This window comes from Cryobacterium sp. Sr8, assembly GCF_004403225.1.
Classification (GTDB): domain Bacteria; phylum Actinomycetota; class Actinomycetes; order Actinomycetales; family Microbacteriaceae; genus Cryobacterium; species Cryobacterium psychrotolerans.
On sequence record NZ_SOHO01000049.1, the window covers coordinates 1 to 54,916 of the forward strand.

Annotated in this window: 57 protein-coding genes and 1 pseudogene (2 of these 58 running past the window's edge); 28 read left to right on the plus strand and 30 right to left on the minus strand. The window is 66.7% G+C overall.

What is annotated here, in order from left to right; translation table 11 throughout:
- The 9 genes from E3T54_RS10260 to E3T54_RS10300 form a co-directional block, all read right to left on the minus strand.
- Window positions 1-245: aldehyde dehydrogenase family protein (locus E3T54_RS10260; protein ID WP_134475586.1), on the minus strand; the 245-nt coding region annotated here is incomplete at its 3' end.
- Between the two features lie 100 nt (window positions 246-345).
- On the minus strand, window positions 346-1,644 hold the full coding sequence (locus tag E3T54_RS10265) for an aspartate aminotransferase family protein (RefSeq protein WP_134475670.1): 1,299 nt from the start codon (window positions 1,642-1,644) through the stop codon (window positions 346-348).
- A 152-nt stretch (window positions 1,645-1,796) separates the two neighbouring features.
- Window positions 1,797-2,951: an ABC transporter substrate-binding protein gene (locus E3T54_RS10270; protein ID WP_134475587.1), complete on the minus strand. Its 1,155-nt coding sequence runs from the start codon at window positions 2,949-2,951 to the stop codon at window positions 1,797-1,799.
- A 71-nt stretch (window positions 2,952-3,022) separates the two neighbouring features.
- Window positions 3,023-3,802 (minus strand): ABC transporter permease, encoded by a 780-nt coding sequence (locus E3T54_RS10275; RefSeq protein ID WP_134475588.1) that lies wholly within the window; start codon window positions 3,800-3,802, stop codon window positions 3,023-3,025.
- Window positions 3,799-4,626, minus strand: coding sequence for an ABC transporter ATP-binding protein (locus tag E3T54_RS10280; protein ID WP_370255413.1), 828 nt, complete (start codon window positions 4,624-4,626; stop codon window positions 3,799-3,801). The genes E3T54_RS10275 and E3T54_RS10280 overlap by 4 nt, the downstream gene beginning before the upstream one ends.
- 2 nt (window positions 4,627-4,628) lie before the next feature.
- Window positions 4,629-5,576, minus strand: a complete 948-nt coding sequence (locus E3T54_RS10285) for an ABC transporter permease (RefSeq protein ID WP_092323987.1) — start codon at window positions 5,574-5,576, stop codon at window positions 4,629-4,631.
- Window positions 5,573-6,589 (minus strand): TIGR03842 family LLM class F420-dependent oxidoreductase, encoded by a 1,017-nt coding sequence (locus E3T54_RS10290; protein ID WP_134475589.1) that lies wholly within the window; start codon window positions 6,587-6,589, stop codon window positions 5,573-5,575. Before E3T54_RS10290 ends, E3T54_RS10285 begins: the two co-directional genes overlap by 4 nt.
- Before the next feature lie 12 nt (window positions 6,590-6,601).
- The gene (gene hydA, locus E3T54_RS10295) at window positions 6,602-8,023 is read right to left on the minus strand and encodes a dihydropyrimidinase (protein ID WP_134475590.1); all 1,422 of its coding nucleotides are present in this window, start codon (window positions 8,021-8,023) and stop codon (window positions 6,602-6,604) included.
- A 28-nt stretch (window positions 8,024-8,051) separates the two neighbouring features.
- Window positions 8,052-8,900, minus strand: coding sequence for a nitrilase-related carbon-nitrogen hydrolase (locus E3T54_RS10300; protein ID WP_092323992.1), 849 nt, complete (start codon window positions 8,898-8,900; stop codon window positions 8,052-8,054).
- Between the two features lie 162 nt (window positions 8,901-9,062).
- On the opposite strand from E3T54_RS10300, the gene E3T54_RS10305 reads away from it, so the two are divergent.
- From E3T54_RS10305 to cofD, 5 genes are all read left to right on the plus strand, one after another.
- On the plus strand, window positions 9,063-10,442 hold the full coding sequence (locus E3T54_RS10305; protein WP_134475591.1) for a PLP-dependent aminotransferase family protein: 1,380 nt from the start codon (window positions 9,063-9,065) through the stop codon (window positions 10,440-10,442).
- Between the two features lie 251 nt (window positions 10,443-10,693).
- Window positions 10,694-11,683: a putative F420-0 ABC transporter substrate-binding protein gene (locus E3T54_RS10310; protein WP_134475592.1), complete on the plus strand. Its 990-nt coding sequence runs from the start codon at window positions 10,694-10,696 to the stop codon at window positions 11,681-11,683.
- A 16-nt stretch (window positions 11,684-11,699) separates the two neighbouring features.
- Complete coding sequence (locus tag E3T54_RS10315) at window positions 11,700-12,758, plus strand: putative F420-0 ABC transporter permease subunit (RefSeq protein ID WP_134475593.1); 1,059 nt, start codon at window positions 11,700-11,702, stop codon at window positions 12,756-12,758.
- Entirely contained in the window at window positions 12,749-13,540 is a 792-nt protein-coding gene (locus E3T54_RS10320; protein ID WP_134475594.1) for an ABC transporter ATP-binding protein, read from the plus strand. The genes E3T54_RS10315 and E3T54_RS10320 overlap by 10 nt, the downstream gene beginning before the upstream one ends.
- On the plus strand, window positions 13,537-14,532 hold the full coding sequence (gene cofD, locus E3T54_RS10325) for a 2-phospho-L-lactate transferase (protein ID WP_134475595.1): 996 nt from the start codon (window positions 13,537-13,539) through the stop codon (window positions 14,530-14,532). The genes E3T54_RS10320 and cofD overlap by 4 nt, the downstream gene beginning before the upstream one ends.
- A 116-nt stretch (window positions 14,533-14,648) precedes the next feature.
- Here cofD and cofC read toward each other — a convergent pair whose 3' ends face one another.
- Genes cofC through E3T54_RS10340 form a run of 3 tightly spaced genes read right to left on the minus strand, consistent with a single transcriptional unit; the run spans window position 14,649 to window position 17,214 of the window.
- Window positions 14,649-15,347, minus strand: a complete 699-nt coding sequence (gene cofC, locus E3T54_RS16810) for a 2-phospho-L-lactate guanylyltransferase (protein WP_166804892.1) — start codon at window positions 15,345-15,347, stop codon at window positions 14,649-14,651.
- Window positions 15,344-16,210: a coenzyme F420-0:L-glutamate ligase gene (gene cofE / locus E3T54_RS10335; protein ID WP_134475671.1), complete on the minus strand. Its 867-nt coding sequence runs from the start codon at window positions 16,208-16,210 to the stop codon at window positions 15,344-15,346. Before cofE ends, cofC begins: the two co-directional genes overlap by 4 nt.
- Before the next feature lie 2 nt (window positions 16,211-16,212).
- Complete coding sequence (locus E3T54_RS10340) at window positions 16,213-17,214, minus strand: TIGR03557 family F420-dependent LLM class oxidoreductase (RefSeq protein ID WP_134475597.1); 1,002 nt, start codon at window positions 17,212-17,214, stop codon at window positions 16,213-16,215.
- Between the two features lie 31 nt (window positions 17,215-17,245).
- On the opposite strand from E3T54_RS10340, the gene E3T54_RS10345 reads away from it, so the two are divergent.
- On the plus strand, window positions 17,246-18,085 hold the full coding sequence (locus E3T54_RS10345; RefSeq protein ID WP_134475598.1) for an exodeoxyribonuclease III: 840 nt from the start codon (window positions 17,246-17,248) through the stop codon (window positions 18,083-18,085).
- Between the two features lie 41 nt (window positions 18,086-18,126).
- Here E3T54_RS10345 and E3T54_RS10350 read toward each other — a convergent pair whose 3' ends face one another.
- On the minus strand, window positions 18,127-18,753 hold the full coding sequence (locus E3T54_RS10350; RefSeq protein WP_134475599.1) for an AEC family transporter: 627 nt from the start codon (window positions 18,751-18,753) through the stop codon (window positions 18,127-18,129).
- A 104-nt stretch (window positions 18,754-18,857) separates the two neighbouring features.
- Here E3T54_RS10350 and E3T54_RS10355 point away from each other — a divergent pair, with 104 nt between their 5' ends.
- The 4 genes from E3T54_RS10355 to E3T54_RS10370 are packed head-to-tail and all read left to right on the plus strand — an operon-like array spanning window position 18,858 to window position 22,186.
- Window positions 18,858-19,673, plus strand: coding sequence for an alpha/beta fold hydrolase (locus E3T54_RS10355; protein ID WP_134475600.1), 816 nt, complete (start codon window positions 18,858-18,860; stop codon window positions 19,671-19,673).
- 55 nt (window positions 19,674-19,728) lie between these two features.
- Entirely contained in the window at window positions 19,729-20,034 is a 306-nt protein-coding gene (locus E3T54_RS10360) for a putative quinol monooxygenase (RefSeq protein ID WP_092324011.1), read from the plus strand.
- A gap of 58 nt (window positions 20,035-20,092) precedes the next feature.
- On the plus strand, window positions 20,093-21,307 hold the full coding sequence (locus E3T54_RS10365; RefSeq protein ID WP_166804893.1) for a low temperature requirement protein A: 1,215 nt from the start codon (window positions 20,093-20,095) through the stop codon (window positions 21,305-21,307).
- Window positions 21,308-21,367: 60 nt separating this feature from the next.
- On the plus strand, window positions 21,368-22,186 hold the full coding sequence (locus E3T54_RS10370) for a helicase HerA domain-containing protein (RefSeq protein ID WP_241977168.1): 819 nt from the start codon (window positions 21,368-21,370) through the stop codon (window positions 22,184-22,186).
- Between the two features lie 82 nt (window positions 22,187-22,268).
- Here the strand turns inward: E3T54_RS10370 and E3T54_RS10375 are convergent, their stop codons facing one another.
- On the minus strand, window positions 22,269-22,889 hold the full coding sequence (locus E3T54_RS10375; protein ID WP_134475602.1) for a hypothetical protein: 621 nt from the start codon (window positions 22,887-22,889) through the stop codon (window positions 22,269-22,271).
- A gap of 167 nt (window positions 22,890-23,056) precedes the next feature.
- Between E3T54_RS10375 and E3T54_RS10380 the strand changes: the two genes are divergently transcribed.
- Entirely contained in the window at window positions 23,057-23,434 is a 378-nt protein-coding gene (locus tag E3T54_RS10380; protein WP_092324016.1) for a VOC family protein, read from the plus strand.
- A 44-nt stretch (window positions 23,435-23,478) separates the two neighbouring features.
- Entirely contained in the window at window positions 23,479-24,081 is a 603-nt protein-coding gene (locus E3T54_RS10385; RefSeq protein ID WP_134475603.1) for a GNAT family N-acetyltransferase, read from the plus strand.
- Between the two features lie 28 nt (window positions 24,082-24,109).
- Here E3T54_RS10385 and E3T54_RS10390 read toward each other — a convergent pair whose 3' ends face one another.
- Entirely contained in the window at window positions 24,110-24,946 is an 837-nt protein-coding gene (locus E3T54_RS10390; protein WP_092324018.1) for an SDR family oxidoreductase, read from the minus strand.
- 77 nt (window positions 24,947-25,023) lie between these two features.
- On the opposite strand from E3T54_RS10390, the gene ppk2 reads away from it, so the two are divergent.
- The 7 genes from ppk2 (at window position 25,024) to E3T54_RS10425 (ending at window position 30,888) form a co-directional block, all read left to right on the plus strand.
- Window positions 25,024-25,857: a polyphosphate kinase 2 gene (gene ppk2, locus E3T54_RS10395; protein WP_134475604.1), complete on the plus strand. Its 834-nt coding sequence runs from the start codon at window positions 25,024-25,026 to the stop codon at window positions 25,855-25,857.
- 41 nt (window positions 25,858-25,898) lie between these two features.
- On the plus strand, window positions 25,899-26,897 hold the full coding sequence (locus E3T54_RS10400; RefSeq protein WP_134475605.1) for an LLM class F420-dependent oxidoreductase: 999 nt from the start codon (window positions 25,899-25,901) through the stop codon (window positions 26,895-26,897).
- 824 nt (window positions 26,898-27,721) lie between these two features.
- Window positions 27,722-28,180, plus strand: coding sequence for a cation transporter (locus tag E3T54_RS10405; RefSeq protein WP_241977169.1), 459 nt, complete (start codon window positions 27,722-27,724; stop codon window positions 28,178-28,180).
- Window positions 28,177-28,632, plus strand: a complete 456-nt coding sequence (locus E3T54_RS10410; RefSeq protein ID WP_134475607.1) for a YkvA family protein — start codon at window positions 28,177-28,179, stop codon at window positions 28,630-28,632. The genes E3T54_RS10405 and E3T54_RS10410 overlap by 4 nt, the downstream gene beginning before the upstream one ends.
- 469 nt (window positions 28,633-29,101) lie before the next feature.
- Window positions 29,102-29,680 (plus strand): 6-phospho-3-hexuloisomerase, encoded by a 579-nt coding sequence (gene hxlB, locus E3T54_RS10415; RefSeq protein ID WP_134475608.1) that lies wholly within the window; start codon window positions 29,102-29,104, stop codon window positions 29,678-29,680.
- A gap of 55 nt (window positions 29,681-29,735) precedes the next feature.
- Window positions 29,736-30,359 carry a 3-hexulose-6-phosphate synthase gene (gene hxlA, locus E3T54_RS10420; RefSeq protein ID WP_134475609.1) on the plus strand — a complete coding sequence of 208 codons (624 nt, stop codon included), beginning with the start codon at window positions 29,736-29,738 and terminating at the stop codon, window positions 30,357-30,359.
- 313 nt (window positions 30,360-30,672) lie between these two features.
- Window positions 30,673-30,888: a hypothetical protein gene (locus E3T54_RS10425; RefSeq protein ID WP_134475610.1), complete on the plus strand. Its 216-nt coding sequence runs from the start codon at window positions 30,673-30,675 to the stop codon at window positions 30,886-30,888.
- Between the two features lie 255 nt (window positions 30,889-31,143).
- On the opposite strand, the gene E3T54_RS10430 is transcribed toward E3T54_RS10425, so the two are convergent.
- On the minus strand, window positions 31,144-32,451 hold the full coding sequence (locus E3T54_RS10430) for a LuxR C-terminal-related transcriptional regulator (protein ID WP_134475611.1): 1,308 nt from the start codon (window positions 32,449-32,451) through the stop codon (window positions 31,144-31,146).
- Window positions 32,452-32,637: 186 nt separating this feature from the next.
- On the opposite strand from E3T54_RS10430, the gene tkt reads away from it, so the two are divergent.
- From tkt to E3T54_RS10455, 5 genes and pseudogenes are all read left to right on the plus strand, one after another.
- A complete protein-coding gene (gene tkt, locus E3T54_RS10435) occupies window positions 32,638-34,794 on the plus strand; it encodes a transketolase (RefSeq protein WP_370255415.1) in 2,157 nt (718 codons plus the stop codon).
- Between the two features lie 34 nt (window positions 34,795-34,828).
- Window positions 34,829-35,959: a transaldolase gene (gene tal, locus E3T54_RS10440; protein ID WP_134475613.1), complete on the plus strand. Its 1,131-nt coding sequence runs from the start codon at window positions 34,829-34,831 to the stop codon at window positions 35,957-35,959.
- Between the two features lie 22 nt (window positions 35,960-35,981).
- Entirely contained in the window at window positions 35,982-36,698 is a 717-nt protein-coding gene (gene rpe, locus E3T54_RS10445) for a ribulose-phosphate 3-epimerase (protein WP_134475614.1), read from the plus strand.
- Between the two features lie 10 nt (window positions 36,699-36,708).
- Complete coding sequence (locus E3T54_RS10450; RefSeq protein ID WP_134475615.1) at window positions 36,709-37,182, plus strand: ribose-5-phosphate isomerase; 474 nt, start codon at window positions 36,709-36,711, stop codon at window positions 37,180-37,182.
- A gap of 55 nt (window positions 37,183-37,237) precedes the next feature.
- Window positions 37,238-37,632: pseudogene (locus E3T54_RS10455) on the plus strand (class II fructose-bisphosphate aldolase); the annotation flags it as partial.
- A gap of 24 nt (window positions 37,633-37,656) precedes the next feature.
- On the opposite strand, the gene E3T54_RS10460 reads toward E3T54_RS10455, so the two are convergent.
- Both E3T54_RS10460 and E3T54_RS10465 read right to left on the minus strand, forming a co-directional pair.
- Window positions 37,657-38,583: a 6-phosphofructokinase gene (locus E3T54_RS10460; RefSeq protein WP_134475616.1), complete on the minus strand. Its 927-nt coding sequence runs from the start codon at window positions 38,581-38,583 to the stop codon at window positions 37,657-37,659.
- A 118-nt stretch (window positions 38,584-38,701) separates the two neighbouring features.
- A complete protein-coding gene (locus E3T54_RS10465) occupies window positions 38,702-40,195 on the minus strand; it encodes a glyceraldehyde-3-phosphate dehydrogenase (RefSeq protein ID WP_134475617.1) in 1,494 nt (497 codons plus the stop codon).
- Between the two features lie 403 nt (window positions 40,196-40,598).
- Between E3T54_RS10465 and E3T54_RS10470 the strand changes: the two genes are divergently transcribed.
- Complete coding sequence (locus E3T54_RS10470; RefSeq protein WP_198414462.1) at window positions 40,599-41,960, plus strand: DNA-binding protein; 1,362 nt, start codon at window positions 40,599-40,601, stop codon at window positions 41,958-41,960.
- A 299-nt stretch (window positions 41,961-42,259) separates the two neighbouring features.
- Here the strand turns inward: E3T54_RS10470 and E3T54_RS10480 are convergent, their stop codons facing one another.
- The 8 genes from E3T54_RS10480 to E3T54_RS10515 form a co-directional block, all read right to left on the minus strand.
- Window positions 42,260-42,802 (minus strand): manganese efflux pump, encoded by a 543-nt coding sequence (locus E3T54_RS10480; RefSeq protein WP_134475619.1) that lies wholly within the window; start codon window positions 42,800-42,802, stop codon window positions 42,260-42,262.
- Window positions 42,799-43,983 (minus strand): pyrroloquinoline quinone biosynthesis protein PqqE, encoded by a 1,185-nt coding sequence (gene pqqE, locus E3T54_RS10485; protein WP_134475620.1) that lies wholly within the window; start codon window positions 43,981-43,983, stop codon window positions 42,799-42,801. Before pqqE ends, E3T54_RS10480 begins: the two co-directional genes overlap by 4 nt.
- Window positions 43,976-44,272 (minus strand): pyrroloquinoline quinone biosynthesis peptide chaperone PqqD, encoded by a 297-nt coding sequence (gene pqqD / locus E3T54_RS10490; RefSeq protein ID WP_134475621.1) that lies wholly within the window; start codon window positions 44,270-44,272, stop codon window positions 43,976-43,978. The genes pqqE and pqqD overlap by 8 nt, the downstream gene beginning before the upstream one ends.
- The gene (pqqC, locus tag E3T54_RS10495) at window positions 44,241-44,933 is read right to left on the minus strand and encodes a pyrroloquinoline-quinone synthase PqqC (protein WP_166804894.1); all 693 of its coding nucleotides are present in this window, start codon (window positions 44,931-44,933) and stop codon (window positions 44,241-44,243) included. The genes pqqD and pqqC overlap by 32 nt, the downstream gene beginning before the upstream one ends.
- A 9-nt stretch (window positions 44,934-44,942) precedes the next feature.
- Window positions 44,943-45,842, minus strand: a complete 900-nt coding sequence (gene pqqB / locus E3T54_RS10500; RefSeq protein ID WP_198414464.1) for a pyrroloquinoline quinone biosynthesis protein PqqB — start codon at window positions 45,840-45,842, stop codon at window positions 44,943-44,945.
- A 67-nt stretch (window positions 45,843-45,909) separates the two neighbouring features.
- Window positions 45,910-46,011, minus strand: a complete 102-nt coding sequence (gene pqqA / locus E3T54_RS10505) for a pyrroloquinoline quinone precursor peptide PqqA (protein WP_134475623.1) — start codon at window positions 46,009-46,011, stop codon at window positions 45,910-45,912.
- Window positions 46,012-46,056: 45 nt separating this feature from the next.
- On the minus strand, window positions 46,057-47,727 hold the full coding sequence (locus tag E3T54_RS10510; protein WP_198414465.1) for a PQQ-dependent dehydrogenase, methanol/ethanol family: 1,671 nt from the start codon (window positions 47,725-47,727) through the stop codon (window positions 46,057-46,059).
- Between the two features lie 36 nt (window positions 47,728-47,763).
- On the minus strand, window positions 47,764-48,255 hold the full coding sequence (locus E3T54_RS10515; RefSeq protein ID WP_198414466.1) for an MSMEG_3727 family PQQ-associated protein: 492 nt from the start codon (window positions 48,253-48,255) through the stop codon (window positions 47,764-47,766).
- A gap of 156 nt (window positions 48,256-48,411) precedes the next feature.
- On the opposite strand from E3T54_RS10515, the gene E3T54_RS10520 reads away from it, so the two are divergent.
- The gene (locus E3T54_RS10520; protein WP_134475625.1) at window positions 48,412-48,639 is read left to right on the plus strand and encodes a hypothetical protein; all 228 of its coding nucleotides are present in this window, start codon (window positions 48,412-48,414) and stop codon (window positions 48,637-48,639) included.
- Window positions 48,640-48,924: 285 nt separating this feature from the next.
- Here E3T54_RS10520 and E3T54_RS10525 read toward each other — a convergent pair whose 3' ends face one another.
- From E3T54_RS10525 to E3T54_RS16815, 3 genes are all read right to left on the minus strand, one after another.
- Window positions 48,925-49,329, minus strand: a complete 405-nt coding sequence (locus E3T54_RS10525; protein ID WP_134475626.1) for a heme-binding protein — start codon at window positions 49,327-49,329, stop codon at window positions 48,925-48,927.
- 74 nt (window positions 49,330-49,403) lie between these two features.
- The gene (locus tag E3T54_RS10530; RefSeq protein ID WP_134475627.1) at window positions 49,404-50,753 is read right to left on the minus strand and encodes an aminopeptidase C; all 1,350 of its coding nucleotides are present in this window, start codon (window positions 50,751-50,753) and stop codon (window positions 49,404-49,406) included.
- Window positions 50,750-50,902 carry a hypothetical protein gene (locus E3T54_RS16815; protein ID WP_166804895.1) on the minus strand — a complete coding sequence of 51 codons (153 nt, stop codon included), beginning with the start codon at window positions 50,900-50,902 and terminating at the stop codon, window positions 50,750-50,752. Before E3T54_RS16815 ends, E3T54_RS10530 begins: the two co-directional genes overlap by 4 nt.
- 328 nt (window positions 50,903-51,230) lie before the next feature.
- Between E3T54_RS16815 and katG the strand changes: the two genes are divergently transcribed.
- Together katG and E3T54_RS10545 are read left to right on the plus strand one after the other, a co-directional pair.
- Entirely contained in the window at window positions 51,231-53,462 is a 2,232-nt protein-coding gene (gene katG, locus E3T54_RS10540) for a catalase/peroxidase HPI (protein WP_134475628.1), read from the plus strand.
- Between the two features lie 267 nt (window positions 53,463-53,729).
- On the plus strand, window positions 53,730-54,916 hold the 5' portion of the coding sequence (locus tag E3T54_RS10545; RefSeq protein WP_134475629.1) for a class I SAM-dependent methyltransferase. 1 nt of this gene lie beyond the right edge of the window; only the first 1,187 of its 1,188 coding nucleotides appear in the window; the start codon lies at window positions 53,730-53,732; the stop codon is cut by the window's right edge — 2 of its three bases fall inside, at window positions 54,915-54,916.
- Window positions 54,879-54,916, minus strand: the 3' end of a protein-coding gene (locus tag E3T54_RS10550) for a DUF1622 domain-containing protein (protein WP_134475630.1). It continues 349 nt past the right edge of the window; the window shows 38 of its 387 coding nt (coding positions 350-387); its start codon lies beyond the right edge, outside the window — the gene reads right to left on this strand; its stop codon occupies window positions 54,879-54,881. The two genes, E3T54_RS10545 and E3T54_RS10550, sit on opposite strands and share 39 nt — an antisense overlap.

Below are 54,916 nucleotides of genomic sequence, written 5' to 3' on the forward strand. Positions count from 1 at the left end.
TTGAGCAGCTCACGGAAACTGAACATGATGCTCTGGCGCTTGGCCTGCGAGGTGTCACGCCAGGCCGGGAAAGCGGCCAGGGCCGACGCAATCGCGACGTCGACGTCGGCCGTGCTGGCCAGGCTCACGTTTTTGGCGACCTGGCCCGTGGCCGGGTTGAACACCGGCGCGGTGCGGGTCGAGGTACCGGCGGCGGCCGCCCCGTCAATCCAGTGGCTGATTGTGGGAATAGCGTTCATTGTCATCTGTCGATTCTGTCGGTGTTGTGGTTTGCGGGTGTCGCGGTGATCGAGCCGCGGTGATCGAGCTTGTCGAGATCAGGGTCTCGACAAGCTCGACCACCGATCAGTTGAGCAGGTCGAGGCTGAGCACCTCGTCGTAGACGGCCAGGGCCTCGGCGACCTCGTCATCGGTCACCACGCAGGGCGGCACGACGTGGATGCGGTTGTCCGCGAGGAACGGCAGCAGGCCCCGGCCGAGCAGCTCCGCCTTGATCCGCCCCATCACCGCGCCGTTGAGCGGCTCGCGGGTCTGGCGGTCGGCGACGAGTTCGAGCGCCCAGAACACACCCTCACCGCGCACCTCGCCGATGACCGGGTGCTTCGCCTGCAACTCGGCAAGCCCCGGCGCCAGCACGTCGCGGCCGATCCGGGCCGCGTTCTCCACGATGCCCTCGTCCTCCATCGCGTCGAGCGCGGCCACGATGGACGCCATCGCCAACGGGTGACCGCTGTAGGTCAGCCCGCCAGGGAAGACGTTGGTGTCCCAGTCACGGGCGATGGAATCCGGGATGATCACGCCGCCGGTGGGCACGTAACCGGAGTTGACGCCCTTGGCGAAGGTGATCAGGTCGGGCACGACGTCGTAGCCGTCGAAGGCGAACCAGCGCCCGGCGCGCCCGAAGCCGCACATGACCTCGTCCAGGATCAGCATGATGCCGTAGCGGTCGCAGAGTTCGCGCACCCCGGCGAGGTAGCCGGGCGGCGGCGGCATCACGCCGGCCGTGCCGGGGATCGTCTCCAGGAGCACGGCGGCGATCGAGCTGGGACCTTCGCTCTGGATGACCCGCTCGAGGTGGCGCAGCGCCCGCTCCGACTCCTGCTCGGGTGTGGCAGCCCAGAACTCGCTGCGGTAGAGGTATGGGCCGAAAAAGTGCACGTGGCTCCGCGCGAATTCGTTCGGGATGCGGCGCCAGTCTCCGGTGGCGACAATGGCAGAGCCCGTGTTGCCGTGGTACGACCGGTAGGTCGAGAGCACCTTGTCGCGACCGGTGTGCAGCCGGGCCATGCGCATGGCGTTCTCGTTGGCATCCGCGCCGCCGTTGGTGAAGAAGACCTTGCTGAAGCCCTCGGGGGCGCGGTCGACGATGCGCCGGGCAGCCTCGCCACGGGCGAGGTTCGCGGTCGACGGGGCGATCGTCGTGAGGGTGCTCGCCTGTTCGATGATTGCCCTGACGACGGCCGGATGCTGGTGGCCGATGTTGACGTTGACCAGCTGGCTCGAGAAATCCAGGTAGCTGCGCCCGTCGTGGTCCCAGACGCGGCTGCCGAGTCCCCCGGCGATGACGAGCGGCTTGAGTGCGGCCTGCGCCGACCAGGAGTGGAAGACGAAGGCGCGGTCGAGTTCGCTCGTGCGCTCATTCATTCCGGGTCCGGTGGCGCCGGGTCCGGTGGTGCGGTCAACGGTGTCAGTCACGGGTATCGCGTTCCTTCTGTGAATCCTGGTCGGGGGTGCGGGGGTTGGCGGTGCGGGAGTGACCGGGTGGCCCGAAGCGGGCCACCCGGCGGGGGACGATGTTAGGCGCCGCCCTCCTTCAGGGTGACGGTGAGGGGCTTGAATCCCTCGCCCTTGACGTCGACTCCATCTTTCTCCAGTTCGTCGAGCGCCTGCTGAACGTACGTGTTCGACCAGGCGGTCTTGGGCGGGTCGGTGGTGATGATGGTCGCGCCGGTCTCATTCTTGGTGTTCATCGCGATGTCGACGGTGTTCTGCCAGGCGCCTTCATCGATGATGCCGATGCCGTTGGTGGACGGCCAGATCAGCTTGTTGACCTCGTTGGTCATCCAGAGCTGGTGGCTCTGGCCGAGCTGGGATCCCGCGGCCGTCACGATTCCCGCGGCGTCCTCGGCGTTCTCAGCGGCGAAGATCCAGCCCCTGATGGAGGCCTTGATGAACTTCACCGTGGTCTCGGCGTAGTCCTTGTCGGACTCGAGCAGGTCGGCGTTGGCCCAGATGGCATCCTGCAGCATGGCGGTGCCTTCCTCGTTCCAGTCGATGACGTTGAGGTCTTCGGGCTGGTAGAGCTCGCCGGTCTTCGGGTTCTTCGTCTCGAGCACCTGCGCGTACTCGTTGTACGTCATCGCCTGCGCGGCGTCGATGTCGCCGGAGAGGAAGCCGTTCATGTCGAACGCCTGCTGGATGAGCTTGATGTCGCCCACCTCGACGCCGGCCTCCTGCATTCCGGCGAAGAGCTCCCACTCGTTGCCGTAGCCCCAGCTGCCCACGTTCTTGCCCTTGAGGTCCGCGGCCGACTCGATGCCGGCGTCCTTGAATGAGATCTGGGTGGTGGCGGAGCGCTCGAAGATCTGCGCGACGTTGGTGATGTTGGCACCCTGCTCGATCGAGCCGAGCACCTTGGGCACCCAGGAGATGGCGAAGTCGGCGTCGCCGGAGGCGAGCACGTCCTGCGGAACGATGTCCGCCGCGCCCTCGGTGATGGTGACGTCGAGGCCCTCGTCCTCGTAGAAGCCCTGGTCGACCGCGGCGTAGTAGCCGGCGAACTGGGCCTGGGCGACCCACTGGAGCTGGAGGGTGACCGGCGTGAGTTCGCCTGCGCCATCCGTCGCCCCATCGGTGCCGCCGTCGCCACCGGTGGTGCATCCGGTGAGGACAAGGGCGCTGGCTGCGGCCAGGGCGCCGAACGTGCCGAGCCATCGTGTGCTGTGTTTCATGATTTCCTCCGGTTTCGCTGTGACTACTCAGGGTGGGGATGGGAACGACCGGCCGCCTGGCGGCCGGACACCTAGCCGGTGCTGCGGCGGCTGACCAGCTTCTCGAGGGCGAGCGCGGCGGAATAGAACAGGAGACCGAGGAGGATCGACCCGAGCACGTAGGCCCAGGCCAGCCCGTAATTGCTGCTCGAGGCCGAGGAGGTGATCGACTTGCCGAGGCCGCCGACCGGGCCGCCGAAGTACTCGGCGATCAGGGCGGAGATCACCGCGAGCGAGGACGCGATCCGCAGGCCCGTGAAGACGTAGGGCGTGGCCGTCGGCAGGGTCACGGTCTTCGTCGCCTGCCAACTGGATGCCGCGTACGAGCGCATCAGGTCGCGGTGCACCGGTCGCACCTGGCGGAGCCCCTTGAGGGTGTTGAAGTACACCGGCACGAACACCGCGAGCCCGGCGACGATCTGGCGGGCCGTTTCGGCGCCGGCACCGAACATCGTGTACAGCACGGGGGCGAGCGCGACGATCGGTACCACGGAGATCGATGCCACGATCGGGGCGCCCATCTCGTCGGACACGGGGACGAGCGCTGCGATGGTCGCGGCCAGGATGCCGAGCACCGCGCCGACCAGCAGGCCGATCAGGGCGTTGCGGCCGGTGACGACCATGCCGTTGATGACGTTCTGCAGGTTGGCGGCGAACTCCTCGCCGATCAGGAAGGGCCCGGGCAGGATGAACGCCTTGATCTCGAACGCCACGACCGCCCACTGCCAGAGCAGGAGGGCGGCGACGCCGAACACGACCGGCGGCAGCGCCGTGCGCACGAATCCGGCCCCGCCCGACGGCCCCTGGTTCATCGTGTCTCGACCCCGCGCGCGCCGGTGGGCGCCTCGCCGTGCAGCAGCTCGCGCACCTGGCTCACGGCGTGGAAGAACGCCTCGTCCTCGCGCAGGTTCTCGCCGCGCTCGGCCGTGTCGCCGAGGCCGACGCCGAGCACGTCGCGGATGCGTCCGGGCCGCGGCGACATGACCACGACCCGGTCGGAGAGGAACACGGCCTCCGGGATGGAGTGCGTGACGAAGACGACGGCCGCGCTGGTTTCACCGCAGATCCGCACGAGCTCGTTCTGCATCCGCTCGCGGGTCATCTCGTCGAGCGCGCCGAAGGGTTCATCCATCAGCAGCAGGCTGGGGCTTTCGGCCAGCGCGCGGGCGATCGCCACTCGCTGCTGCATGCCGCCGGAGAGCTGGTCCGGGTAGTTGTCGGCGAAGTCGGACAGCCCGACAAGTTCGATCAGTTCGGCCGCCCGCGCCCGCCGGGCCGCCTTGCCGGCCCCGTGCAGTTCGAGCGGGAGCTCGATGTTGCCGGCCACCGTGCGCCAGGGCAGCAGGCCGGCCTGCTGGAAGGCGATGCCGTAGTCCTGGTCGATCCGCGCCTGCCTGGCCGGCTTGCCGAAGACCCGGATGCTGCCGGCCGTCGGGGTGTCGAGGTCGGCGATCAGCCGCAGGAGCGTGCTCTTGCCGCAGCCGCTCGGGCCGATCAGCGAGACGAATTCGCCGGGCGCGACGGTGAGGCTCACGTCGTCGAGGGCGGTGACGGATGCGCCCTTCCGGCCGGTGAAGACACGGCTGACGCCGCCCACGTCGACGGCGGGGGCGCGGCCGCCCGGGGAGGACTCCATGATCATGCTGCGACCTCTCCCCTGCGGAAACGACGAAGGAACAGGCCGATGAGGCCCACGAAACCGGCGGCCAGGAGGCCGACGGCGATGGATCCGAAGATGGGCGCCCACGGTTTGCCCGGGTCGCCGCCGGCCGCACCGGCGTACTCGACGATCAGGCGCCCGATTCCGCCGCGCAGCCCGATCGACACCTCGGCGACCACGGTGCCGATGACGGCACTGGCCGCGGCCAGCCGCAGGGCGGGCAGCAGGTAGCCGACGCTCGCCGGCAGCCGGAGCCGCCAGAGCGTCTTCCACCAGCCCGCGGCGTAGCAGTGCATGAGGTCGACGTGGTTGGCGTCAGGGGAGGCGAGGCCGCGGAGCGCGCCGACCGACACCGGGAAGAACGCGAGGTAGGACGCGATCAGGGCGACCGACATCCAGCTTTCCCAGCTGAAGTCGCCGATCTCGATCTGCGACCCCCAGCGCCGGACCAGCGGGGCGAGGGCGATCAGCGGCACGGTCTGGCTGAGCACGATCCAGGGCAGGACCGCCGATTCGGCGAGCCGGAAGCGTTGCATGAGCAGCGCGAGCAGCAGGCCGACGGTGACCCCGACGAGCCAGCCGACCGCCGCGATCCCGAGCGTGAACATCGATCCCTGCAGCACGACGAGCCAGAGCGGCAGGGCTGCGGCCGCGCCGGTGACCGGTTCGAGAACCCGCTCGGCCATCACCCAGAGGTGCGGCATGGCGAGGTCGCTGGTGCGCGGCAGCAGGGTCGTGCCGCCCACGACGACCCCGTCCGCCGGGCCGAGCAGTTTGTAGAGCTCCCACAGGGCGGCGAGCACGACGAGGCCGAGCGCCCCGGTGACGATGCGCCGCAGCTGCACCTGCCCGCGGCGCGCCTGGCCGCGCGGGGCCCGGGTCTTCCCCGCTGCGGCAGGCTGGGCCGGCGGTGCCGTTCGGGTCATGCCTTGGCCACGATGTGGTCGGCCATGGCCGGGATCACGGTCTCCCCGTAGACGCGCATCGTTTCTTCTTTGTTGTCGTGCTGGAGGTAGCCGGCGAACTGGTCGACGCCGATCTCCCGGAGCGCCTCGAGCTTCTCGATGTGGTCCCTGGCCGTGCCGAGCAGGCAGAACCGGTCCACGATCTCGTCCGGCACGAAGTCGGCGTGCACGTTGCCGGGGCGTCCGTGCAGGTTGTAGTCGTAGTCCTGGCGGCCGGCGATGTAGTCCGTCAGTGCCTTCGGGACGTGCGAGTCGGTGCCGTACTTCGCGACGATGTCGGCGACGTGATTGCCGACCATCCCGCCGAACCAGCGGCACTGGTTGCGCATGTGGTCCCAGTCCTCACCGATGTACATCGGCGCCGCGACGCAGAATTTGATCGACAGCGGGTCCCGGCCGACGTTCGCCGCGGCATCCCGGACGGTCTTGATCATCCAGGCGGCCACGTCGAGGTCGGCCATCTGCAGGATGAAGCCGTCGCCCACCTCGCCGGCGAGCTTGAGGGCCAGCGGGCCGTAGGCCGCCACCCACACGTCGAGGCTCGAGCCGCGGCTCCACGGGAACTGCAGGGTGGCGCCGTTGTATTCGACCGAGCGCGAGTTCGCCAGCTCGCGGATGACGTGGATCGACTCGCGGAGCGTCTTCAGCGTGGTGGGTTCGCCGTTGATCACCCGCACGGCCGAGTCGCCGCGGCCGATGCCGCAGATGGTGCGGTTGCCGTACATCTCGTTGAGCGTCGCGTAGGTCGACGCGGTCACCGTCCAGTCCCGCGTGCCCGGATTGGTGACCATGGGCCCGACGATGATCTTGTCGGTCTCGGCGAGGATCCGGCTGTAGATCACGTAGGGCTCCTGCCAGAGCAGGTGCGAGTCGAACGTCCAGACGTGGCTGAAGCCATGCGCCTCGGCGAGCTTGGCCAGCTGCACCGTCCGGGCGGACGGCGGGTTGGTCTGCAGAACTGCTCCGAAATCCATCTGTTTCCCCGCCTAGATCAGGTACTGGCTCAGGCCGCGCTTGACGAACTGGCCGTCACCCTTGGCGCCGAGGTATTCGTTGTGGTCGATGACGACCTTGCCGCGGGAGAGCACGGTGTCGACGTGGCCGTCGATTTCGTAGCCCTCCCATGCGGAGTGGTCCATGTTCATGTGGTGGGTCTTTTCGTAGCCGATCGACGTGTGGCCGTGGGGGTCGTAGATGACGATGTCGCCGTCGGCGCCGGGCTGGATGACGCCCTTCTTGCCGTAGAGGCCGAACATCCTCGCCGGGGTCGTCGAGGTGATCTCCACCCAGCGCTCCAGGGTGATGCGCCCGTTGACGACCCCCTGGTAGAGCAGGTCCATCCGGTGCTCGACCGAGCCGATGCCGTTGGGGATCTTGGAGAAGTTGCCGAGGCCGAGGTCCTTCTGGCCCTTCATGCAGAACGGGCAGTGGTCGGTGGAGACCATCTGGATGTCGTTGGTGCGCAGGCTCTGCCACATGTGGTCCTGGTGCCCCTCCGCCCGGGACCGCAGCGGCGTGGAACACACCCACTTCGCCCCCTCGAAGCCCGGCGCCCCGAGGTTCTCTTCGAGCGAGAGGTAGAGGTACTGCGGGCAGGTCTCCCCGAACACGTTCTGGCCGTTGTCGCGGGCCGCGGCGAGCTGCTCGACGGCCTGCTTGGCGCTCACGTGCACGACGTAAAGGGGAGCGCCGGTGAGGTTGGCGATCATGATCGCGCGGTGCGTGGCCTCCTCCTCCATCTGCCAGGCCCGGGCTACGCCGTGGTAGTACGGGTCGGTCTTGCCCTGGGCGAGCAGCTGCTCCACGAGCACGTCGATCGCCGGCCCGTTCTCGGCGTGCATCATGGTGATCAGGCCGGTGTCGGCGGACTTCTGCATGGCGCGCAGGATCTGCGCGTCATCGGAGTAGAAGACGCCGGGATAGGCCATGAAGAGCTTGAAGCTCGACACGCCCTCGGCGAGCAGGCCGTCCATGGCCTGCAGGGAGTCGGCGTTGACGTCGCCGATGATCTGGTGGAACGCATAGTCGATCGCGCAGTTCCCGGCCGCCTTCTGGTGCCAGGTGGCCAGGCCGTCGAAGACCCGCTGGCCGTAGGTCTGCACCGCGAAGTCGATGATCGTCGTCGTCCCGCCCCACGCCGCCGCCCGGGTGCCGGTTTCGAACGTGTCGGACGCCGCCGTGCCGCCGAAGGGCAGTTCCATGTGCGTGTGCGCGTCGATGCCGCCGGGGATGACATACTTCCCGGTCGCGTCGATCACCCGGTCGACGCTCGCGGGAAGGTCGGTCCCGAGCAGGCGGGATCCGGGCTCCAGCACGGCGACGATGGTCTCGCCGTCGATCAGCACATCTGCCTTCGACCGGCCGGTCGCCGTCACGACGGTGCCGCCGGTGATGAGGGTTGTCGTCATCTCTTGCTCCTCTTCGTGGAAGCCGCGGTCAGGGTGCGGTGATCGGTCCGTAGGAGTCCGGGCGGCGGTCGCGGTAGAACTGCCAGGAGTTGCGCACCTCGCGGATCAGCCCGAGGTCGAGGTCGCGGATGACGATCTCCTCGGTGTCGGTGGAGGCCACCTCGCCGACGTAGTTTCCGCGCGGGTCGACGAAGTAGGAGCTGCCGTAGAAGGTCACGGCGTCGTCGCCGAACTCCTTCGTTTCGGTGCCGATGCGGTTGTTCGCGCCGACGTAGTACTGGTTCGCGGCGGCCGCGGCCGGCTGCTCGAGCTCCCAGAGCCGGTTGGACAGGCCGGGCTTGGTGGCGGAGGGGTTGAAGACGATTTCGGCGCCGTTCAAGCCCAGCGCGCGCCAGCCCTCGGGGAAGTGGCGGTCGTAACAGATGTAGACGCCGATCCTGCCGACCATCGTGTCGAAGACGGGGTAGTCGCCGTTGCCGGGGCGGAAGTAGAACTTCTCCCAGAACTGCGGGAGGTTCGGGATGTGGTGCTTGCGGTACTTGCCGAGGTACGTGCCGTCGGCGTCGATCACGGCGGCCGTGTTGTAGAGCACGCCGGGCTGCTCCTCCTCGTAGACCGGGAGGACGATGACCATCTTGTGCTCGGCAGCGAGCTTCTGGAATCGTTCGACCAGCGGGCCGGGCACCGGGTGCGCGTAGCCGTAGTACTTCGAGTCCTGCACGATGCCGAAGTACGGACCGTGGAACAGCTCCTGGAAACAGATCACCTGCACGCCCTGTTTGGCCGCGGTGCGGACGAATTCCTCGTGCCTGACGATCATCGATTCCTCGTCACCCGTCCAGGTGGTCTGGGTGATTGCTGCCCGAACAACGGTCATGGTGCCTCCAGAATTTCGCGGTGAGCCTGTCCAGATCGAAACTTTTTCGGACTGCGTTGTCCGTATTTGTTATTATTCGATGTAAACATTTCAGTTGTGTTTCCGAGTGTGTCGCACGCGTTAATCATCCTGTCGTCGAAACCAGGCAGGGGCAAGAGAAGAATGCAAATCTTTATCGACGAGATCGAGCGGCGCACGCCGGCCGGGATCGCGGCGGCGATCGGCCGGATGATCCGCACCGGGCAGCTCGCGCCGGGCGACCGCCTGCCCACGGTGCGCCAGTTCGCCAGCGAACTCGGGGTGAGCCCGGCCACGATCAGCCACGCCTGGCAGGCGCTGTCCGGGATCGGCCTGATCGCCTCGCGGGGACGGAGCGGCACCTTCGTGCTCGAGCAGGCGCCGCAGTGGCTGCCGGCCCGGAGCCAGTCGATGGCCGGCCACCAGCAGGCCACCCGGGTCGACCTGTCCCGCGGCACCCCCGACCCGCTCCTGCTGCCGGCCCTGGGCCCGGCGCTCTCGCGGGTCTCCCAGCGCGCCGTGACGCCGAGTTACCAGGACTTCCCGGTCATCCCGGAGCTGCTCGCCGTTCTGATCGAGTCCTGGCCGTTCCCGGCCGAGTCGATCACCGTCGTCGACGGCGCCCTCGACGCGATCTCGCGCAGCCTCGACCAGGTCACCCGGTTCGGCGACCGCGTGATCGTGGAGGATCCCGGTTTCCCGCCGTTCTTCGACCTGCTCGACCAGCTCGGCGTCGAACGGATCCCGGTCCCCGTCGACGAGCACGGGATCGAACCCGCCGCCTTCGCGGCCGCGCTCGAGCTTTCCCCGGCCGCCGTCATCCTGCAGCCCCGCGCGCAGAACCCCACCGGAGCGTCGATGACGGCCGAGCGCGCGGAGGAACTGGCGGGCCTGCTCGCGGGAAGCGAGGCCGCCGCCCACACGATCGTGATCGAGGACGACCACTCGGGCGAGATCAGCATCGCACCGGATGTCAGCCTCGGCCGGTGGCTGCCCGGGCGCGTGCTGCACGTGCGCAGCTACTCGAAGTCCCACGGCCCCGACCTGCGCATCGCCGCGCTCGGCGGGCCGGCCCGACTCGTCGACCGGATCGTCGCCCGCCGCATGCTGGGGCCGGGCTGGACCAGCCGGATGCTGCAAACGATCCTATACGAACTCCTCACCAACGGGGAGAGCATCGCCCAGGTCAGCGAGGCCAGACGCATCTACTTCGCCCGGCAGAAGGCACTCGCCGACGCCCTGAACGAGTTCGGCCTCGGCGTGCACCAGGCCGACGGGATCAACACCTGGCTGGCGGTGCCGGACGAACGGGACGCGATCGTGCAGCTCGCGGCCGCGGGCATCCGGGTCGCCGGCGGCTCGTCGTTCCTCGCCTCGGACTCCGCCTCGGACCGCCCGGGGTCGTTCATCCGGGTGACGGCGGCGGCCATCGAGGGCGACGTCGCCCCCATCGCCAGGGCGATCGCGATCGCGGCCCGGCCGCCGGGACCGGGTGCCCACTCCCTCGAAACGAGATGGACCTAGCACCCAACGCGGGGCCAACTTGTGCCCATTCGGACAATTGTCGCCGGCGCATCGGCGACAGTCGTCCGATGCGGCAGCACGTGTTCGGTGCGCGCGTTAAGCTCGAAGCAGACCGCCGGTTGGCTCTGACCGGTCGAGCTGCCTTGGATTTGGGCCGCAGGTCGCCGAGCACCCTCGGATTCCCCTGCCATTCCTGTCCCATCCCGCGCTCGCGCAAGCGCCGGGCCGGACCCCCTCCCGTGAGGCTCCCCATGAACCGCAAAACCCTGCACCTCGGCGCGCTGGCCATCGCCGCCTCGACCCTGCTGCTGGCCGGCTGCGCCGGGCAACCGGCCGGCACCGCCCCGAGCGCGAGCGCGACGGCCGACTTCCCGGTCAGCATCGACAATTGCGGCACCACGGTGACCGTGCAGAAGGCGCCGGAGCGCATCGTCACGATCAAGTCGTCGACCACCGAGCTCCTGCTCGCCCTCGGCCTCGGCGACAACATCGTCGGCTCGGCCTTCCTCGACGGCCCGCTGCCGCCCGCCCTGGCGCCCGCCGGCAAGGCGCTCAACGTCATCAGCGACTTCCTGCCCGGCCAGGAGGCCGTTCTGGGACTCACCCCCGACTTCATCTACGGCGGCTGGGAGTCGAACTTCTCGGCCGACGGCGTCGGCGAGCGCGACCGACTGGCCGACCTCGGCATCGGCAGCTACGTCTCCCCGGCCGCGTGCAAGGCCGCTGAGCACATGCCCGACCCGCTCACCTTCGAGAGCGTCTTCGACGAGATCACCGAGGCCGGCGCCCTGTTCGGCGCCGCGGATGCCGCCGCCGCGCTGGTCGCCGAGCAGAAGGCCGAGCTGGCCGCGCTCGAGCCCGCTTCCGGCACCACGACGGCGCTCTGGTACTCGAGCGGAACGGACACCCCGTACGTCGGCGCCGGAATCGGCTCTCCCGCCATGATCATGGACGCGGCCGGGCTGGCGAACATCTTCGGCGACGTGCACGACACCTGGACCTCGGTCGGCTGGGAATCCGTCGTCGAGGCCAACCCGGACGTGATCGTGCTCGTCGACGCCACCTGGAACACGGCGGCGTCCAAGATCGCCACCCTCGAGTCGAGTCCGGCCACCCAGGGCCTCGACGCGGTCAAGCACAAGCGCTACGTCATCCTTCCCTTCGCGGCCACGGAGGCCGGCATCCGCAACGTGGAGGCCGCCGCGTCGGCCATCGACCAGCTCGCCGCCTTCGACCAGTAGACACAGAGGCGAGCAGATGGCGACCGAGGCGCAGGCGACAAGCACGAGGAGCGGCCGGAGACCACGCGGCCGCTACCTCGGCTGGCTGACCCTGTCGCTCGTCGCGCTCGTGCTCGTCAGCGCATCCGCCGTCGCGGTCGGGCCGGCCGATGTCAGCCTGCCCGACGTGATCGGCAGCATCGCCGGGCACCTCGGCCTGCCCGGCGTCGCCGTGCCGCCGCTCACCGACTCGATCGTCTGGCAGCTGCGCCTGCCGCGGGTGCTGACCGCCGCGGCCGTCGGCGCCGGGCTGGCCCTCAGCGGCGCGGTGATGCAGAGCGTCACCCGGAACCCGCTGGCCGACCCCTATCTGCTCGGCCTCTCCTCCGGCGCGTCGTTCGGCGCGGTCTGCGTGGTCATCCTCGGCGTCTCCTTCGCGCTCCCCGCCGCGGCCTTTCTCGGCGCCCTGGTCGCGCTCGTCGCCACCCTCAGCATCGCCAGGGTCGGCGGCACGATCACCCCCGGCCGCGCGGTGCTGTCCGGCCTGGCGATCGCGCAACTCGCCGCGGCCGCCACCTCCTTCGTGATCTTCTGGTCGGCCAAGGGCGACTCCTACCGCGAAATCCTGAACTGGCTGCTCGGCTCCCTCGCCGGCAGCGACTGGACAAGCGTCGCCATCTCGGCGTCCGCCCTCGTCGTGGTGGGAACCGGCATCGTGCTCGCGGCCACCCGCCTGGACGCGTTCGCGTTCGGCGACACGTCAGCGGCATCCCTCGGCATCGACGTCAACCGAACCCGCTGGGCCCTGCTCGGCGCCGTCGCCCTGCTCACCGGCTCGATGGTGGCCGTCAGCGGCGCGATCGGGTTCGTCGGACTGATCCTGCCGCACCTCGTGCGCGGCCTGAGCGGGCCGGGACACCGGCGCCTCCTGCCGCTGGTCGCGGTGCTCGGCGCCCTGTTCCTCGTCGTCGCCGACACTCTCGCTCGCACCGTGTTCGACCCGCGTGAGCTGCCGGTGGGCATCATCACGGCGTTCATCGGCGTGCCGGTGTTCATCCTGCTGATCAAGCGCAAGCGGAGCGCCGCATGGGCGTGATCCTGGCGGACGTGTCGTTCGCGATCGACGGCGTGAGCATCCTTGAGGACGTGTCGGCGGTCATCCCGGCGGGCACCGTGACCGGGCTGCTCGGCCCGAACGGGGCCGGCAAATCGACCCTGCTGCGCCTGATCGCGGGCCTGCAGACACCGGATGCCGGCACGGTCCGGCTGGGCGGCACCGTCGTCGCGTCCCTGCCGCGGCGCGAGGCCGCCCGGCGGATCGCCCTGCTCGAGCAGAGCGCGGCGCCGAGCGTCGACTTGTCGGTGCTGGAGGTCGTGCTGCTCGGCCGCATCCCGCACCGCAGCCGGGTGCTCGGCAGCTTCGGCGGTGACGACGACCAGCGGGTCGCCGAGCACTCCCTGGCGATGGTCGGGGCCGAGGGGCTCACCGATCGGCAGTGGCACACGCTCAGCGGCGGACAGCAGCAGCGCGTGCAGATCGCGCGGGCGCTGGCGCAAAGCCCGAGCCTGCTGCTGCTCGACGAGCCGACCAATCACCTCGACGTGAGCGCCCAGCTCTCGCTGCTCGGCCAGGTGCGCCGCCTCGGGCTCACCTCGGTCATGGCGCTGCACGACCTCAACCTCGCCGCGGCCTACTGCGACCAGATCCTGCTGCTGCACCACGGAAGGCTGGTGGCCTCCGGGACGCCCGAGGAGGTGCTGCGGCCGAGTGTCATCGCGGATGTCTACGGCGTGGACTGCGACATCATCGCGCACCCCCGCGGCGGGCATCCGGTCATCGTCTTCTCTCCGTCCGATGCGCCGGAGGCTGGAGCATGATCGGCAACATCACGGTCCTGGCCGGGGGCATCGGCGGCGCCCGGTTCACCCGCGGGCTGCTGCACCACCTCTCGGCGGCCCGGCCGGAGGCATCCGTCACCGTCGTGGTCAACACCGGCGACGACATGTGGCTGGACGGCCTGCGCATCTGCCCCGACCTCGACACCGTGATGTACACGCTCGGCGGCGGAATCAACGAGGAGCAGGGCTGGGGCCGGCCGGACGAATCCCGCCGCACCTCGGCCGAGATCGCGGCGTACGGGCGCGGCTGGTCCTGGTTCACGCTCGGCGACCTCGACCTGGCCACCCACATCGTGCGCACCGACCTGCTCCGGAACGGTTCCACGCTAAGCGAGGCGACCGAGGTGCTCTGCCGGCGTTGGCAGCCCGGCGCCCGGCTGCTGCCGATGAGCGACGACCCGGTCGAGACATATGCCCGACTGGCTATGGATGCCGACGAGCACCGGGCGGGCGATCTGATCCACTTCGAGGAGTGGTGGGTGCGCTATCGGGCGGCAGTGCCGGTGACCGAGTTCGTGCCGGTCGGCCTGGCCGCGGCCGGGCCGGCGCCGGGCGTTGTTGACGCCATCGAGGGCGCAGACCTGGTCATCCTGCCGCCGTCGAACCCGGTCGTGTCGATCGGCACGATCGTCGCGGTTCCGGGGATCGCCGAGGCGCTCCGCGGCACCTCCGCGCGGGTCGTCGGGGTGTCGCCGATCATCGCGGGCGCCGCGGTGCGCGGCATGGCCGACGCCTGCCTGAGCACGATCGGCGTCGAAACCTCGGCTGCGGCGGTGGGCCTGCACTACGGCTCCCGGAAGAGCGGCGGCTTGCTCGATGCCTGGCTCGTCGACGAGACGGATGCCGCGGCCGTGCCCGTGCTCGAGGCCGCCGGCATCCGCTCTGCTGCAGTGCCGCTCTGGATGCGCGACGTGCCCTCCTCGGCCGCGATCGCCGCCGAGGCGCTCGCGATCGCCGCCGCAACGGGCTGAGCGCGCAAGAACTGAACTGAACTGAACTGAACTGAACTGAACTGCGGACAAAGTACCTTCCTCGCGCCAACGAAGGTACTTTGTCCGCAACTCAACCACGCTGGCGGCGCGGGGAGTCAGCGTTCGATCTGGCCAGGGGCCCCGGCGGCCACGCCCGGGGCACCCGAGGTGCCGGCCACGAGCGCGCTCGTGTGCACGCCGACCCCGCGCTGCAGCGCCTCGGCGAGGTTGTCGACCGTGTCGACGTCCCGGCGGATCGACGCGGTCGGCGGCAGGCCGAGCGGCACATGGCCGGCCGCCTCGTGCGCGGCACGGGAGCCGAGGCCGAAACGCGGGCTGAACAGCACCCCGGCGAGCGCGAGCAGCGCCGTGGTCCCGGTTCCCTCCTCGTCGGCCACCATCGAGAGCGGATGCGCGGCGGCGAGGCCGAGCGCTGCTTCGACGTCGGCCACGGTGAGCGCGGGAAGGTCGCCCGTCACCACGGCGATCCCGCGGCCGGGGAAGGCCGCTCGGGCGGCATCCGTGCCCTGCCGGATGGCCGCGTTGAGCGGGCCACCCTGGTCGCCCTGGTCGCCCTGGTCGGTCGGGTCAAGCCGCACTTCGGGCACGATCACGGCGCCGAGCTCGGCCAGGCGAGCCGCAATCGCTTCCTCGGCGGTCACCACGAAGACCTGGCCGATCAGTGGCGTGTCCAGGAGTGCCGCCACGGTGTCGAGGGCGAAGGCATCCGCCAGCCCACCGCGGTCGGGCAGATCGCCGAGGCGACTCTTGGCCTCCGGCGTGCCCTTGACCGGAACCACGGCCACCCAGCTCACGCGGGGTCGTCTCCGCACGCACAGGCAGCAGCGCCAGCAGCAGCAGCAGCAGCAGCAGCAGCCTGCCCGGCCGCGAAACCCTCCGCATACGCCTCCGCCGACCCGAGGCGGAACATGTCCTGGTCGCTCGGGCGCAGCAGCCGACTCGCCCCGCGCGCATCCGCCGCGTCGAGTTCGCCGACCAGCCTGCCGAGCCCGCGCACCACGGCCACCGGATTGCCGCTCGTCTTGCCCTTGACCAGGTCGGCCGCCCCGGCGATCTCGTCGGCGACGGCGGCGATCGTGGCGTCGAGGCGCTTGCCGGAGGAATCCTCCGTGCCGCGGAGGTCGTCGAGCACGGCCAGCCCGGCCGCGCCGATCGCGATGTCGGTCTGGCCCTCGCGCCAGGGTCGCCCGACCGTGTCGGTGATCAGCACACCGAGCCACAGCCCGCTGCGCTCCCGCAGCGCCGCGCACAGCGCCCGCGCCGATGCATCCGGGTCGATCGGAAGCAGCAGCACGGTGCCGTCGGGGGTGTTGCTCGCGTCGACTCCGGCCGCAGCCAGCACGAGTCCCTGCCGGTTCTCGACGATGCGGGTCACCCCTCCCGGATGCTCCCGGGTGGCCACCACGCGCACGGTCTCGTCGGTGATCGCCTGCTCGCGGTCGGCGGCGGCCACCTGCCGGCCCTCGGCCTTGGAGACGATCTTGCTGGTCACGGCCAGGATGTCGCCGCCCCGCAGTAAAGCCCCGGCCGCGCCGAGAATGATCGCCGCGAGGTCGTCGCCGGCCTCGATCTCGCCGATGCCTTCCGGGGCGAACACGGTGAGCGCGCCGGAAGGCACGCCCTCGGGCCCGGCTGCGGGCGCAGCCCTCTCGTTCATCGTTACCGGACGAGCTTCGGCAGCACGTCGCGGCCGAAGACGTCGATCCACTGGCGCTGGTTGCGGCCCACATTGTGCAGGTAGATCCGGTCGAAGCCGAGGTCGACGAACTTCTGGATGTAGGCGCGGTGGTCGTCCGGGTCGGCCGAGATGATCATCCGTCCCTCGAAGTCCTCGGGGCGCACGAGCTTGGCGATCTGCTCGAATTCGAACGGCGAACGGATGTCGCCCTTGGGGAACTTCATCCCGCCGTTCGGCCACTCCACCATGGCGTTGCGCATGGCTTCCTCGTCGGTTTCGGCCCAGCTCATGTGCAGCTGGAGCACCTTGGGCATCGCCGACGGGTCCTTGCCGGCATCCTTCGCGCCCTCGTCGAATTTGCCGAACAGCATCGAGATCTTCTCGAGCGGGGCGCCCACCGTGATCAGGCCGTCGGCGTGGCGGCCGGCGCGTTTGGCCGTGACCGGGCCCGCGGTGGCGATGAGGATCTCGGGGGCTACCTCGGGCATCGTCCAGAGCCGGGTCGACTCGAGCTTGTAGAACTGCCCGGAGTGCTTGACGTCCTTGCCGGCGATCGAGGCCGTGAACAGCTTCGAGATGATCTCGATGGCCTCAAACATGCGGTTGATCCGCTCCGGGGCTTCCGGCCAGTACTGGCCGACGATGTGCTCGTTGAGCGCCTCGCCCGAGCCGAGGCCCAGCCAGTGCCGGCCGGGGTACATCGAGGCGAGGGTGGCGGAGGCCTGGGCGACCATGGCCGGATGCCAGCGGAACGTCGGCGCGGTGACCCCGGGCCCGAGGTCGCCCTTCGTGCGCTCGCCGATTGCCGCGAGCACGCTCCACACGAACGAGGACTCGCCCTGGGCCGGCACCCACGGCTGGAAGTGGTCCGCCGCCATCACACCGCTGAAGCCGTGCTCCTCGGCGTAGGCCGACAGGGCGACAGCCTCCGCGGGGGCGAACTGCTCGAGCATTGCCGCGTAGCCGATCTGCAAATCCGTCATGCAGTCATCCTGCCAGTCATAGGCTGGAACAATGCGCATCGCCACCTGGAACGTCAACTCCATCCGTGCCCGCTCCGCCCGGGTCGTCGACTGGATGGTGCGCGAGGACATCGACGTGCTCGCCATGCAGGAGATCAAGTGCAAGCCGGAGCAATTCCCGGCCCAGGCCTTCGAAGACGCCGGCTACGAGCTCGCCATCCACGGGCTGAGCCAGTGGAACGGCGTCGCCTTCGCGAGCCGCGAACCGATGACGGATGTCGCCACCACCTTCCCCGGGATGCCCGGCTTCCTGAAGGGCGAGGAGGGGCCCGGCCTGCCGCTGGAGGCGCGCGCGATGGGGGTCACGGTCAACGACCTGCGCCTGTGGAGCCTCTACGTGCCGAACGGGCGCACCCTGGACGACCCGCACTACGTCTACAAGCTCGACTGGCTGGCCCGCCTCAAGGAGCACGCGAGCGCCGAGCTCGCCGCCAACCCGCAGCTGGCCCTCGCGCTGATGGGCGACTGGAACGTGGCGCCGCTGGACTCCGACCAGAACGTCCCCGGGCTCGTCCCCGGGTTATCCACCCACATCTCCGCGCCGGAGCGCGCCGCCTTCCACGCCTTCGAGGCCGCCGGTTTCACCGACGTGGTGCGGCCGCTCGTCCCGGAGGGGGCGTTCACCTACTGGGACTACAAACAGCTCGCTTTTCCGCGCAACGAGGGCATGCGCATCGACTTCATCCTCGGCTCGCCGGCATTCGCCGACCTGGTCACCGGCGCGAGCATCCACCGCAACGAGCGCAAGGGCGACGCCCCGAGCGACCACGTGCCGGTCGCCGTCGAGCTCGCCCTCGAGGCCGAGGACGACGACCGCCCGATGATCTTCTAAAAAACCCCCCGCCAACCCTCGCGAAACCGCACTTGTGCGCGTTATGAGGCCCGTTTAGCCTGCACAACCATCGGGATCGCCGCGCCGCCGATGATCTCCAGCGGCGCCAGGATCGGCTCGGGGACCGTGATCCCGAGGGTGGCGATCAGCACGGCGGCTGCGGAGGCGATGATCATCGGGTTGCGCACCGGCTGGGTCAGGATGGACCGCAGCGACACCCGGCCGCGGGTGGACATGTCGAGGATGGTCAGGGTGAGCGGCGCAAGCACGAGCAGCTGGAGCAGCAGCACCGGGGCGACGTACTGGGCGCTGCCGAGGACATAGATGGCCACCGGCAGGCCGATGTTGTTGGCATTGACGTAGGTCGCCGCGGTCGCCCCGAGCGTGGTCTCGGCCACCGGCGTGCGGAAGAAGACCAGGGACACCGTCACGAACAGCGCCGCGCCCAGCAGGACGCTGCACAGCACGGTCATCAGGAACGGGGAGACGAAGACCCTCACGTCTGCATGCACGAGGACCGTGAACAACAGGGCGGGGGTCGCCACGAAAAACGTGAGCCGATTCAGCACATACCCGGCCCCCGGACCGGCAATCCCGATCCGACCAACCACATAGCCGACCAGGATCACGAACCCGATGATCGCGAACCCGATCAGCACACCACCCATTACCGGGAGTCTACGCGGCGCGCGGCGCGCGGGCGGTCCGGCCGCACTGACCTTCTCGGGGCGTTTCCTTGCGGCGGGCGCAGCCCCGCCCTTACCCTCAGACCATGCCCCACATCGACGTACCAGGCGCATCGCTCTACTACGAAACCGCCGGACACGTGTCCGCGCCCGCCCTGCTGCTGCTCCACGCGGGGATCGCGAACCTGCGGATGTGGGACCCGCAGGTCGAGGCACTGGCCGCGGACCACTTCGTCATCCGATTCGATTCCCGCGGTTTCGGCCAGACCACCTCGGAGGATGTCCAGTTCTCCAACCGCGACGACGCCCGGGCCGTGCTCGACCACCTCGGCATTGCCGCGGCGACCCTCGTCGGATGCTCGCGCGGCGGCTCGATCGCGATCGACGTCGCCGCGGAGACCCCGGAGCGCGTGAGGGGCCTGGTCACGATCGGCTCCGGCCCGAGCGGGTTCCCCGAAGTGGAGCTCACCGACGTCGAGGACGCGGCGTTCGACCTGGTCGACGCGGCGTTCGAGGCGAAGGACTGGCACCGTCTGGCTCGGCTCGAGGTTGCCCTGTGGGCGATCGGGCCCCTGCGCCGGGAGGAGGACCTCGACCCTGAGTTCGTCTCCCTCGCATACGAACTCAACCGCGTCAATGTCGTCCACGCGGAGGAATGCCCCGTCCCCGTCCCCCTCGATCCGCCCGCCTTCGATCGCCTGGTCGACATCGAGGTTCCGGCGCTCGTCACGGTCGGCGCATTCGACATCACCCCGGTGCTCGCGCAGTACGAGTACCTGCTCTCCGCTCTCCCGAACGCGCGCGGGGTCACGTTCCGCGACGCCGCGCACCTGCCCAACGTTGAGCTGCCGGCGGAATTCGAGCAGGTCCTCCTCGATTGGCTGACCGAAAAGGGCCTGTGACCCCTGGCCTGCCTGATCGCCGGCGAGCGGCGCCCCGGTCGCTAGTCTGGGGCCCGTGATCGAGCTGCATCTGCGCGGACGGGTCGCGGCCGGCCGCCGCGCGGACCTCGTCCGGCTCCTGGCCGAAGCGATCCCGTTCTACGAACGGCCCGGCGGCATCCGCGTGCGTGTGCTGTGGGACCTGGCCAACCCGGACCGGTTCGTCGAGATCATTGAGTACGCGGACCAGGACTCCCATGACCGGGACCAGCTCCGCGTGGAGCCGGACCCTGAGATGATCGCGTACCTGCACCGCTGGCGCGAACTCCTGGCCGGCCCCCCGCAGGTCTCGATGCCGCGAAACCGCAGTTGTGCGCCTTAAACGGGCCGCATAACGCGCACAACTGCGGATTCGCGGGGAGGACGGGCAGAATGGGGGCGTGACCCCAACGACGAAGACCGCGCCCTTCGGGTTCCGCCGCAATCTGCTCCGGCCCGACGACTCCGAGCGCACCGACCGCGTCACCTATATCGAGCTGTTCTTCGACCTGATCTTCATCCTCGCGCTCACCCAGCTCTCCCGGTATCTCTACGAGAACCAGTCCTGGACCGGCGCGCTCGAGTCCGCCATGCTGGTGCTCGCCCTCTGGTGGGTCTGGGTGTTCACGACCTGGGTCACCAACTGGCTCGACCCGGCGCGGCTGCCGGTGCGCGGCGTGATCATCGCCCTCTCGCTCGTCGGCCTCGTGATGAGCACCTCCATCTTCGAGTCGTTCGGCGACCGGGGCATCGTCTTCGCGATCGCCTACGTGAGCCTGCAGCTCGGGCGCACGGTGTTCATGGTGCTCGCGCTCGCCCGGCACGACCGCGCCCTGCACCAGACCTTCCTGCGCATGCTCGCCTGGCTGTCGGTAGCCGCGGTCTTCTGGATTGTCGGCGCCCTGCTGCCGCTCGAGTTCCGTCTCCCGTTCTGGATCGCCGCCCTCGCGATCGAATACCTCTCCGCGAGCCTCGGCTTCCGGGTGCCCGGAACGGGAAAGGCCGGCGTCGACGACTGGGACCTGTCCGGCCCCCACATCGCCGAGCGCAGCGCCCTCTTCGTGATCATCGCGCTCGGTGAGTCGTTCCTGGTCACGGGGTTCGCATTCGTCGCCCAGGAGTCCTCACTGCCGGGCGTGCTCGGGATGCTTCTCGGTTTCGTCACCGCGGTGGCGATGTGGTGGCTCTACTTCGACCACGGCGAGCGCGCCGGGAGCAAGGCCATTGCGCGCGCCTCCGCCCCGGGCCGGATCGCGCGTCTCGCGTACACCTACGTGCACGCGATCATCATTGCCGGGATCGTGCTGACCTCGGTCGCCGACAAGGAAATGCTCGAGCATCCGGATGAGGCCATGCGCTGGTCCACGGCCGTCACCGTCGTCGGCGGGCCGGCCCTCTACCTCGTCGGACTCGTGCTCTTCCGCCGGATCGTCGCCAGGGAGCTGCTCGTCTCGCACCTGACCGGCGTGGCGGCACTCCTGGTGGTCTTCGCGTTCGCGTTCCAGGTGTCGCCGCTCCTCCTCGGGGCCATGACCACGGCAGTGCTCGTCACCGTCGCCGGCTGGGAAACCATCGTGCGGGTGCGTACCGGGACGGACGAGGCCGAGGCCGGCTGACCCGACTTCGGCCGGGCGGGCCGCCCTTCCGCTTGCCGCGGGGCGGCACTGGCATGCAGCATGGCCACGTCATCCGAAGACGAAGCGAACCACAGTGGGGTGTCGGCCGAGGGCCGCTCCTTCCGTTTCGAGTTCTCGCCCGACGAGGCGTTTCCGCCCGGCAGCTTCGTGACCTTCCGCCAGGCGCCTGATCGAAGCGCCCTCGGCCAGGTGGAGTCCAACTCGGAGCGTCCCGCCGGCCGGGCGGCAGCCTCTGGCCGGATTCTCGGCGTCATCGACGAGGGCGGCCGGCTGGATCCGCTCGCCTCGTCGCCCTTCCGGTCCGCCGAGGTCGCCGCGGCAGAGGAGGAAACGATCGAGCTCCTCCACCGCGCGACGGGTGCGACCCTGGAGGTGGGCTCCCTCACCACAAACCCCGACGTGCCCGCGCGACCGCTGCCGCATCGCTTCAATCGGCACACGTTCTGGTGCGGGCAGACCGGATCGGGGAAGACCTACGCGCTCGGAGTCGTGCTCGAGCAGCTCCTGGCCCACACCGACCTGCCGCTGGTCATCTTCGATCCCAACGGGGACTTCGTTCGGCTGCCCGATCTGCGCGCCGATGCGCCGGGCGAGGCCGCCGAGCGGCGCAAGTTCGGGCTGTGGCTGCTGCTGTCCACGCAATGCCCGTCCAAGGTCCACCCGAGCATCAATTCGCAGTGCGACAACCTCGCCCTGATGAAGATGAGCTCACCCCTGGACCTGACGGAGCTGGGGGCCGTCTTCGGGTTCGCGCCGGCCGCGCTGCTGTCCCAGTCCCCCGCTTCCGCCAGGGTGAGGCCTTGTTCGCCGGCGGGTTCGTGCCGGCTCCGTGCGTTGTGCAGGTCAGAAACCGGCTGACGCACGAGGGCGGCACGGACGTCGGCGTCCCGCTGCGCACGTGATGAACCGCCCACACGACACGCGGATGGCCCGGCCGAGGTTAGAACCCGAAGTCGCCGCCACCGCCGAAGTCGCCAAAGCCGCCGCCACCTCCGAAGTCGCCGCCGCCCGAATCGCCCGCAGAGGCATCCGCCCCGGACGCGTCGGCGCTTCCGGCATCACCGCCGGCGTCGGATCCGGACCCTGCGTCAGCTCCGGCATCCGTCGGCATGAACGCGCTCACAATCGCCGACCCGATGACGTACCCGGCAATGGTTCCGAGCATGGAACTGCCCACCATGCCGCCGAAGCTCATCCCGCCCTGGCCCTGGTTGCCGAACGTGCGGGCGAGCGTGCCCGGCTGCTGCAGCTCCGCTCGCGTCGCGGCCTGGGCGAGGGTCGCCGGCTCCGCGTTCGCGGGGCGCTCGCTCGGGTTGACGTTCTCACTGAACTGCCGGAAGAGCAGGTCGCGCTGCTCCGGCGTGAGCTTCGCGAACGCCTCCGTGTGCACCTCCTCGATCGTCTCGGGCGGGGCCGTGCGGAGAAGGTACTGGTAACGCTCGACGGCCATTTCGTCTTCGGTGCGCTGGGGCGCGGCCGCGCTGCGCGGGGCCCTGGGCGGTGCATGCTGCCGTTCCGGCTGCGGCTCTTCGCGGCCCAGGAGGCGATCGAGGAATCCCATGGTGTGCTCCCTTGCTTCGGTGTGCTGCTCCCACGATTCCAGCCCCGGCTGGGTGTGCGCTGAACCCGCGCCCAGAGCGAGACGACGGTGACGGATGCAATGGTTCGAACTACTATCTGCTGCGTGGCGTGGGCTGTCCACGCCGATCGAGAGGGTAGGTGGTCGCGATGAGCGGACGAGTGGTGCACTTCGAAATTCCCGCGGATGACATGGACAGGGCTGCGGAGTTCTACCGCGCGGCATTCGGCTGGGACATCCGGCCGATGCCGGAGATGGACTACGTGATGCTGCTGCCGACACCGATATCCGAAGAGGGAGTGCTGGCGGAGGCCGGGTCCATCAACGGCGGAATGTTCAAGCGAGACGCGAAGCTGGCAAATCCGATCGTGACCATCGATGTCGCCGACATCGATGCGGCCCTCGAGAAGGTCTCAAGCCTGGGCGGATCGACAGCCCTGCCCAAGCAGGTCGTCGGCGAGATGGGCTTCGCGGCTTACTTCACCGACAGCGAGGGCAACCTGATGGGGCTCTGGCAGAACGCCTGAGCGCCCTGCCCGGCCGAGGTCTCCTCGCGGTCTACCTTTGAGCCATGGACTTCACGGCGCTGCCCACACTCACCGGGCAACGGGTCACCCTGGAACCGCTCTCGGCCGATCACGTCGAGGAGCTCAAGGTCGCGGTCACGGAGGGCGAACTGTGGCGGGCCTGGTACACGGGCATCCCCTCGCCGGACCGGATGGCTGCCGAGGTGGCACGGCGACTGGCGCTCTTCGCGGCCGGGCAGATGCTGCCCTGGGCGATCCGGGACAACGCGCGCGGGACCGTCGTGGGGATGACCACGTTCATGAACATCACCCCGCAGCACCGTCACCTCGAAATCGGCTCCACCTGGCTGGCGCCCAGCGCCCAGCGCACCGGCATCAACACCGAAGCGAAGCTGCTGCTGCTCACGCACGCCTTCGAGGCGCTCGACTGCATCGCGGTCGAGTTCCGGACCCACTTCCACAACCGGCAGTCCCGCGCCGCGATCATTGCCCTCGGCGCCAAGCAGGACGGGGTGCTGCGCAATCACCAGCTCGGGCGGGACGGGACCCTGCGCGACACCGTCGTCTTTTCGATCGTCCAGGGCGAGTGGCCGACGGTGCGGCTCGGGCTCACCGAGCGGCTCGCCCGGCACGCATCCGCCCGCTGACTCGGGCGACGCGCGAGAGTGGCCGGTTCTAGCCGCGCCCGACCCACTTGTCCATCGAGCCGTACACGCCGAAGACCCGGCCGGCGACGGAATCCCAGACGGGCAGGGGAAGCACGCCCTTGAGCACCTGGGAGAGTCCGACCGTCCACGGCATCATCAGTGAGGCCTTCCCGGCGAGCATCGAGCGCCACACCCGCTCCACGACATACTCCGGGGTCATCAGGGGCGTGAGGAGGGGACCGCGGGCGCCCTCGAACATCCCGGTCGAGATGTAGCTCGGCGACACCGTGGTGACCTTGACGTTGCCGAAGTCCTGCTGCACCAGCTCGAGGCGAAGCGAGTCGCTCCAGCCGATCAGCGCCGCCTTCGAGGCCGCGTAGACGCTCATCCTCGGGTTCGAGAGCATGCCCGCGGCCGAGGCGATATTCACGATCCGCGCCTCCCGGTAGGAGTTCGCCATCATCGCCGGCAGGAACTCGCGGGTGATGTACATCGGCGCGAGCGCGTTGATCTGCATGGTCTGGCGCGTGTCGTCGCCGTTGTCGTGCTCCCAGAAGTAGGAACCGCGCACGATCCCGGCGTTGTTGATCACGATGTCCGGGTCGCCCACCTCGGTGCGCACGCGCTGGGCGGTCTGCGCGATCGCGCCCAGGTCGGCGATGTCGACGACGTAGCTGGCGATCTGGGTGCCCTCCGCGGCGCGCCCGGACAGGACGGACGCCGTCGCGGTCAGGGCCCCCGCGTCCCGGTCCCAGAGAATCACGGACTTCGCACCCTCGGCGACGGCGCGCTCGGCGTACAGGCGGCCCATGCCCATGGCGGCTCCGGTGATCAGGACGTGGGCTCCGGAAACGGTTCGACTCATGGGTCCATCATCGCAAGAGATCCGCCCCCGCCCCGACGGGGCATGCCATGATTGCGGCGAGGACGAGGAGGCCGACCATGTCAGCCAAGAAGCCGAGGCCCCCGAGGCTCCGCAAAGCGGTCTACTCCGGCGAGCTGCGCCGCCTGCAGACCGAGCTCGTTGCCATGCAGGAGTGGGTACGCGCCTCGGGCGCTCGCATTGTCGTGATCTTCGAGGGCCGGGACGCCGCCGGCAAGGGCTCCGCGATCAAGCGCGTCACCCAGTACCTCAACCCGCGCATCGCCCGGATCATGGCCCTCCCGATGCCCACCGAGCGCGAGCGCGGCCAGTGGTATTTCCAGCGCTACATCGAGCACCTGCCCGCGGCGGGCGAGATCGTGCTGATGGACCGCTCCTGGTACAACCGCGCCGGCGTCGAACGGGTGATGGGGTACTGCACGGCCGACGAATACCGCCGCTTCCTGAACCAGGCACCGCTGTTCGAGCGGATGCTCGTGGAAGACGGCATCCTGCTGGTCAAGTACTGGTTCTCGGTGTCCGACCGGGAGCAGGAGGCCCGGTTCCGCTCCCGGCTGAACGACCCGATGCGCCGGTGGAAGCTCTCCGAGACCGACCTGCTCTCGATCACGAAATGGGTTGACTACTCCAAGGCCAAGGATGAGATGTTCGTGCACACCGACATTCCCGAGGCGCCGTGGTGGGTGGTGGAAAGCGAAGACAAACTCGCCGCGCGCCTGAACATGATCAGCCACCTGTTGTCGATCGTGCCCTACGAGCACCTCCAGCCGCCGGACGTCACCATTCCGCCGCGCCCGGCGGCCTCCGACTACGAGCGGCCCCCGCGCGAGCAGACCCGGCCGGTGCCCGACTACGCCGCCACGCTGACGCCGCCGAAGAAGAACGGGAAGTAGCGCGCGTCCGGGCCCCGCCGCCCGCGGCATAGGCTCGGTGCATGCGATTCGGACTCTTTGTACCCCAGGGCTGGCGTCACGACCTCGTCGGGATCGACCCCGCGGGGCAGTGGGCGGCGATGAGCGGCCTGGCCGCGCACGCCGACGCGGGCGCCTGGGAATCCATCTGGGTGTACGACCACTTCCACACCGTGCCGGTGCCGAGCGAGGAGGCCACCCACGAGGCGTGGACGCTCATGTCGGCGTTCGCGGCGACCACGACGCGCGTGCGCCTGGGGCAGATGTGCACCTGCATCAGCTACCGCAACCCCGCGTACCTGGCCAAGGTCGCCTCCACGATCGACATCATCTCCGGCGGCCGGGTCGAGATGGGGATCGGCGCCGGTTGGTACGAGCACGAGTGGCGCGCCTACGGCTACGGCTTCCCGCGCGCCGGCGAACGCCTCGCCCGCCTCGACGAGGGCGTGCAGATCATGCGCCAGGCCTGGACGACCGGCACGGCCACCCTCGACGGCGAGCACTACCAGGTGGACGGCGCCATTGTGCGGCCGCTGCCGCTGCAGGAGGGCGGCATCCCGATCTGGATCGCCGGCGGCGGCGAGAAGGTCACCCTGCGCATCGCCGCGCAGTACGCGAATTACACCAACTTCGACGGTTCTCCGGAGGGCTTCGAGCGCAAGAGCCGGCTGCTCGAGCAGCACTGCGCGACGGCCGGCACCGACTTCGGCTCGATCACCCGCTCGTCGAACTACAACACGGTCGTCGGACGGGACGAGGCCGAGGTGGCCGAGCGCCTCGACGCGATCCAGGCCCGGGTCACGCCGTACCTGGGCGCCGACGGGGCGGAGAACTTCATGGCCGAGTACCGCGGCGGCAAGGCTCTCTGCGTCGGCACGCCGGAGCAGATCGTGGAGCGCCTGGCCGGGATGAAGGCACGCGGCCTCGGCTACTCGATCCACTACTTCCCCGAGGCCGCCTACGACCGGTCCGGGATCGAGCTGTTCGAACGCGAAGTCATGCCCGCCCTTTATGACTATTGAGTCAAGAAGTAATGCATATATTGCAGGAATTGCAGGAATTGCAGGAATTGCAGAATGGGACTCCCCTACCGGCTACGACGAGCGCCTGAGTTCGAGAGCCGCCCCGGCGTGTGGGGCGCCCATTGACTCTGTCGTGACACAATCCGAGTCGGGAAAGGAGCCCGGGAGCTCTATCACACGGGTGTGCCAGCCGCTGTCTGGGACGATGCACCTGAGCAGGCAGGCCATCACGGCGAGGGCGTTGTAGACGTCAAACACGGCTTTCGCGGCTTCCTCGTCTTTGAGGTGGCCGAGAGCTCTTTTCGTCGGAGCCTCTCTCCTACGGCGCACCACGGGCCTCCGGATGCACCGACTGCCGCGCAAGGTCATCCTCTGTGGCTCTGCTGCACGATGAACTCGTTTCGGTTTCCGCGATGGTGACTTGGAGGAGTATTGTGGGCATTCACCCCGTTACCATCGGGTGAACGGAAATCGTCTCTTTCATCGCACCCGCACAGGAGAGTTCATGTCTGTGTTGCGGGTGTTGATATGGTGCACCACCTCCGGTCCCGGCACCGTCGCCGCGGCCTAGTTTGACCGAGCCGATCTAGAGGCTCGGAGATACTGCGGAAAGCCGGAACGACTATGAAGACGCACCCGAGCTTGATTTGTCCTTGTCCAAAGTGCCAGCTGTAGGCGACCGGACCAGCTGGGCACTCCCCCGAACTTTCAGCAAAGGATTATCCCGATGGCGATCGGAGGCTTGCCGCTCCCCCGGGCGTCGCCGCGAGAATTGGTTTGAGACTTCACCCGATGTTCTGAGCCGTGCGCCGGGGATGGCCGGATTGGACAGCTTCATCGAGATCGGCGCGTCGACAGTCGTGTTGTGGGAGTTGCCCGAGACGGGTGAGGCTCGGCAGCGGCGGGCCTTGCAGCTGATCGGTATCGCCTTCGTTCTGCTGGCGGCTTACCTGCTGGTCCAGTCGATGGTGGCGTTGATCACGGGGCACCACGCCTCGCCCGGTGCTGGCGGGATCAGCTGGACGGCCGTGACAGCGATCATGATGTTCGCCCTCGCGGGCTTGAAAGGTCGAACCGGCCGGGCGCTGGGGAACCCTGTTCTGGCAACGGAGGCTCGCGTGACATTCGTCGATGGGCTCGGGGCGGTCGCTGTGCTCACGGGCATCGTCTTGAACCTGGTGTTGGGGTGGCGGTGGGCGGATCCGGTGGCCGGTTTCGTCATCGTTTGCTACGCCGTTCGGGAATCCATTCGCATCTTCCGACCGGGCCCGGAGTGGCTATGACTGAATGGTGGCAGATTTTCCTCAGCATCCTTCTGGGCCTCGTCGTGATCTGGTTGATCTTGGTGCTCGTGCTCTGGCAAGAGCAACGCAAACACCCGGGCAAGGCGTCCCTGCGAGGCCTGTTGCGCCTCGCCCCGGATGTGGCGCGGCTGCTCAAGCGCCTCGCGGCCGACCGCACGGTGCCTCTCGGCGTCCGGGTATGGCTGGTCGTGCTGCTGGTGTACCTGGTTTCCCCGATCGATCTCATCCCCGACTTCATCCCGGTTCTTGGTTATGCCGATGACGCGCTCGTCGTCGCGATCGCGCTGCGCTTTGCTACCCACCAAGCGGGGAGTGCTGCGATCAAGCGACACTGGCCCGGGACCCCTGCCGGACTGCAAGCGGTGCTCCGCCTCGCCGGTTTGCCCTCGTCCCCTGAGCCTCAATCCACCGGCAGCGGCGACGGCGGATAACGAAAGATAACGACAGACCACAACCGCCTGCCCACTTGGTGTGAGTCAATCGCCGGTTTACGCGCCCCGGAGCAGCCAGTCGTTGGCGGGGTTACTGCCGCCCTCGGGATCCGGGGCGACCGAGGCCGGTGAGGTGGTGATCTGCTCCTCCACTCGCACCCGAGCCGGCAAGGCTCGCCAACGCTCCGGAAATGTCGTAAGCCGACGGCGAGCTGCTGGGCGCAGACTCCGCAACCGGACTTGGCCGGTTTCACGCGCTTAGCCACAACCTTCAGCTGCGCTCATCCGGAGAGTCCACCGAGGGGAAACAGACACCCATCCGAAAGTGTAGTCAGAACCGTCAGAAAACAGTGTTACCCCCTCCCGTTTGCTTCGAGAGGATGGATATCAAACGGAAAGCATCCGTTCGGCCGCTACAGGCCGATGACTGAATCGAAGGGGACAAATCGTGAATCCGACAGTAAATGCGATGCGTACCGTACACAGTACCGCAGGTGACATTGCCCGTAATCTGTCCCTCGTCAGGGACGAGATCGCGGACACTGCGGCCAAAATTGACGAACAGGAGGTCGCCACCCTGGCGGCCCACCTTGGCCAGACGGGCCGGGTGTTCATCGCCGGAGCGGGCCGGAGCGGCCTGGTCTTGCGTATGGCCGCCATGAGGCTGATGCACCTGGGCCTGACCGTCCACGTCGCCGGTGACACCACTACTCCCGCCATCAGTTCCGGCGACCTGCTCTTGGTGGCCTCCGGATCGGGAACGACCTCGGGAGTGGTCAAGTCAGCGGAGACAGCGGCGAAGGCCGGAGCGCGCATTGCCGCGTTCACCACCAACCCTGATTCGCCGCTCGCTGGACTCGCCGACGCGGTGGTGATCATTCCCGCCGCTCAGAAGACCGACCACGGCTCCGGCGTTTCACGCCAGTACTCCGGGTCCCTGTTCGAACAGGTACTGTTCCTCGCCACCGAGGCCCTCTTCCAGTCGCTGTGGGACAGCACCGATGAACCGGCCGAACAGCTCTGGCTCAGGCACGCCAACCTCGAATAACCGAGGCCTCCCCTTTTCACACCAACCGCGTTTACCTACAGAAAGAAGCAACATCATGAAGCTCCAAGTAGCTATGGACCTCCTCACGGTCGAAGACGCCCTCGAACTGGCCGGTAAGGTCGCCGAATACGTCGACATTATTGAGCTCGGCACCCCCCTGATTAAGGCCGCCGGCCTCTCCGCCGTTACCGCCATTAAGGCGGCGCACCCGGACAAGATCGTCTTCGCTGACATGAAGACCATGGACGCCGGAGAACTTGAGGCCGACATCGCCTTCAAGGCAGGCGCCGACCTGGTGACCATCCTCGGCACCGCCGACGACTCCACCATTGCCGGCGGCGTCAAAGCAGCCAAGGCCCACAACAAGGGCATCGTCGTTGACCTCATCGGCGTGGCAGACAAGGTCACCCGCGCCAAGGAAGTCCGCGCGCTGGGTGCGAAGTTCGTAGAGATGCACGCCGGCCTGGACGAGCAGGCCCAGCCCGGTTACGACTTGAGGGGGCTGCTCCGCGCCGGAGAAGAAGCTCGCGTTCCGTTCTCCGTGGCCGGCGGCGTGAACCTCTCCACGATCGAAGCCGTCCAGCGTGCCGGCGCCGATGTCGCCGTCGCCGGCGGCGCCATCTACGGCGCAGCCGATCCCGCCCTGGCAGCTCAGGAACTCCGCGCCGCCATTATCTAACCCTCCGATTGACGGTGGCGTCCCGCAACCTTAAAGCCGCGGGACGCCACCTCCGGAGAGACCTCACGGCTTCCCTTCAGCACGGGGGATGCGTTGAAGTCTGGTCCGTCGATTTGTTCCGCTACGCAGCTTATATAGGTGACCGCACCGATGATGGACGACTGATATGGGTCACGAGAACGGCACAGGCTGCCGTCGTTTGTTTGTTCGTAATGATCCCGTCGTGCTGTATCCGATCTAAGACACACCACACGTCAACGATCAGGGGCTGGCACATTGGGGACCCAGATTCCTAGGAAGGAAGCTGTCTATCATGCGTAGCCAAGCCACCGAGCGTTTGGAAGTCCTCATTACCGAGCCTGGTCAACTTCACGAGTTGCTCAACGACGCAGAGGCCGAGCTCCGGCAGGTAGCGATGGCCCAGCGGTGTGCCGGCATCCTGGCCACCCGTCATAATCCCGGCCGGTACACGCTTGAGCTCAGCGACACGGTTCCATTCGGGGAGACCTGGGAGCAGACACTCTCGTGACCGTCGGTCGACGGCCCCACTCCCGGGCCGTCACTGGTCGAAGAATAGAGGGCAACAACGTCTGCCACGTACGGATTTCGCCTCCCAAGGCCGGGACTCGAAGGTATGGATCCGGACCGAGCCGTGGATCTGGACACCGGCCAAGTCCTTGTCCGACTTTCCGGCCCTTGTCTGTGGATCCACTGGACCGAATCTTGTTCACCCGGCACCTCGCCTGGGCACAGATAATCCCGGTGCAGCGGGGTCGTTACATCGTCACCGGAGTCCGGTGCTGTGTGCCAAGGCGATGGCCTCGGTGCGGGAGCCGACGTCGAGCTTCCTAAATAGGTTCCGCACATGGAACTTGACCGTATTCTCGCTGATGGCCAGTGTTGAAGCGATGGTGCGGTTGCGTTCTCCGGCGGCAAGGTGCTGGAGCACTTCGAGTTCCCGGGGAGCAAGGTTCCATCCGGTGACATCCCCCGCCGGCCGGGCAGGGGGGTCCAGGGGGAGTGTTACGAAGACGTCTGCGCCCCAGCCCGGCATGACGTCGATCTGCAGGTGTCCGGTGAGCGCCTGGACCCGGCGGTCCAGGCGGATGATGCTCGGTGCGTCGGCGGCGAGTGTACCGCGGCCGTTGTCTCGTACGTTGATTAGCAGGTTTTCGCCGTCGCAGTCCCACTGCGTCCGGACCCGGCTGACGTCGGGTTGTTCCATAATGGCCAGCAGAAGTCCGCGGACGATGGCCCGTGCCGCGTGGGCAACTTCGCCGGGCAGGTCCCTTCCATTTAGCGGTGGTTCGATGAACTCGACCTCAATGCCGCTGAAGCGTGTGAGCGGTCGCAGGTCCTCCCGAAGGCGTTCGAAAGCTGTGGCGACGGGCTCTTTCACCAGGTCATTCGTGCGGTCGCTGAGGGTGCGGAGCGTTACCAAGGCCTTGGCGGTAAGGTCAGTGACGGTGGAGCGGGCTGCTGCATCGTCCAACAAGGATGAGTGCAGGGCTGCCAGGAGGGTCTCCAGGGTTGTGGAGTGCAGATCGGTCAGTTCCGCCGTCACGCGGATGCGTTCAGCTGAGGCCGCCCGCGATTCCAGCAGGTACGACGGCGGCGCATCTGCCACCTTCTCCTGTATCCGCCGGGCAGCAATGCGCCACAGATACGTCACCAAGTCCAGCCCGGCGTTGTGCCCTGGATCGTTCGGGTGAGGGTCCGTGAGGACGAGGAGTGCCTGGCTGGGTGCGTGTTTCAGGGCGAGTACGGGGCGGGGCCGGCCTGCGATCTCGGCTTCCCCGACCCAGGGTGTCTCATCCGAAAGGGCAGCGCGAAGCGTGTCGAGCTCGACGATGGAGACCCGGGCAATGATGTCTTCCTCGCCCGCCTTCTTCTGCGGCCGCCCTGTGCAGTCTTCGGTGAAGATGATCAGCGAGCTACTTCCCAGGTAGGGACGTGTGGCATTGCGTAGTCGCTCTGCTATCTGGGTCAAGGGGGCGTCGGCTAACTCTGTCACGGCCTGCAAAAGTGGCCACGGCAGGTCCGGAAGAGGCGCGCTGATTTCCTGCAGGGGCTGGTCGGTGGGTGCGCTCATGTGCACAGTTTACCGGGTCAAAAACCCCCACCCCATCCTAAAGTGTAGGCAGAACCGTCAGAAAACAGTGTTACCCCTGCCTGTTTGTTTCGAGATCGTGGATATCAAGCAGAAAGCATCCGTTCGGCCGCTCCAGGCCGATGACCGAATCAAAGGGGATAAATCGTGAATCCGACAGCACATGCGGTGGGTACCTTGTCCAGCACGACAGGTTCAGTGTCTAATCCTGAGTCAGCAACATTGACCTGGACGTCCGATGACCAGCGCGCCGTGGACACAATCCGGGTGTTGGCCGCGGACGCCGTCGAAAAGGTTGGCAACGGTCACCCCGGCACCGCCATGAGTCTTGCCCCGGCCGCCTATCTTCTTTTTCAGAAGCTCATGCGCCACGACCCGAAGAACACCGACTGGATTGGCCGTGACCGTTTCATCTTGTCCCCCGGGCACAGCTCGCTGACCCTGTACATCCAGTTGTTCCTGTCCGGCTGCGGCCTGGAACTCGGCGACCTGGAAGCCTTGCGCACCTGGGGCTCGCTGACGCCCGGACACCCGGAATTCAAACACACCAAGGGTGTGGAAATCACCACTGGCCCCCTGGGCCAGGGTCTGGCCTCGTCGGTGGGCTTCGCTTACTCGCAGCGCCGGATGCGCGGACTCATGGACCGCGACGCAGCCCCCGGCACCAGCCCGTTCGACCACACCATCTGGGTTATTGCTTCCGACGGCGACATCCAGGAAGGCGTCACGGCCGAGGCTTCCTCCCTGGCCGGGCATCAGGAACTGGGCAACCTCGTGGTGGTCTATGACGAGAACCACATCTCCATCGAGGACGACACCGACATCGCCTTCACTGAAGACGTTCTCAAGCGCTACGAGTCCTATGGCTGGCACACCCAGCGCGTGGACTGGACCGAGACGGGCGAATACGTCGAAGACGTCCAGGAGCTCTACTCCGCCCTGCTGGCTGCGAAGGCCGAGACCTCCAAGCCCTCGATCATCTCGCTGCGCACCATCATCGGCTACCCCTCGCCGAAGAAGCAGAACACGGGCGCCATCCACGGCTCCGCCCTGGGTGCCGCCGAAGTGGCGGCGCTGAAGACCGAACTCGGATTCGACCCGGAGAAGAGCTTCGACGTCGACCCGGCAATCCTGGCCCACGCCCGCAAAGTCATCGACCGCGGAGCGGAAGCCCGTGCGGAATGGACCACCGACTTCAACGCCTGGAAGTCCGTCAACCCGGAAAACGCCGCCCTGCTCGAACGCATCGAAAAGAAGGAGCTTCCGGCCGGCTGGGAAACGAACCTTCCTGCCTTTGAACCCGGCAAAGACCTCTCCACCCGCGCAGCGTCCGGCAAGGTCCTCAACGGCATGGGCGGCGTGCTTCCCGAACTCTGGGGCGGCTCCTGCGACCTCGCCGGCTCCAACAACACGACCATTGAGGGATATGGGTCGTTTGTGCCGGCGTCCAAGCAGACCGACACCTGGTCCGGCGGCCCCTACGGCCGGGTACTGCACTTTGGTATCCGCGAACACGCGGCCGCATCCATCGTCAACGGCATTCACCTGGGCGGTCCAACCCGGGCCTTCTCGGGCACCTTCCTGATTTTCAGCGACTACCAGCGCCCAGCCATCCGCCTGAGCGCACTGATGGGCGTTCCGTCCATCTATGTGTGGTCGCACGACTCCATCGGCCTGGGTGAGGACGGCCCCACCCACCAGCCCGTGGAGCAGCTGGCTACCCTGCGCGCCATCCCGGGACTGGACGTGGTCCGCCCCGGCGATGCCAACGAGGTTACCGCTTCCTGGAAGAAGATCCTGGAAACCACGGACAACCCTGCCGGTATTGTGCTCACCCGTCAGAACATTCCCACCTATGCCCGGGGCACCGGCGTGGCCACCGCCGCTGAATTTGGTTCCGCCGACGGCGTGGCCAAGGGTGGGTACGTGCTGGCTGAAGCCGTCGCTATCGGCTACGTCACCACCGCTCATGTCATCTTGATCGCGACCGGTTCCGAGGTCCAGCTCGCCATTGAAGCCCGCGAAGCACTGGCCACCGAAGGCATCGCCGCCCGCGTGGTGTCCATGCCGTGCGTCGAGTGGTTCAACAAGCAGGACGCCGCTTACCGCGAGTCCGTGCTCCCCGTCGCCGTCAAGGCCCGCGTCTCCGTTGAGGCCGGCCTGGCTCTGGGCTGGAAGGAATTCGTCGGCGACGCCGGCCGTTCAATCAGCCTTGAGCACTTCGGCGCCTCGGCAGACTACCAGCGCCTGTTCCAGGAGTTTGGCATCACGGTCGAGGCAGTCGTCGCCGCAGCCAAGGACTCCCTCGTTGCTGCAGGCAACTAACCGTTCACTGTTCTTAAAGAAGGAAGCACGAGCCATGACCAACGCAACTCCCACCGCACAGCTTTCCGACGCCGGCGTGTCCATCTGGTTGGACGATCTCTCCCGCGAACGGCTCTCCAGCGGCAGCCTGCAGAAACTCATCGACGAAAAGAACGTCGTCGGCGTCACCACCAACCCGTCCATTTTCCAGGCCGCGATCACCTCCGGCACGGACTATGACGCAAAGATCGCCGAACTTGCGGCCCAGGGTGCCAGCCTCGATGAGACGATCTTCGAGATCACCACCGCCGACGTCGCCGACGCGTGCGACCTCTTTGCCCCGGTTGCCGCCGCCACCAAGGGCGTCGACGGCCGTGTCTCCATCGAGGTCGACCCCCGCCTCGCTTGGGATACCGAAGGCACTATCGCTGAGGCCAAGCAGCTCTACAAGAAGGTCGATAAGGATAACGTCCACATCAAGATCCCGGCAACGCTCGAAGGCCTCGCGGCCATCACGGCAACCCTGGCCGAAGGCATCAGCGTCAACGTCACCCTGATCTTCTCGCTGGAGCGCTACCGCGCAGTCATCAACGCCTTCCAAGCGGGCCTGAAACTGGCAAAGGAAAACGGCCATGACCTCTCCAGGATCCACTCGGTGGCATCGTTCTTCGTCTCCCGAGTGGACACCGAGATCGACAAGCGCCTCGACGCCATCGGCACCGACGAAGCCAGGGCACTCAAGGGCAAGGCAGGCGTTGCCAATGCCAGCCTCGCCTACCAGGTCTACGAAGAGCTCTTCTCCACCGAGCGCTGGGCAGTCCTGGCCGAAGCCGGCGCACTCCCCCAGCGCCCCCTGTGGGCCTCCACCGGCGTCAAAGACCCCGCCTACCCCGACACCCTCTACGTCACCGGACTGGCTGCTGCCGGCGTCGTGAACACCATGCCGGAAAAGACCCTCGACGCCACCTTCGACCACGGCGTTGTCACCGGTGACACCATCACCGGCACCTACGAGGAAGCAAACGGCGTGCTCAACGCCCTCGAAGGCCTCGGCATCTCCTACAACGAGGTCGTCGCCCTCCTGGAATCCCAAGGACTGGACAAGTTCGTCGCCAGCTGGAAGGAGCTCCTGGCCGACGTCGAAGGCGCCCTCGCCACCGCCCGGGAAAGCATCCTAACCCTCTGACCGCTACCGAAAGGCAGACACCTTGTCCATTTCACCCTTGAAGTGCTGCATCAACCCCAGCATCCTCTCCGCCGACTTCGTCAACCTCGAAACCGAATTGGCTCGCATCGCCGACGCCGATGCCGTCCACGTGGACGTCATGGACAACCGCTTCGTACCGAACCTCACCATCGGCTTGCCGGTGGTGGAACGGCTGCAAAAGGTCAGCCCAGTGCCGTTGGACGTCCACCTGATGATTGCCGATGTCGACCTCTGGGCGCCGTCCTATGCCGACGCCGGGGTGGACTCGGTGACCTTCCACGTCGAGGCGTCCGACGCCCCCATCAAGCTCGCCCGCGAACTGCGGGCCAGGGGGACCAAGGCCGGCATGGCACTGCGCCCGGCCACCCCGGTGGAACCGTACCTGGACATGCTCCCGGAGCTGGACATGCTGCTGATCATGACGGTGGAGCCCGGTTTTGGGGGGCAGTCGTTCCTGGATATTGTGCTGCCCAAGATCCGCCGTGCCCGCGCGGCAGTCGAGGGTTCCGGGGTGGACGTGGCCATCCAAGTCGACGGCGGCATCACGGAGGACACCATCACCCGGGCCGCGGAGGCTGGTGCCAACGTCTTTGTAGCCGGATCGGCCGTGTACGGCAGGCCTTCGCCTGCGGACGCCATCGAGTCACTGCGCGCCAAGGGCCAGCTTGCCTTCGCGACAACAACACTTCACCCCAACAACACTTCACCCCAAGTCTGAAGGACCACTCATGCGCGTTCACATCGCAACCGACCACGCCGGCATGGAGCTCAGCTCCCACCTCGTCACCGCCCTGAGCGCCAAGGGCTACGAGATGGTGGACCACGGCCCCACGGCCTACGACGCCGAGGACGACTACCCAGAATTCTGCATCAAGGCCGCGTCCGCCGTCGTGGCCGACCAAGCCTCGGGCGTGGACGCCCTCGGCATAGTGCTGGGCGGCTCGGGCAACGGCGAGCAGATCTCCGCAAACAAGGTCATAGGCGTGCGCGCGGCCCTGGCCTGGAACCTCGACACGGCAAGACTGGCCCGCGAACACAACGACGCCAACGTGGTGGCCGTGGGCGGTCGCCAGCACACCGTCGAGGAGGCCACCGAACTGATCGAGGCATTCCTGGCTGAGCCCTTCAGCAATGCCGAGCGCCACGAGCGCCGCATCGGCAAGATCGCCACGTACGAGGCCACGGGCGAGGTTGCCGAGTAACTTGACGCGTCACCACGTGCCGGATCCGACGGCATCATCCAGGTTTCCACTGGCGGCGCTGCACACGGACCACTGCCCCAAGGACAAGCTGGACGACTTTGTGCTCCCGCTGCTGGCCCGCACCGCGGCCGCCCACATCATTCTTGAAGTTGAGATCGGCGCCGTCGGCGGCGAGGAGAACGGCGTGGAGAAAGCCATCAACGACAAGCTCTACTCCACGGTTGCCGACGGACTGGCCACGGTTGAGGCGCTGGGCTCCGTGAGAACGGCCGCTACATCACGGCCCTGACGTTTGGCAATGTGCACGGCGTGTACAAGCCGGGCAACGTCAAGCTGCGCCCGGAGATCCTCAAGGACATCCAGGAGCAGGGCGGTGCCAAGCTGGGCAAGGCGACCCCGTTTGACCTCGTGTTCCACGGCGGCTCGGGGTCATCCGAAAAGGAGGCCGCCCGCCTGACGAATTCCGCAGGAAGCTCAGCCGAACAGGACCGCGGCTTCGTCGTAGCGCTTCTGCGGAACAACCTTCAGCTGGCCCAGGGCGTCCTGGAAGCCCACGTGTTCGATGCCCGTTCCATTCAGCGCCACCATGGTGCCCCACAAGCCCTCCACCACCGAGTCGATGGCAGCCATGCCCAGGCGGGTGGCCAGGACCCGGTCGAGGGCCGACGGCACGCCGCCGCGCTGGATGTGACCCAGGATGGTGGCGCGGGTTTCGATGCCGGTCCGGGCTTCCAGCTCCGGGGCCAGCTGGTCCGCAATGCCGCCCAAGCGCGGACGGCCAAAGGTGTCCAGGCCGCGCTCGGAGTGCGGGGTTTCCATGTGCTCCGGAACAAACCCTTCGGCCACCACTACCAGCGGTGCGCGCCCGCGGGTGTGGGCCTCCTCCACCCACTGGGTGATCTGGTCGATGCTGACCTTCTGCTCCGGGATGAGGATGACGTGGGCACCGGCCGCCATGCCTGCGTGCAGCGCGATCCAGCCCACGTGCCGGCCCATTACTTCTGCGATCATGCACCGGTGGTGAGATTCTGCGGTCGTGCGCAGCCGGTCGATGGCTTCCGTGGCGATCTGCACTGCGGTGTCGAAACCGACGCTGTAGTCCGTCGCCTCAAGGTCGTTGTCCACCAGCCGCTCCATGTGGTCTCTGACGACATCAGGGCCGCCGCCGTTTTCAAAGGGATTGGTGCGCGAGGTGCCAAGAATGGTGCCGCCCTGCTTGGCGATCCCCCGGACCAAGGTCCGGGGGATGCCGATGACGTCACCCCCGACCACACCGCGCCAGCCGTCAAGGAACCCCACGAACTCGTGGCCGTGGATGGCAATGCCTTTAAGTACGGCGCCGCGGATGACCGCGTTCAATCCGGGGCAGTCGCCACCACTGGTGAGAATTCCAATTTTCATGTTTCAGCTCAAATCCGGGGAGAGGGCGTATAAGCAGAGCACCACGCTGAGCCAACCCTGACCGGCGGCGGATCGTGCTTGGCTGATCATGCCGACATGGTGGGGTGGAGGACGGATGCTAGGTCGACCCCACGGCGGCAAGCACCGACATGGCCTCCCGCACGACATCCGTCGCGGGGAAGAACGGCCGGTTCACGCCAGCCATCTCTTCCATGACGCGGACCACCTGGCAGCTGTAACCGAACTCGTTGTCGTACCAGACGTAGAGGATGAGGTTCTTGTCCGTGGAAACGGTGGCGAGGCCGTCCACGATGCCGGTACGACGGGAACCGACGAAGTCGGTGGAGACCACCTCCGGTGAGTCAATGTAGTCGATCTGCTCGCGCAGGTCCGAGTGCAGCGACATCTCACGAAGGTGGTTGTTCACCTCGTCCTTGGTAGTTCCGTTTTCGAGGCTGAGGTTCAGGATGGCCAGGGAAACGTCCGGGGTGGGGACACGGATGGCGCTGCCCGTGAGCTTGCCCAGCAGCTCGGGCAGCGCCTTGGCCACTGCCTTGGCGGCCCCGGTTTCGGTAATCACCATGTTCAGCGCGGCGGAGCGGCCGCGCCGGGCACCCTTGTGGAAGTTGTCAATCAAGTTCTGGTCATTGGTGAACGAGTGGACAGTTTCCACGTGGCCGTGGATCACGCCGAACCGGTCATTAATGGCCTTCAGCACCGGAGTGATGGCGTTCGTGGTGCAGGACGCCGCGGACACGATCCGGTCCGAATCCTTGATGGTGCCGTGGTTGATGCCGTGGACGATGTTCTTCAGCAAACCCTCGCCCGGAGCGGTCAGCAGTACCCGTGCAACACCCTTGCTCTGCAGGTGCTGGGACAGTCCTTCAGCGTCACGCCAGTGGCCGGTGTTGTCTACCACCAGGGCATTGGTGATGCCGTAGGCGGTGTAGTCGATGGTGGCAGGGTTGTCCGAGTAGATGACCTGCACCTGGACCCCGTTGGCCGTGATGGTGTTGGCATCCTCGTTGATCCGGATTGTGCCCTCGAAGGAACCGTGAACCGAGTCACGGCGCAGCAGGCTGGCACGCTTGGAAAGGTCGTTGTCAAACCCGCGGCGGACCACAACGGCGCGCAGGCGCAGGCCATGGCCACCACCGGCCCCTTCAATGAGGAGGCGGGCCAGCAGCCGGCCGATCCGGCCGAAGCCGTAGAGCACGACGTCGGTGCTGGTACGGTCGTCGCCGCCGTGCTCGCCCACGATCCCGTCGAGTTCGACACGAAGGAATTCCTCCAAGGTGGCACCGTTGCCCTCCTCCTTGAATTTCTGGTTCAGGCGCGCGATGTCGATCGCGGCCGAGCCGAGCCGCAGCTGCGCCAAAGTGTTCAACAACGGGGAAGTCTCCTCCAGGAGCAGTTCGTCCTTACTGATCCGGCGCGCGAAGCGGTGCGCCTTGAGGATGTTCATAGTGGACTTGTTGATCAAACTCCGGCCATGAATGCTGGTCACGACGTTGTTTTCGCGGTACAGCCGGCCAATCACCGGAATCATGGACTCGGCGAGGGCCTCACTGCCCATCCACGTGTCAAGACAAGAATCTGAGGTTTGCCGCATCGGACTGCCTTTCCAAGAATGTGCCTAGCATCCATCCTCCTGTCATTTGCGGGTGGGGGAAACGCTGATTCGGGATGGTTTGAACCACCCGTTTGGGTAGGCAGGGGCTCACCCCCCCCCCCCCCGGGGGAAGTATCTCCACTTGCCAATAGCGTGGCCACAACATATGGTCTTTCAGTACTCCAGCGAATGTAGTCTCCAGCGAATCGCGTTCGGTGGATGCGCCGCGGGAGCACTCACTGCGCCGCCCGGCTCATGCATCGAGCTGGGCAGCAGTCTGCACCGGCGATGCCCGCCCGAAGTTGGTGTTTTGGCTATCGTGGTAGACCGTGCGATTTGATGAGTAGCCCTAAGGCAGTGCACCATTCCAGTTGACCAGCGAACCCAGCCGACATCCCGCAACTTGACCACGACCGAGGTCTACGGCGCGTGGGAACGATTCGTTGAGGGAGAGGACGATGTCTACGGCGTGCGGCCAGAAGTGGCGATCTCCTGGCAGCGATCCCGGGATCAGTACCACATCGACCCGTTTCTGTCCGAGGCACCTAACGCGGTCTCACAGGTCCCGCACTCCCTCGACCAGGATGTCGTCTTCGCGGAGCTGGGTTTTCGTGCTGCCGCCATGGCGAACGAGGTGGCCAACGCCGGAGGCGTTGTGACCGTCGCCGACGCCAGCGGCAGGATTCTGGCCGCCTGGGGCGACAAGAACACCCGTTCGATCGCCACCGAGGGAGGCCTCGCGCCATGGTTCTCTTGGTCCGAGAGCGCGGTGGGCACGAACAGCATGGGCACTGCACTCGAAACCAAGCACGCGGTTCTGATCAGGCAATCGGAACACTGGTGCCAGGCCTTCCACGATTGGTCCTGCGGGGGCGTCGCGGTGCGGAACGTGGTGGGCGGGGAGCCGCTCGCCGTCCTGAACATCTCGTGTTGGCGCAGTGACCTGCCACTATCCGCTCAGAAATGGCTGGAGAACGCTGCCACCCACGCCCAGAACAGTTTGCGCAAGCGCGCCCACGACAGTGGCAGCGAGCTGCTCGCCGCCTTCTCCCACGCCGGGGGACGGCCGAACGAGCCACTCGTCGCCGTCGACACGGCAGGCGGGGTAGTGATCGCCGACGACGCGGCGAGCGTCATCCTCGGCGTACCCGGCAACACCCCCGCGGTTAACCCCGCGGTGCGCTGGACTCCGCAGCTCCCGTCATTCATCCACGCCGCCCGCTATGCCACCAAGCGGGCGAGCTCAGACCCGGAATGGACCGGCTCGACGCAGATCCTCATCCCTCTCGCTGGCGAACCAGCATCGATCGGAATTCGCCCCGTCTTCCTTCACTGCAATTTGATCGGACACCTGATCTCCTTTGGTGGCTTCGCTGGCGAGCAGTTCCCGCTGGCAGAATCCGGCGGGGTCTTGCTGGGACAATCTCGTCGAATAGTTGCCCTCCGCGAGGAGAACCGCATGGTGCTGCTGGGGACGTCAGAGGTCACAGTAGCCGAATCGGACGGCAGCGACGTGTGGCTGCTTACGGATGAAGGCAGGCTACGGGCTGCCTTATCCGGCCTGGACAAACTCGACAACGAACTGGCCGACACCGGAAGTTTCCTGCGAGTACACCGTCAATATCTCGTCAACCTTAGCCGTATTCGGGAGGTCGAACGTCGAGAAAAGGGCGAACTGGTTCTGGTCATGGACAATGCCGAGAACACTCAGGTACCGGTGTCCCGGCGGAACGTTAGCGCGGTACGTCGTGCGCTGAGTATCTGAGGTTTGGGGGTTACGGTAGCACTCGCCTTCGGCGAGCAGGTGCCGGACGGCTGTGAGAATCGAGTGCTCGTTTGGCGACGATTCGTCGCGCTGGGCCCTTCAGTGTTGGTGCACTTCGCAGGCGCAGTACATGTTCCGACACGTGTAGCAAGCGGGCATCCTCTTGCAGCGGGGACAATCATCGCAGTTGACTGGCTCTGTGTGCCGGTCGGCATCCACCGCCGTGTAGGGCTGCAGGCACTGGTAGCACATTGGCCGCGCACTGTCGTCTCCCCGGTCGCGCACGTCGATGTCCGCCATCAGAAGTCACCCACGCCCGTGGCCATCAGGCCAGCCATCAGCAGGACCGCGATCCCGGTCAACAGATCCGTACGGATGCGGGGAACGAAGTGGGCGATCGTGCGGCCGATCTGGTGTCCGGCGAACGACATCACGACGGTGGTGAACGCGAACAGGAGGGGCGCAAGCCATGGCGTGAAGCCTGCGAGGCCGAGGGCCGCGCCCCCGGCCACGTTGTCGAGGCTCAACGGCACGGGCAGCCACCGCCTGGCCATCTTCATGTCAGGGTCCACCCGCTCGGGTGACCGGATCGCTTTAACGATGAGCCACACGCCGTATCCGGCAAGGCCGGCCGCCCCGATCATCTCGGCCGTGTCGGAGATCTTGGTGCTCAAGAACGCACCAAGCAGCATCCCGACGAGCGGTGCCAGGCCATCCCACACGCCGAAGATCAGGGACGTCTTCATGGACTGGCGCCAGGTCGGTTTGAGTCCCCCGAGCACGATCGATGTCCGAAAGTTGTCCATGCTGAGGACGAATCCGAGTGCTATCAGCGCGATCATGCTTTGCCCTTCAACACGGTGGGGGACAGCGGGACGGGCGTTCTCGCCATCCTTTCCTGCGTCGCCGCGGTCGCCCGTTTCTTCGTGCGGATCACCTTCGAGCGGGGAGTCAGCGAGCCGTCCTGCGGCCGCATCGGGTCGTTTGCTGCCTCCACCGCCGCTTCGACCAGACCGTGGTCGGGAGAGAGGTGACAGACCGGGTCAGTCCGGGCGGCGTCGCCGGTGAGTGCAAAGGCCTGACAGCGACAGCCGCCGAAGTCGATCTCCTTGCGATCACAGCTGCGGCACGGGTCCGGCATCCACGCGTCGCCGCGGTACTGCTGAAACAGTGGTGCCTCCTCCCAGATCCACTCCAGAGGGTGCTCGCGCACGTTGGCAGGGGGTATGTCAAGGGCGCGGGCCAACTCATGCGCGGCCGGGCATGGCAGAGCCTCGCCGTTGGGAACCACGGTGAACTGGCGACTGGCCCAGCCGTCCATGCAGGGCTTAGGGTACTTGCTGTAGTAGTCGGGGATGACGTAGATGATCTCCATCTTGTCCCCGAGCCGCTCTCGAGCCTCCCGTACCACCGCCTCCGCGCGCTCCAGCTGGTCCCTGCTCGGCAGCAACTCGTCGCGGTTGTGCCCTGCCCAGCCGGCATACTGCGTGTTTGCCAGCTCTATGCGGTCGGCCTCCATCGCCACCGCCATATCGAGGATGCCGCCGATCCGGTCGATGTTCTCCCGGTGCAGCACAACGTTGAGGGTGAGTGGCCAGCCCAGCTGCTTGACGAGCCGCGCGGCCACCTGCTTGCGCTCGAACGAGATAGTGCCGGCGATCTTGTCGGACAGGTCGCGCTCATCGGCCTGAATGCTGAGCTGGACGTGGTCGAGGCCTGCTTCGCGGAGTTGCTCGGCGCGACGGGTGGATAAGCCGAGCCCGCTAGTGATCAGGTTGGTGTACAGGCCCAGGTCGGTGGCGCACTGCACCAAGTCGACGATGTCGTGGCGCTGCAGCGGCTCGCCGCCCGAGAGGTGCAGCTGAAGCACACCCAGTTCGGCGGCTTCGGTAAATACTCGTTGCCACTCCTCGGTACTCAGCTCGTCACTATAGGCGTCGAGCTCGAGCGGATTGGAGCAGTAGGCGCATTGCAGCGGGCAGGCGTATGTGAGCTCAGCTAGCAGCCCGTAGGGCTTATCCATGGTGTACCTCCATACCGTGCTTGGTGACGAGAAGGGCCACGAAGCTTCGGACGTCGTTTTCGGCGACCTGGTCGTATCGGCCGCGCAGTTCGGCACTGATCTCTGCGACAGTCCGCTGGGCGTCGCACAGCTCCACGATCGCGGCGCCGGTGGCGTTGATGACCCAAACCGTCTCCGGTGAGAGCAGCGCGTATTCCCCGCGCGCGGCATTGAAGGCCAGCCGCACGTGCGGCGCCAACCGCGGCCGGGCGTCCTCGTCAGTGATTTGTATAAGGCTGGTCAATCGCATCGAGCATGCTCCACAGCACGTCGCACTTGAAAGACAGCGCCGCCACCGCGGCTGCCTGCGTTTCTGGGGTGACGCAGTGCTTCCGCACGATCTCAAGACCGTGCTCTGAGTCGCGGGGCGCCTGGGTAATGCGCGCCCGGAAGTAGGAGAGACCCTCTGGGTCGATCCAGGTGTAGTAGCGTTCGAATGCCGCGAGCCGCTCTGCCATCAGGTTGGGTGCGAACAACTCGGTCAGCGAGGATGCCACCGCCTCCACCCATGGCCGGGTGCGCGTGAAGGTGACGTAGGCATCGACGGCGAATCGCACACCGGGGAGCAGGTGCCGTGAATCCTCGACCTCTTCACGGGTCAAGCCAACGGACTCGCTGAGACGCAGCCACGACTCGATCCCGCCGGTTCCCTCCGTGGTGCCGTCGTGGTCAATGATGCGCTGGACCCAGCGGCGCCGTACCTCACGGTCTGGGCAGCTGCTGAGGATCGCCCCATCCTTCCGGGGAATGTTCACCTGGTAGTAGAAGCGATTGGCCACCCACCCCCGGATCTCCTCGGGGCTTGACTGTCCTTCGTTCATCCGACGATGGAAGGGATGCTCGCTGTGGTACTGCTTGGCGTGCGCGCGGAGCGTCTCCTCAAGTTCATCGGGTGTGAGTAGTGCCGTCATCATTGCTCCTTAGATCTGTAGTTCAAGCCCGTCCACGGCGACTTCCATGTCATGCCGGTCGAGATGCAGTCTTTCCGGCGAATCGTCGAGCAAAATCGGATTGGTGTTGTTGATATGGATGTAGATCTTGCGATCGATGGGTAGCGGCGACAGCAGCTCCAGGCTGCCGCCCGGCCCATCGATCGGTACATGTCCCATGTCGCGCGAGGTCTTGCTAGCCAGGCCGAGGCTGGGCATCTCGTCATCACGCCAGCAGGTGCCATCGACCAGCAAGGTGGAGCAGTCCGCCAACTCTTGGAGAATGTCGGGCGTAAGCTGCTGCACGCACGGGAGATAGACCAAGCTACGACGGCTGGTGGTGTCGGTGACGCGGTAGCCCACGACCCGACCTTTCGCCGCAGCCCCGGTGAAGCGCATCCGCTTCTTGGTGGGGACGTCGAAAGCGCAATACGACAGCCCGTCGCCGAGCACCACCTCGGTGCCGGGGACCACCGGCCGCCACGTGACCGGACAGTACGCTTCGAGCGTCCGCAGTATCCCGGTTCCGGTGGTGAGGGTCTCGTACACCGACTCCGTCGCGTGCACCTCGAGTCCGCGACCCTCCCGCATCAGGAGCAGGCCGAGCGTGTGGTCGAGCTCGGCGTCGGTGAGTAGAACGGCCTGCAGCCGAGCAACTTGGCCGTCGTCGGTATGAAGGGCGGGGAAAGACTCTATGTGTGACTGGATGTCCGGTGAGGCGTTGAGCAGGAACCACTGCTGCCGGTCAGCGCTCACCGCGATGGACGACTGGGAGCGTGGGACACAGGGTCGCGAGCCGCTCCGTACCGCGCGGCACTGAGGGCATGCGCAGTTCCACTGCGGGAACCCTCCGCCGGCTGCCGATCCCAGTACACGTGCCCACATCACCATCACACCCTTTCGCCGTGAATCTGATGGGGTGCCGGGCCAACTTGGCCCGGCACCCCATCAGATTCGCTTACTTGTCCAGGGTGCCCGCGTAAGCGGTTACCTCAGCGGACACGCGGATTTCCGCGAGCGTGGGCGATTCCCACTTCTGCAGATTGTTATCAACGATCATGTTCCTTTTCTCCTTTCGATCTCTGGATGGGTACTTGGATAGGAATCAGCCGGGCAGGGCGAAGGCGATCAACGCGCTGCCGTGGCCCGCGCCGAGCATTCCGGGAATGATGCCTTCGAGCCATCCACCCCAACCGACTGGGACGACGACGTACTGCTTGCCGTCGACGCTGTAGGTCGAGCAGCTGCCGTGGTGGCCGCTACCACACTGGAACTCCCATAACTGCTCACCGGTTCGGGCGTCCAGTGCGACGAACTCACCGGTCGGGGTGCCCGCGAACACCAGGTCGCCTGCTGTAGCAAGCACGGACGCGGCCATGGGGTAATCGATGCGCCAGCGCCACTTTTCCTCACCGTGGCTGTCGAACGCGCTGACCGACCCGGCCATGTCGTCGATGTCCACCACAACAGCAGCGCCCCAATACGGCATGCTCTCCTTGAACTCCCGACGCCGCCGGGTCGCGGTAGCGCCCACGTCGGCCACTGGCACGTAGAACAGCTCGGTTTTCGGGCTGTACGCCGCGTGCGTCCACTCCTTCGCACCGGCCGGGCCGGGGTAGAAATGGACCGGTTCGCCCTCCTTGTCCGGGTACTTCCGTGGAGTCACCTTCCCATCTCGGGTGATGACACCCCAGTCGATCCGGTCAACGAAGGGAGTGACGTGCTGCAGCTCACCGTTGGTGCGGTCCAGCACGAAGAAGTAGCCGTTCTTGTCGAAGTGACCCAGCAACTTCTTGCCATCGCGCTCGAACAGGGTCATCTCCATCGTGGAGTCGTAGTCCCACAGGTCGTGCGGAGTGAACTGGTAGTGCCACTTGATCTCACCTGTGTCGACGTCCAGCGCGACAACGCTGTCGGTATAGAGGTTGTCTCCCTCGCGAACCCCGCCGTCGAAATCCGGTGCCGGGTTGCCGGTGCCCGCGTAGTACAGGTTTGTCTCCGGGTCAAAAGTCCCAGTAACCCAGTGGTTCCCACCACCGCGCTGCCAGGCCTCCCCGTCAGCGGGCCAGGTCTCCGAGCCCGGTTCGCCAGGCTTGGGCACGGTGTACGTGCGCCAGCGCTGCTCGCCGGTCTCCAGGTCCCAGGAATCGATGTGGCCACGCACACCGAACTCGCCGCCGGCGCTGCCAGTGATGAGCATGTCCTTGATGACCGTCGGAGCGAGCGAGGCACTCTCACCCGAGCGCACGTCGCCGATGGTCTTCTGCCACACCCTCTCGCCGTTGGTTGCGTCCAACGCCACCAACTGGGCGTTCGGGGTCACGAAGTAGACCTTCCCATTGGCCACCGCGCAACCTCGGTTGACGTTGCCACAACAGAGCGAAACATCGAAGGGCACCGCATGCTTGTAGCGCCAGAGCTCCTTGCCCGTCACCGCGTCGAGAGCCCAGAACCAGCCATCCCAGCCCGTGACGAACATGACGCCATCCACGATCAATGGGCAGGTCTCGAATGCGTAAGTCGACGCACCTGCAATGTGACCAGACTGCCCAGCCTGGAAGATCCAGGCAGGAGCGATCTTGCTCACGTTCTCGGTGTTGATCTGGTCCAGCAGGCTGTACCGCTGCCCGTCATAGTCACCGTAGTAGGTGAGCCAGTTCTGCGACTCCGAACGCGCCTTCAGGAGCCGTTCGTAATCGACGTTGTCCGTCACCGCGGGCGCGATACCGGGCATGGCGCTCAGTGCGCTATGGTTGATCGCCTCGCCAGCGTCCACATATTCTATTGTCATCGGTTCAATCCCTTTCTATTCCTATGGGCGGGGCTGGTCGGGGCGATCCAGCCGGGCTTCTGGGGGAACCTCGCCCCGCACAACGATTGCGGCGGTCAGACCGCGGCCCTCGTCATTGCCTCCCGGCGAGCTGTACCAGTAGTAGCCCGGGCCATCCAGACGGATCGTCGCCCGGCCCTTCCCGTGGTTCACCAACCCGAGGTACTTCGGGCCGCCATTACTCGGCAGCAGGCAGGAGTGCGTGTTCTTGTCATCGTTAATGACCGTCAGTTCAAGATCACCGCCGTGCGGCAGGACCAGGATCGCTGGTTCCCAGCAGATCTCGTCTTCCGAGATCCGGATCGTCGCTTCCATCGTGCCGTCAGCACGCTCGGTCGCCTCAGCGATCGAGCCGGTCGACAACACTCGACCCATGGACGCCTTGTTCTGTCCGTCCAAGCCGAGCCTGGTCAGTAGAGCGGAGCGTTCTTCAGTAATCAGTTCTTCAGTAATTAGTTCTTCAGTAATCGTCACTGGACATCACCTCTTCATTGAAATCACATACGTGATTACCGAACTCTTTACGCAACAGCAAATTCAGAGTCCGCTCGCTCATCCGAGCCAGTTGAGGGATAACCGTATGCCCACTCAAACAGCGACGATCAGACACAACCGCCGGACCGTCACACCATGCCGCTCACCCGCCTCAACGTGCCGCTCGTCCCGAACCGTCGCGGTTTTCATGCCGCCGTTTCGTTGGCGGCTTCGTCTTGGAACGAGCCGTTTGATCCCGTATTCCTCGGGCGGGACGGGCCCGAGGATGCCGTGGAGCCGCCTGTTGTTGTGCCAATCGACCCAGTCGAAGGTGAGGGCATCGACGTCAGCCAGGGTCGTCAGCGGGCCCGTCGCGAAGGGTGAGTTCTTCGTGATGGATCATCCCGGGACGCACCGGCCGTTCCATATGATCACGCCGCCACAACGCCATCGTCAGGCAGCCCTCTACGAACGACGTGTCTTTCACCGTCGACGCTGTTTGAGCGCGTGGATGTCCACGGGGACTTTCAAACTTATCGTGCACCTAGCGATCACAGAACGCCGCCACAGAGCACCAGAGGTCACACGGCAACGTTCACCGACTCGGGATTTCGGCTCCCGTGCTGCCCTGTCCCGGTGATGTGGGCAGGGCAGCCCGCGGAGGGTGGGTTATGCCTGAGGGGCTTTGGCGCCTGCTTCGGCGACGGCCTGGTCCTGTTCGCCGGAGCCGCCGCTGACGCCGACGGCGCCGACCACTTCGCCGTCGCGGGTGAGTGGGATGCCGCCGGCAAAGATCACGATCCGGCCGTGGTTGCTGGCGTGGATGCCGTAGTACTGCTGGTTGGGCTGGGAGTTATCGCCCAGGTCCTTGGTCTGGATGTCGAAGGCCCGGGCGGTGAAGGCTTTGTTGATGGAGATGTCGATGCCGCCAAGCCAGGCGCCGTCCATCCGGACGTGAGAGATGATGTTGCCGCCGGCGTCGGCGACGGCGATGTTCATGGGCTGGCCGATCTCCGAGGCCTTGGCCTCGGCGGCGGTGATGATGGTGCGGGCGTCCGCAAGTGTCAGTGTCATGATGGTTCTCCTCGATCGGTGGGGGCCGCGGATGTCTTCCCGCGGCGGGGTGGTTGGACGGATAACGGAGGTCCCTATGCCAGTGCTCCCATGGGGTCCCAGGCCGGCAGCACTGTGGGTTCGGCGTCCAGCGCCTGCCGCAGCTCCGGGGACAGCCGCAACTTGTTCACCACGACCTCGAAGACGTACTCGTCGAACCAGTTGTCCGCCATGGTGAAGAAACCCTGGTCGCCGGCTTCGTCGCCCCAGCTGTTCTCCACCCGCCAGCGGCGCGTTTCGCCGTCGAGCACGTCAACGCCGGTCAGGAGCATGGCGTGGGTCATGGCCGATTCGCCAAAGCGGACACGCGCCTCCTTGTCCATGGCCAGTTCGGCACCATAGAGCCCTGCGTAGTCGTACAGGCGGGCATCCCAGATGCCGTCCTTGCGGAGCATCTGCGGGCCCACGTCGCACCCGAACCAGACCGGTTCCCCGTCCAGGATGGCGTCCTTGGCCAGCTGCTTGGCCAGGTCGATGTCCACGTTGAGGTAGAGCACCGGTTCCGCGTCGACCACATTGCCCAGGTGCTCGACGGTCAGGGTGGTTCCCTTCGGATGCTCCGTCCTGGGGTCGTCGACCAGGCAGACGTAGTCATCGAGGTTGATGGTGGTGTACTTGGCCAGGAATTGTTGCGGGGTCAGGATGCCCTCGCGGTGGAAGGACTTCGCATCATCGGTGTAGTCCCAGTCGACGGCGGACGGCGGGGTGCCCAGGTGCAGGGCGAGGATGCGGTGGACGTCGGCGATGATCCGGGCCTTCGCCTGTTCCTGCCCGGCCGTGTCGCCGTCGCAGCGGAGCCGGCGCAGCTCCTGCGCCCCGCGGCGCAGGAGGGAGCGCAGGACAGCGTTCATGCGGCCCGTGTTGGAGGAGGACTCGGTTTCCGGCATGGCCGACTTTGGCACGGCCCCGTATTTGCGGAAGATGTTCACCGCCATGTTCCACTGGCCGCCGTCACCCAGGACGGTCTGCAGCAGGTACTGCACCAGGCGGTCGTCTTCGCCGCGTTCAGCGGTTTCCAGGATGGATTCCAGGAAGTAGTTGGCGCGCTCCAGCTTGTCGAAATACATGGCGTAGTTCTGGGAAAACTCGAACTCCTTCATGCCCAGGGTCTGCTTGGCGCCGACCCGCAGCAGGTTCAGTGCCGCGAAGAGCCAGCAGCGGCCGGACTTCTTTTGGTTGGTGACTTTCCAGTCGTCGATGCGGTTTGAAACGGTGGTGGACAGGGACGTCGCCACCTGGTGGTCGATGGCGAGCTCATCGACGCTGATGCGGACAATGGCATTTTGCCTCTGCTTCAGGGCGGGGTCCGCCGAGAAGGACTCGTGCAGGGCCGTGAGCTGCCCGGAGGTCAGGGACGCGACTGTAAGGTCCGTTGAAGTGGTCATGCGGTCCACCTTGCCACATCCATCAAAGCCGGCACCGTGACCTCATCCTTGATGATGAACGGCCCGACCCGACGAGCGAAGAGACCGCTGAGGACCTGAAAACCGGGACGGTTCAGGACGAACGGCACGTTGAGGCGGCTGAGCGGCATGGTGTGACGATCCGGCGGTTGTGTCTGATCGTCGCGGTTCGGGTGGGCATACGGTTATCCGTCAACTGGCTCGGATGAGCGAGCGGACTCTGAATATGCCTTGCGCAACGAGTTCGGTAATCACGTATGTGATTTTCAATGAGGAGGTGATGTCCAGTGACGATTACTGAAGAACGCTCCGATCTGCTCCTCGGCACTGGATCCCCCCGATCCGCTCCCAGTCGTCCATCGCGGTGAACGCTGACCGGCGGCACGGCTTCGTGTTCAACGCCTCACCGGACATCCAGTCACACATTGAGTCCTTCGAGGCTCGCCTGAAGGAGTAGCCATGGCTGGAAGCCCTGACGCCTACGTCGACCGTACGTACAGCCAGACCGTGAACGCGCGTCAGTCGCCCAACCGGCGGAATCATCCCGCGGAAAGCGGGAACCCACATGACGGCGGGCCCCGTAGGCTCGACCTGAGGTGCCTAGCTCGACCGAGCCGCGCCGCCAATCCGTTGGGCGAGGACTTTGACTACGCCAAGGAGTTCCTCTCCCTGGACCTTGAGGACCTGGCACGCGATGTGGACGGGGTGTTGACGACCTCGCAGGACTGGTGGCCCGCCGACTTCGGACATTACGGACCGCTTGTGCTGCGGATGGCCTGGCACAGTGCTGGCACCTACCGCGTCGGTGACGGTCGGGGAGGTGCCGGCGCGGGAATGCAACGCTTCTCCCCGTTGAACGGCTGGCCTGATAACCGCAACCTGGACAAGGCGCGCCGACTCCTGTGGCCGGTGAAGAAGAAGTACGGCCACAAGATCTCCTGGGCCGATCTGATGATCTTCGCGGGTAACCGTGCGCTGGAATCGATGGGCTTCACGACGTTCGGGTTCGGCGGTGGCCGGGAGGATGCATGGGAGGCCGACGAGACCTACTGGGGGCCAGAAGACAAGTGGTTCGCCGACGAGCGGCACAGCGGCATCCGGGATCTGGACAAGCCCCTAGCGGCCAGCGAGATGGGAGTGATCTACGTCGATCCGCAGGGTCCAGCCACGGTGCCCGACCCGATAGCCGCCGCCCGCGAAATTCGTCAGACGTTCCGTCGCATGGGGTTAGACGACCAGGAGACCGTCGCGCTGATTGCGGGCGGGCACACGTTCGGCAAGACCCACGGAGCGGCCGACCCCGGCACCTGCCTCGGGCCCGAACCCGACGCCGCGCCGCTCGAGCAACAATGCCTGGGCTGGGCAAGCCGCTTCGGAACGGGCAACGGTGCCGACACCATCACCAGTGGGCTCGAAGGGATCTGGACACCCACCCCGACCACATGGGACAACAGTTTCCTGGAGACACTGTTCGCCTACGAGTGGGAGGTGACGCTCAGCCCTGCCAGGCTATGGCAATGGATCCCGAGCAACGGTGCCGGTGCCGGCACCGTCCCGGACGCCCACGACCCGTCCAAGACCCATGTCCCGACGGTACTCACCACGGACCTCGCATTCCGGGAGGATCCAGTATACGAGGCGATCGCGCGGCGATTCCTGGAGAATCCAGACCAGATGGCGGATGCGTTCGCACGGGCCTGGTTCAAACTCACGCACATCGACATGGGCCCAACCCAGCGCTACCTGGGGCCACTCGTCCCGTCCGAACGACTGATCTGGCAGGACCCCCTGCCCGACGTCGACCACGAGCTCGTCGATGCTGACGACATCGCTGCATTAAAGAGCCAACTGCTCGAGTCCCTGGCGGTGGGGCAACTGGTCTCCACGGCGTGGGCTTCGGCTTCCACGTTCCGAAACAGCGACAAGCGCGGTGGGGCGAATGGTGCCCGCATCCGTCTCGAACCGCAGCGACGCTGGGATGTCAACGAGCCTGAAACGCTGGTAACGGTGCTGGGCACACTTGAGCAGATCCGCAAGCAGTTCAACGATTCCCAGCGTGGCGGCAAGAAGATCTCGCTTGCCGACCTGATCGTGCTTGGCGGGTGCGCCGCGGTCGAACATGCTGCCGCCCGGGCCGGTCACGACATCGAGGTCCCGTTCCGGCCGGGACGCACGGATGCGACGCAGGAGTGGACCGACCCCGAACGGTTCGCCGTGCTCGAACCGACAGCGGACGCATTCCGCAGCTACCTCGGCAAGGGCAACCGACTGCCGTCGGAAGTTCTGCTCATCGAGCGTGCGGGCCAACTGACCCTGAGTGCCCCTGAGATGACAGTGTTGCTCGGCGGCTTGCGCGTGATCGGCGCCAACCACAGCCGATCCCCCATGGGCGTGCTCACCTCGACACCGGGCTCGCTGACCAACGACTTCTTCGTCAACCTGCTCGACATGGACACCGTGTGGGCGCCGAAGCCAGACGACGCCACGACGGAGGCGACCTACGAGGGCCGCGACCGGCACACTGACGAGCTCAAGTGGGTCGCAAGTCGCACCGACCTCATTTTTTCGACCAACTCCGAGCTGCGTGCGCTGTCGGAGGTCTACGCGAGCCAGCACGCTGAAAAGAAGTTCATACGCGACTTCGTGTCCGCGTGGCACAAGGTCATGAATCTTGACCGGTTCGACCGGTGACGATCCCCACCTGCCGGAGTAAGTCCTATTGGACTGCGTAGGCGCGGCCAGCCTGCCTGTCGTCACCGAAATAGACGGAGAATGTGCCCAAATGAGCCCGCTGCGGCCTCACCCGGGCCATCCGGGCCATACGTCCGTCGAATTGCGAAGCGCGGATGCGGCACCGAACCTGCGCAGCCCTCGTCGCGGCCATCCCCACAGCGCCGACTGCGATACTCAAGACGATGGCCGAGCTCACCGGAGTGAGCCCTGTCCGAAGGGGATGCAATGCGAAACGCCAGCGAGCACGAACCGGGCGCGCTTCCCCGTCCGAAGGGGCAGACCCGCCCTGTGACCGAGATCCGCTGGGAGGAAGCCGGGGAGCAGCGCTCGGCGCTGTGGCGCTCCGAGAGCGGCTGGGAGCCGCCCCGGCGAGTGGTCATCGCCGACGACACGCTGACCGCGGATGTGGCCTACCGCCTGGCGAAATCGGGCACCGGGATGCTGTGGCGAGGGGATTTCCTGGGCGCCCGCCAGCTGCTGCAGGCACTCGGCCGGCGGGTTGACCGCGGGCGGCGCCCGGCCGACAAGGACCTCACCGCCGCCTTCCGGCGCTCACGGAGCGAGGCGCTCACCCGCGCGCAGGTGCTGGGCCTGGTGCTCGTGCCGCTCGAGGCGGACTACACGGTTCCGCTGCGCCGGGCGCCCGACGTTCGCCTGGCCTGCACCGAGACCTACGGGCCGGCCGACGGGCCGTCGGTGACCTCGCTGCGCGAGCTGATCGGTGTGATCGGGGCGCATGAGTGGCGCACGAAGGGCGTGCCGATACCGGCGCTCGGCGCCCGCATCCACCCGCACTACGGCGTGTTCTCGCCCATTCGTGGGGAGTACCTCGAGCTGGTGCAGTCCGCTCCGCTTCCCGCCGGCAGCCTGGCCTTCGACATCGGCGTCGGCACCGGCGTGCTTGCGGCCATCCTGGCCCGGCGCGGTCTCGCGCGCGTCGTCGGGACCGACCAGGACCCCCGGGCGCTGGCCTGCGCGCGCGCGAACATCCAGCGCCTGGGTCTGGGCGACCGGGTCGACATCGTCCCGGCCGACCTGTTCCCGCCGGGACGCGCCCCGCTGGTCGTCTGCAACCCGCCCTGGATCCCGGCCGCGGCGGTCACGTCGACCGACTTCGCCGTCTACGACCCCGACAGCCGGATGCTGCGCGGCTTCCTGGCCGGCCTCGCCGACCACCTCGAGCCGGGCGGGGAGGGCTGGCTGATCATCTCCGACATCGCCGAGCTGCTCGGGCTTCGCTCCCGCGCGGAGCTCCTCGGCCTCATCGACGATGCCGGCCTCGAGGTCGTGGAGAGACTCGACACCCGGCCCACGCATCCCCGCGCCGCCGACGCCAGCGACCCGCTGCACGCCGCCCGCTCGAACGAAGTCACCTCACTCTGGCGGCTGCGCGCCAGGCGCGGCGCGGCCTG

Excerpts from the sequence above, each read along its gene's own strand:
- E3T54_RS10265 (WP_134475670.1), bottom strand. The coding sequence starts at position 1,644 with ATGAATGAGCGCACGAGCGAACTCGACCGCGCCTTCGTCTTCCACTCC.
- E3T54_RS10270 (WP_134475587.1), bottom strand. The coding sequence starts at position 2,951 with ATGAAACACAGCACACGATGGCTCGGCACGTTCGGCGCCCTGGCCGCA.
- E3T54_RS10275 (WP_134475588.1), bottom strand. The coding sequence starts at position 3,802 with ATGAACCAGGGGCCGTCGGGCGGGGCCGGATTCGTGCGCACGGCGCTG.
- E3T54_RS10280 (WP_370255413.1), bottom strand. The coding sequence starts at position 4,626 with ATGGAGTCCTCCCCGGGCGGCCGCGCCCCCGCCGTCGACGTGGGCGGC.
- E3T54_RS10285 (WP_092323987.1), bottom strand. The coding sequence starts at position 5,576 with ATGACCCGAACGGCACCGCCGGCCCAGCCTGCCGCAGCGGGGAAGACC.
- E3T54_RS10290 (WP_134475589.1), bottom strand. The coding sequence starts at position 6,589 with ATGGATTTCGGAGCAGTTCTGCAGACCAACCCGCCGTCCGCCCGGACG.
- hydA (WP_134475590.1), bottom strand. The coding sequence starts at position 8,023 with ATGACGACAACCCTCATCACCGGCGGCACCGTCGTGACGGCGACCGGC.
- E3T54_RS10300 (WP_092323992.1), bottom strand. The coding sequence starts at position 8,900 with ATGACCGTTGTTCGGGCAGCAATCACCCAGACCACCTGGACGGGTGAC.
- E3T54_RS10305 (WP_134475591.1), top strand. The coding sequence starts at position 9,063 with ATGCAAATCTTTATCGACGAGATCGAGCGGCGCACGCCGGCCGGGATC.
- E3T54_RS10310 (WP_134475592.1), top strand. The coding sequence starts at position 10,694 with ATGAACCGCAAAACCCTGCACCTCGGCGCGCTGGCCATCGCCGCCTCG.
- E3T54_RS10315 (WP_134475593.1), top strand. The coding sequence starts at position 11,700 with ATGGCGACCGAGGCGCAGGCGACAAGCACGAGGAGCGGCCGGAGACCA.
- E3T54_RS10320 (WP_134475594.1), top strand. The coding sequence starts at position 12,749 with ATGGGCGTGATCCTGGCGGACGTGTCGTTCGCGATCGACGGCGTGAGC.
- cofD (WP_134475595.1), top strand. The coding sequence starts at position 13,537 with ATGATCGGCAACATCACGGTCCTGGCCGGGGGCATCGGCGGCGCCCGG.
- cofE (WP_134475671.1), bottom strand. The coding sequence starts at position 16,210 with ATGAACGAGAGGGCTGCGCCCGCAGCCGGGCCCGAGGGCGTGCCTTCC.
- E3T54_RS10340 (WP_134475597.1), bottom strand. The coding sequence starts at position 17,214 with ATGACGGATTTGCAGATCGGCTACGCGGCAATGCTCGAGCAGTTCGCC.
- E3T54_RS10345 (WP_134475598.1), top strand. The coding sequence starts at position 17,246 with ATGCGCATCGCCACCTGGAACGTCAACTCCATCCGTGCCCGCTCCGCC.
- E3T54_RS10350 (WP_134475599.1), bottom strand. The coding sequence starts at position 18,753 with ATGGGTGGTGTGCTGATCGGGTTCGCGATCATCGGGTTCGTGATCCTG.
- E3T54_RS10355 (WP_134475600.1), top strand. The coding sequence starts at position 18,858 with ATGCCCCACATCGACGTACCAGGCGCATCGCTCTACTACGAAACCGCC.
- E3T54_RS10370 (WP_241977168.1), top strand. The coding sequence starts at position 21,368 with ATGGCCACGTCATCCGAAGACGAAGCGAACCACAGTGGGGTGTCGGCC.
- E3T54_RS10375 (WP_134475602.1), bottom strand. The coding sequence starts at position 22,889 with ATGGGATTCCTCGATCGCCTCCTGGGCCGCGAAGAGCCGCAGCCGGAA.
- E3T54_RS10380 (WP_092324016.1), top strand. The coding sequence starts at position 23,057 with ATGAGCGGACGAGTGGTGCACTTCGAAATTCCCGCGGATGACATGGAC.
- E3T54_RS10385 (WP_134475603.1), top strand. The coding sequence starts at position 23,479 with ATGGACTTCACGGCGCTGCCCACACTCACCGGGCAACGGGTCACCCTG.
- E3T54_RS10390 (WP_092324018.1), bottom strand. The coding sequence starts at position 24,946 with ATGAGTCGAACCGTTTCCGGAGCCCACGTCCTGATCACCGGAGCCGCC.
- ppk2 (WP_134475604.1), top strand. The coding sequence starts at position 25,024 with ATGTCAGCCAAGAAGCCGAGGCCCCCGAGGCTCCGCAAAGCGGTCTAC.
- E3T54_RS10400 (WP_134475605.1), top strand. The coding sequence starts at position 25,899 with ATGCGATTCGGACTCTTTGTACCCCAGGGCTGGCGTCACGACCTCGTC.
- E3T54_RS10410 (WP_134475607.1), top strand. The coding sequence starts at position 28,177 with ATGACTGAATGGTGGCAGATTTTCCTCAGCATCCTTCTGGGCCTCGTC.
- hxlB (WP_134475608.1), top strand. The coding sequence starts at position 29,102 with ATGCGTACCGTACACAGTACCGCAGGTGACATTGCCCGTAATCTGTCC.
- hxlA (WP_134475609.1), top strand. The coding sequence starts at position 29,736 with ATGAAGCTCCAAGTAGCTATGGACCTCCTCACGGTCGAAGACGCCCTC.
- E3T54_RS10425 (WP_134475610.1), top strand. The coding sequence starts at position 30,673 with ATGCGTAGCCAAGCCACCGAGCGTTTGGAAGTCCTCATTACCGAGCCT.
- E3T54_RS10430 (WP_134475611.1), bottom strand. The coding sequence starts at position 32,451 with ATGAGCGCACCCACCGACCAGCCCCTGCAGGAAATCAGCGCGCCTCTT.
- tal (WP_134475613.1), top strand. The coding sequence starts at position 34,829 with ATGACCAACGCAACTCCCACCGCACAGCTTTCCGACGCCGGCGTGTCC.
- E3T54_RS10450 (WP_134475615.1), top strand. The coding sequence starts at position 36,709 with ATGCGCGTTCACATCGCAACCGACCACGCCGGCATGGAGCTCAGCTCC.
- E3T54_RS10460 (WP_134475616.1), bottom strand. The coding sequence starts at position 38,583 with ATGAAAATTGGAATTCTCACCAGTGGTGGCGACTGCCCCGGATTGAAC.
- E3T54_RS10465 (WP_134475617.1), bottom strand. The coding sequence starts at position 40,195 with ATGCGGCAAACCTCAGATTCTTGTCTTGACACGTGGATGGGCAGTGAG.
- E3T54_RS10480 (WP_134475619.1), bottom strand. The coding sequence starts at position 42,802 with ATGATCGCGCTGATAGCACTCGGATTCGTCCTCAGCATGGACAACTTT.
- pqqE (WP_134475620.1), bottom strand. The coding sequence starts at position 43,983 with ATGGATAAGCCCTACGGGCTGCTAGCTGAGCTCACATACGCCTGCCCG.
- pqqD (WP_134475621.1), bottom strand. The coding sequence starts at position 44,272 with ATGCGATTGACCAGCCTTATACAAATCACTGACGAGGACGCCCGGCCG.
- pqqC (WP_166804894.1), bottom strand. The coding sequence starts at position 44,933 with ATGACGGCACTACTCACACCCGATGAACTTGAGGAGACGCTCCGCGCG.
- pqqB (WP_198414464.1), bottom strand. The coding sequence starts at position 45,842 with ATGGTGATGTGGGCACGTGTACTGGGATCGGCAGCCGGCGGAGGGTTC.
- pqqA (WP_134475623.1), bottom strand. The coding sequence starts at position 46,011 with ATGATCGTTGATAACAATCTGCAGAAGTGGGAATCGCCCACGCTCGCG.
- E3T54_RS10520 (WP_134475625.1), top strand. The coding sequence starts at position 48,412 with ATGCCGCTCACCCGCCTCAACGTGCCGCTCGTCCCGAACCGTCGCGGT.
- E3T54_RS10525 (WP_134475626.1), bottom strand. The coding sequence starts at position 49,329 with ATGACACTGACACTTGCGGACGCCCGCACCATCATCACCGCCGCCGAG.
- E3T54_RS10530 (WP_134475627.1), bottom strand. The coding sequence starts at position 50,753 with ATGACCACTTCAACGGACCTTACAGTCGCGTCCCTGACCTCCGGGCAG.
- E3T54_RS16815 (WP_166804895.1), bottom strand. The coding sequence starts at position 50,902 with ATGCCGCTCAGCCGCCTCAACGTGCCGTTCGTCCTGAACCGTCCCGGT.
- katG (WP_134475628.1), top strand. The coding sequence starts at position 51,231 with ATGGCTGGAAGCCCTGACGCCTACGTCGACCGTACGTACAGCCAGACC.